The organism is Bradyrhizobium sp., from assembly GCF_022844465.1.
GTDB lineage: Bacteria > Pseudomonadota > Alphaproteobacteria > Rhizobiales > Xanthobacteraceae > Bradyrhizobium.
Genome location: NZ_JALHLP010000019.1, coordinates 1 through 56,688 on the forward strand (window position 1 = coordinate 1; position 56,688 = coordinate 56,688).

51 protein-coding genes, 1 tRNA gene and 2 pseudogenes (1 of these 54 only partly in view) are annotated in these 56,688 nt (G+C 60.8%); 26 read left to right on the forward strand and 28 right to left on the reverse strand.

Annotated elements, in window-relative coordinates; translation table 11 throughout:
* Positions 1–460 precede the first annotated feature (460 nt).
* From Q0D31_RS20775 to Q0D31_RS20790, 4 genes are all read left to right on the forward strand, one after another.
* Complete coding sequence (locus Q0D31_RS20775; RefSeq protein ID WP_291855392.1) at positions 461–1,021, forward strand: TlpA disulfide reductase family protein; 561 nt, start codon at positions 461–463, stop codon at positions 1,019–1,021.
* A 608-nt stretch (positions 1,022–1,629) separates the two neighbouring features.
* The gene (locus Q0D31_RS20780) at positions 1,630–4,134 is read left to right on the forward strand and encodes a DUF4350 domain-containing protein (RefSeq protein ID WP_291855395.1); all 2,505 of its coding nucleotides are present in this window, start codon (positions 1,630–1,632) and stop codon (positions 4,132–4,134) included.
* A complete protein-coding gene (locus tag Q0D31_RS20785; RefSeq protein ID WP_291855398.1) occupies positions 4,115–6,064 on the forward strand; it encodes a hypothetical protein in 1,950 nt (649 codons plus the stop codon). Before Q0D31_RS20780 ends, Q0D31_RS20785 begins: the two co-directional genes overlap by 20 nt.
* Entirely contained in the window at positions 6,013–6,444 is a 432-nt protein-coding gene (locus tag Q0D31_RS20790) for a hypothetical protein (RefSeq protein WP_291855402.1), read from the forward strand. The genes Q0D31_RS20785 and Q0D31_RS20790 overlap by 52 nt, the downstream gene beginning before the upstream one ends.
* 48 nt (positions 6,445–6,492) lie before the next feature.
* Here Q0D31_RS20790 and Q0D31_RS20795 read toward each other — a convergent pair whose 3' ends face one another.
* The 5 genes from Q0D31_RS20795 to Q0D31_RS20815 all read right to left on the reverse strand — a co-directional run bounded on the left by Q0D31_RS20795 (position 6,493) and on the right by Q0D31_RS20815 (position 11,757).
* Positions 6,493–6,912: a phage terminase small subunit P27 family gene (locus Q0D31_RS20795; RefSeq protein ID WP_366518541.1), complete on the reverse strand. Its 420-nt coding sequence runs from the start codon at positions 6,910–6,912 to the stop codon at positions 6,493–6,495.
* Between the two features lie 38 nt (positions 6,913–6,950).
* Complete coding sequence (locus Q0D31_RS20800; RefSeq protein WP_291855408.1) at positions 6,951–8,243, reverse strand: site-specific DNA-methyltransferase; 1,293 nt, start codon at positions 8,241–8,243, stop codon at positions 6,951–6,953.
* Between the two features lie 426 nt (positions 8,244–8,669).
* Positions 8,670–9,590 (reverse strand): helix-turn-helix domain-containing protein, encoded by a 921-nt coding sequence (locus Q0D31_RS20805; RefSeq protein ID WP_291855411.1) that lies wholly within the window; start codon positions 9,588–9,590, stop codon positions 8,670–8,672.
* Between the two features lie 289 nt (positions 9,591–9,879).
* Positions 9,880–10,092: a helix-turn-helix domain-containing protein gene (locus tag Q0D31_RS20810; RefSeq protein WP_291855414.1), complete on the reverse strand. Its 213-nt coding sequence runs from the start codon at positions 10,090–10,092 to the stop codon at positions 9,880–9,882.
* A gap of 93 nt (positions 10,093–10,185) precedes the next feature.
* Positions 10,186–11,757, reverse strand: a complete 1,572-nt coding sequence (locus Q0D31_RS20815; RefSeq protein WP_291855417.1) for a hypothetical protein — start codon at positions 11,755–11,757, stop codon at positions 10,186–10,188.
* A 384-nt stretch (positions 11,758–12,141) separates the two neighbouring features.
* Here Q0D31_RS20815 and Q0D31_RS20820 point away from each other — a divergent pair, with 384 nt between their 5' ends.
* Genes Q0D31_RS20820 through Q0D31_RS20830 form a run of 3 tightly spaced genes read left to right on the forward strand, consistent with a single transcriptional unit; the run spans position 12,142 to position 14,362 of the window.
* Positions 12,142–12,564: a DUF2924 domain-containing protein gene (locus Q0D31_RS20820; protein ID WP_291855420.1), complete on the forward strand. Its 423-nt coding sequence runs from the start codon at positions 12,142–12,144 to the stop codon at positions 12,562–12,564.
* The gene (locus tag Q0D31_RS20825; protein ID WP_291855423.1) at positions 12,561–13,946 is read left to right on the forward strand and encodes a recombinase family protein; all 1,386 of its coding nucleotides are present in this window, start codon (positions 12,561–12,563) and stop codon (positions 13,944–13,946) included. Before Q0D31_RS20820 ends, Q0D31_RS20825 begins: the two co-directional genes overlap by 4 nt.
* Positions 13,943–14,362, forward strand: a complete 420-nt coding sequence (locus tag Q0D31_RS20830; RefSeq protein WP_291855426.1) for a hypothetical protein — start codon at positions 13,943–13,945, stop codon at positions 14,360–14,362. Before Q0D31_RS20825 ends, Q0D31_RS20830 begins: the two co-directional genes overlap by 4 nt.
* Positions 14,363–14,587: 225 nt before the next feature.
* Here Q0D31_RS20830 and Q0D31_RS20835 read toward each other — a convergent pair whose 3' ends face one another.
* The 6 genes from Q0D31_RS20835 to Q0D31_RS20860 form a co-directional block, all read right to left on the reverse strand.
* Positions 14,588–16,027: a DUF2235 domain-containing protein gene (locus tag Q0D31_RS20835; RefSeq protein WP_291855428.1), complete on the reverse strand. Its 1,440-nt coding sequence runs from the start codon at positions 16,025–16,027 to the stop codon at positions 14,588–14,590.
* Positions 16,028–16,172: 145 nt separating this feature from the next.
* Positions 16,173–17,585 (reverse strand): ISNCY family transposase, encoded by a 1,413-nt coding sequence (locus Q0D31_RS20840; protein WP_366518542.1) that lies wholly within the window; start codon positions 17,583–17,585, stop codon positions 16,173–16,175.
* A 122-nt stretch (positions 17,586–17,707) separates the two neighbouring features.
* Complete coding sequence (locus Q0D31_RS20845; protein WP_291855431.1) at positions 17,708–18,853, reverse strand: SAVED domain-containing protein; 1,146 nt, start codon at positions 18,851–18,853, stop codon at positions 17,708–17,710.
* 19 nt (positions 18,854–18,872) lie between these two features.
* Positions 18,873–19,754, reverse strand: coding sequence for an ATP-binding protein (locus Q0D31_RS20850; protein ID WP_291855434.1), 882 nt, complete (start codon positions 19,752–19,754; stop codon positions 18,873–18,875).
* On the reverse strand, positions 19,751–20,251 hold the full coding sequence (locus tag Q0D31_RS20855; protein ID WP_291855436.1) for a hypothetical protein: 501 nt from the start codon (positions 20,249–20,251) through the stop codon (positions 19,751–19,753). Before Q0D31_RS20855 ends, Q0D31_RS20850 begins: the two co-directional genes overlap by 4 nt.
* Positions 20,251–21,327 carry a CBASS oligonucleotide cyclase gene (locus Q0D31_RS20860; protein ID WP_291855438.1) on the reverse strand — a complete coding sequence of 359 codons (1,077 nt, stop codon included), beginning with the start codon at positions 21,325–21,327 and terminating at the stop codon, positions 20,251–20,253. Before Q0D31_RS20860 ends, Q0D31_RS20855 begins: the two co-directional genes overlap by 1 nt.
* 184 nt (positions 21,328–21,511) lie before the next feature.
* Here Q0D31_RS20860 and Q0D31_RS20865 point away from each other — a divergent pair, with 184 nt between their 5' ends.
* Genes Q0D31_RS20865 through Q0D31_RS20875 form a run of 3 tightly spaced genes read left to right on the forward strand, consistent with a single transcriptional unit; the run spans position 21,512 to position 23,761 of the window.
* The gene (locus Q0D31_RS20865) at positions 21,512–21,838 is read left to right on the forward strand and encodes a helix-turn-helix transcriptional regulator (protein WP_291855440.1); all 327 of its coding nucleotides are present in this window, start codon (positions 21,512–21,514) and stop codon (positions 21,836–21,838) included.
* Entirely contained in the window at positions 21,835–22,365 is a 531-nt protein-coding gene (locus Q0D31_RS20870) for an ImmA/IrrE family metallo-endopeptidase (RefSeq protein ID WP_291855442.1), read from the forward strand. Before Q0D31_RS20865 ends, Q0D31_RS20870 begins: the two co-directional genes overlap by 4 nt.
* Positions 22,366–22,381: 16 nt before the next feature.
* Positions 22,382–23,761, forward strand: coding sequence for an exonuclease domain-containing protein (locus Q0D31_RS20875; RefSeq protein ID WP_291855445.1), 1,380 nt, complete (start codon positions 22,382–22,384; stop codon positions 23,759–23,761).
* Between the two features lie 363 nt (positions 23,762–24,124).
* Here the strand turns inward: Q0D31_RS20875 and Q0D31_RS20880 are convergent.
* Positions 24,125–24,214: transfer RNA gene (locus Q0D31_RS20880), tRNA-Ser, on the reverse strand.
* A gap of 197 nt (positions 24,215–24,411) precedes the next feature.
* Here Q0D31_RS20880 and Q0D31_RS20885 point away from each other — a divergent pair.
* Together Q0D31_RS20885 and Q0D31_RS20890 are read left to right on the forward strand one after the other, a co-directional pair.
* Positions 24,412–24,633, forward strand: a pseudogene (locus Q0D31_RS20885) (hypothetical protein); the annotation flags it as partial.
* Between the two features lie 62 nt (positions 24,634–24,695).
* Entirely contained in the window at positions 24,696–25,187 is a 492-nt protein-coding gene (locus Q0D31_RS20890) for a helix-turn-helix domain-containing protein (protein ID WP_291855447.1), read from the forward strand.
* 358 nt (positions 25,188–25,545) lie between these two features.
* On the opposite strand, the gene Q0D31_RS20895 is transcribed toward Q0D31_RS20890, so the two are convergent.
* The 3 genes from Q0D31_RS20895 to Q0D31_RS20905 form a co-directional block, all read right to left on the reverse strand.
* The gene (locus tag Q0D31_RS20895) at positions 25,546–25,908 is read right to left on the reverse strand and encodes an SPW repeat protein (protein ID WP_291855450.1); all 363 of its coding nucleotides are present in this window, start codon (positions 25,906–25,908) and stop codon (positions 25,546–25,548) included.
* 108 nt (positions 25,909–26,016) lie between these two features.
* Positions 26,017–26,502 (reverse strand): Hsp20/alpha crystallin family protein, encoded by a 486-nt coding sequence (locus tag Q0D31_RS20900; protein WP_291855452.1) that lies wholly within the window; start codon positions 26,500–26,502, stop codon positions 26,017–26,019.
* 97 nt (positions 26,503–26,599) lie between these two features.
* Entirely contained in the window at positions 26,600–27,052 is a 453-nt protein-coding gene (locus Q0D31_RS20905; protein WP_291855454.1) for an Hsp20 family protein, read from the reverse strand.
* A gap of 660 nt (positions 27,053–27,712) precedes the next feature.
* On the opposite strand from Q0D31_RS20905, the pseudogene Q0D31_RS20910 reads away from it, so the two are divergent.
* Positions 27,713–28,015: pseudogene (locus Q0D31_RS20910) on the forward strand (hypothetical protein).
* A 112-nt stretch (positions 28,016–28,127) separates the two neighbouring features.
* Here Q0D31_RS20910 and Q0D31_RS20915 read toward each other — a convergent pair.
* From Q0D31_RS20915 to Q0D31_RS20925, 3 genes are all read right to left on the reverse strand, one after another.
* Positions 28,128–29,591 carry a trehalose-6-phosphate synthase gene (locus Q0D31_RS20915; protein ID WP_291855457.1) on the reverse strand — a complete coding sequence of 488 codons (1,464 nt, stop codon included), beginning with the start codon at positions 29,589–29,591 and terminating at the stop codon, positions 28,128–28,130.
* A 196-nt stretch (positions 29,592–29,787) separates the two neighbouring features.
* Positions 29,788–30,612: a trehalose-phosphatase gene (otsB, locus tag Q0D31_RS20920; protein ID WP_291855461.1), complete on the reverse strand. Its 825-nt coding sequence runs from the start codon at positions 30,610–30,612 to the stop codon at positions 29,788–29,790.
* 6 nt (positions 30,613–30,618) lie between these two features.
* The gene (locus Q0D31_RS20925) at positions 30,619–32,121 is read right to left on the reverse strand and encodes an MFS transporter (protein ID WP_291855464.1); all 1,503 of its coding nucleotides are present in this window, start codon (positions 32,119–32,121) and stop codon (positions 30,619–30,621) included.
* Positions 32,122–32,474: 353 nt separating this feature from the next.
* On the opposite strand from Q0D31_RS20925, the gene Q0D31_RS20930 reads away from it, so the two are divergent.
* From Q0D31_RS20930 to Q0D31_RS20945, 4 genes are all read left to right on the forward strand, one after another.
* Positions 32,475–32,960, forward strand: coding sequence for a (2Fe-2S)-binding protein (locus tag Q0D31_RS20930; RefSeq protein ID WP_291855467.1), 486 nt, complete (start codon positions 32,475–32,477; stop codon positions 32,958–32,960).
* An 83-nt stretch (positions 32,961–33,043) separates the two neighbouring features.
* Positions 33,044–35,383 carry a xanthine dehydrogenase family protein molybdopterin-binding subunit gene (locus tag Q0D31_RS20935; RefSeq protein WP_291855470.1) on the forward strand — a complete coding sequence of 780 codons (2,340 nt, stop codon included), beginning with the start codon at positions 33,044–33,046 and terminating at the stop codon, positions 35,381–35,383.
* Positions 35,384–35,468: 85 nt separating this feature from the next.
* Positions 35,469–36,269 (forward strand): xanthine dehydrogenase family protein subunit M, encoded by an 801-nt coding sequence (locus Q0D31_RS20940; RefSeq protein ID WP_291855474.1) that lies wholly within the window; start codon positions 35,469–35,471, stop codon positions 36,267–36,269.
* Positions 36,270–36,553: 284 nt separating this feature from the next.
* A complete protein-coding gene (locus tag Q0D31_RS20945) occupies positions 36,554–37,660 on the forward strand; it encodes a CaiB/BaiF CoA-transferase family protein (RefSeq protein ID WP_291855476.1) in 1,107 nt (368 codons plus the stop codon).
* Between the two features lie 99 nt (positions 37,661–37,759).
* On the opposite strand, the gene hppD is transcribed toward Q0D31_RS20945, so the two are convergent.
* Positions 37,760–38,878, reverse strand: coding sequence for a 4-hydroxyphenylpyruvate dioxygenase (hppD, locus tag Q0D31_RS20950; RefSeq protein ID WP_291855479.1), 1,119 nt, complete (start codon positions 38,876–38,878; stop codon positions 37,760–37,762).
* Positions 38,879–39,001: 123 nt separating this feature from the next.
* On the opposite strand from hppD, the gene Q0D31_RS20955 reads away from it, so the two are divergent.
* Together Q0D31_RS20955 and Q0D31_RS20960 are read left to right on the forward strand one after the other, a co-directional pair.
* The gene (locus Q0D31_RS20955; RefSeq protein ID WP_291855481.1) at positions 39,002–39,466 is read left to right on the forward strand and encodes an Lrp/AsnC family transcriptional regulator; all 465 of its coding nucleotides are present in this window, start codon (positions 39,002–39,004) and stop codon (positions 39,464–39,466) included.
* 149 nt (positions 39,467–39,615) lie between these two features.
* Entirely contained in the window at positions 39,616–39,927 is a 312-nt protein-coding gene (locus Q0D31_RS20960) for a DUF1272 domain-containing protein (protein WP_291855484.1), read from the forward strand.
* Positions 39,928–40,049: 122 nt separating this feature from the next.
* Here the strand turns inward: Q0D31_RS20960 and fahA are convergent, their stop codons facing one another.
* The 5 genes from fahA to Q0D31_RS20985 form a co-directional block, all read right to left on the reverse strand.
* Positions 40,050–41,321, reverse strand: coding sequence for a fumarylacetoacetase (gene fahA / locus Q0D31_RS20965; RefSeq protein ID WP_291855487.1), 1,272 nt, complete (start codon positions 41,319–41,321; stop codon positions 40,050–40,052).
* A gap of 152 nt (positions 41,322–41,473) precedes the next feature.
* Entirely contained in the window at positions 41,474–42,820 is a 1,347-nt protein-coding gene (gene hmgA / locus Q0D31_RS20970; protein ID WP_291855490.1) for a homogentisate 1,2-dioxygenase, read from the reverse strand.
* A 2-nt stretch (positions 42,821–42,822) separates the two neighbouring features.
* The gene (locus tag Q0D31_RS20975) at positions 42,823–43,779 is read right to left on the reverse strand and encodes an MBL fold metallo-hydrolase (RefSeq protein WP_291855493.1); all 957 of its coding nucleotides are present in this window, start codon (positions 43,777–43,779) and stop codon (positions 42,823–42,825) included.
* 33 nt (positions 43,780–43,812) lie between these two features.
* Positions 43,813–44,040, reverse strand: a complete 228-nt coding sequence (locus tag Q0D31_RS20980) for a DUF2783 domain-containing protein (protein ID WP_291855496.1) — start codon at positions 44,038–44,040, stop codon at positions 43,813–43,815.
* Between the two features lie 11 nt (positions 44,041–44,051).
* Positions 44,052–45,671, reverse strand: a complete 1,620-nt coding sequence (locus tag Q0D31_RS20985) for an FAD-dependent oxidoreductase (RefSeq protein WP_291855499.1) — start codon at positions 45,669–45,671, stop codon at positions 44,052–44,054.
* A 111-nt stretch (positions 45,672–45,782) separates the two neighbouring features.
* On the opposite strand from Q0D31_RS20985, the gene Q0D31_RS20990 reads away from it, so the two are divergent.
* Complete coding sequence (locus tag Q0D31_RS20990) at positions 45,783–46,322, forward strand: MarR family transcriptional regulator (protein ID WP_291855502.1); 540 nt, start codon at positions 45,783–45,785, stop codon at positions 46,320–46,322.
* 165 nt (positions 46,323–46,487) lie between these two features.
* Here Q0D31_RS20990 and Q0D31_RS20995 read toward each other — a convergent pair whose 3' ends face one another.
* From Q0D31_RS20995 to Q0D31_RS21005, 3 genes are read right to left on the reverse strand one after another with little or no spacing between them, the layout of a single operon-like run.
* Positions 46,488–46,832, reverse strand: coding sequence for a RidA family protein (locus Q0D31_RS20995; protein ID WP_291855504.1), 345 nt, complete (start codon positions 46,830–46,832; stop codon positions 46,488–46,490).
* 25 nt (positions 46,833–46,857) lie between these two features.
* Positions 46,858–47,745 (reverse strand): NAD(P)-dependent oxidoreductase, encoded by an 888-nt coding sequence (locus Q0D31_RS21000; RefSeq protein ID WP_291855507.1) that lies wholly within the window; start codon positions 47,743–47,745, stop codon positions 46,858–46,860.
* Positions 47,746–47,792: 47 nt separating this feature from the next.
* Complete coding sequence (locus Q0D31_RS21005) at positions 47,793–48,599, reverse strand: N-acyl homoserine lactonase family protein (protein ID WP_291855510.1); 807 nt, start codon at positions 48,597–48,599, stop codon at positions 47,793–47,795.
* A 414-nt stretch (positions 48,600–49,013) separates the two neighbouring features.
* On the opposite strand from Q0D31_RS21005, the gene Q0D31_RS21010 reads away from it, so the two are divergent.
* From Q0D31_RS21010 to Q0D31_RS24025, 6 genes are all read left to right on the forward strand, one after another.
* Complete coding sequence (locus Q0D31_RS21010; protein WP_291855569.1) at positions 49,014–50,516, forward strand: caspase family protein; 1,503 nt, start codon at positions 49,014–49,016, stop codon at positions 50,514–50,516.
* A gap of 148 nt (positions 50,517–50,664) precedes the next feature.
* A complete protein-coding gene (locus tag Q0D31_RS21015; protein ID WP_291855512.1) occupies positions 50,665–51,339 on the forward strand; it encodes an OmpA family protein in 675 nt (224 codons plus the stop codon).
* Positions 51,340–51,485: 146 nt separating this feature from the next.
* The gene (locus Q0D31_RS21020; protein ID WP_291855515.1) at positions 51,486–52,403 is read left to right on the forward strand and encodes an efflux RND transporter periplasmic adaptor subunit; all 918 of its coding nucleotides are present in this window, start codon (positions 51,486–51,488) and stop codon (positions 52,401–52,403) included.
* On the forward strand, positions 52,403–55,564 hold the full coding sequence (locus Q0D31_RS21025) for an efflux RND transporter permease subunit (RefSeq protein ID WP_291855518.1): 3,162 nt from the start codon (positions 52,403–52,405) through the stop codon (positions 55,562–55,564). The genes Q0D31_RS21020 and Q0D31_RS21025 overlap by 1 nt, the downstream gene beginning before the upstream one ends.
* A gap of 35 nt (positions 55,565–55,599) precedes the next feature.
* Positions 55,600–55,938 (forward strand): DUF6883 domain-containing protein, encoded by a 339-nt coding sequence (locus tag Q0D31_RS21030; RefSeq protein ID WP_291855521.1) that lies wholly within the window; start codon positions 55,600–55,602, stop codon positions 55,936–55,938.
* The gene (locus tag Q0D31_RS24025) at positions 55,938–56,174 is read left to right on the forward strand and encodes a DUF4926 domain-containing protein (RefSeq protein WP_366518543.1); all 237 of its coding nucleotides are present in this window, start codon (positions 55,938–55,940) and stop codon (positions 56,172–56,174) included. Before Q0D31_RS21030 ends, Q0D31_RS24025 begins: the two co-directional genes overlap by 1 nt.
* Positions 56,175–56,187: 13 nt before the next feature.
* On the opposite strand, the gene Q0D31_RS21035 is transcribed toward Q0D31_RS24025, so the two are convergent.
* Positions 56,188–56,688, reverse strand: partial view of a Crp/Fnr family transcriptional regulator gene (locus tag Q0D31_RS21035; protein WP_291855524.1) — the 3' portion only. Its footprint extends 174 nt past the window's final position; the window shows 501 of its 675 coding nt (coding positions 175–675); its start codon lies off the right edge, out of view; the stop codon is at positions 56,188–56,190.

The window sequence follows — 56,688 nt, forward strand, 5'->3', positions numbered from 1 at the left end:
CAGATCAGGACATCATCAGGAAGGTGACCGCGGAACACCGCTTACCACCAAGGTCGAGTCCGGTTCGCATCAATGAACGGACATGCGTGGGCAACGTCGGCTAGTCCGAAAAGTGCCAATTGCAAACATACGGCCAGGCTGAAGGCCTCGTCTGCTGACCTTCCGAGAGCAGACATCCTGAGTCTTGGATTCGCAAACTAGATGTTATGGAAGAAATGGGCCAATGGCCGACTAGACTCTTTGTATGCGCCAAATAACCAAGATTGATGTCTCAATCATCCGAACAGCTTTCCGGCCTTTTACCGGAACCGATTGACCTACCGGCGTCCACAGCAGAGAGGGGATCCATGACCGTTTTCGCCACCGGCCCGTCGCAACATCGTTTATACTCGCTTGGAACAAGAAGGGTCGCTCGCCCTGTTGCCTCAAGCAGCTGACCAACCAGCCAACGGAACCCGAGATGTCCACCTGTCACCGCTCGATCGTGTCAAAATCTTACCGGGCTGTGATTATTTCGCTTTTCTTGGTCTTGCAGGTCGCCTCTTCCTCATGCCTTGCACAGGCGCCGCTTCCGCAAGGATTTGAAGCCGTCGGGGAAGGGACGCCGGCTCCAAGGACAAAGTTCTTCGACGAGAATAACCTTCCAATGAGTATCGAAGCTTTCAAAGGCAAGATTGTTGTCTTGAACCTGTGGGCGACTTGGTGCGCTCCATGCATTAAAGAAATGCCTTCCCTAGAACGGCTTGCAGCGCAGATGTCGACGGGCCAGTTTGCGTTCGTCGCCGTCAGCCAAGACAAGGGCGGGATAGCAATTGCCAAGCCATTTTTGGATCGGCTCGGAATTCGCGGACTTGCAATCTATACCGATCCGGTTGGTCGGCTGCCCCGAGAATACGGCGGCCGGGGTATGCCCACGACCTTCATTATCGGAAAAAGCGGCAATCTCATTTCCAGATTGGAAGGGTCCGCAGATTGGGATGCGAAAGAAATAGCATCGTATTTGCAGTCACTAGCCGACTGAGCACCTAGTTGACGACTTTTTCAGCTTGCAAAGAACGTCAAACAGCGTAACAAATGTATACAATCTAAACGGGAGATTCTTATGGCAATTTTACGAACGCTGATGATGGTTCTGGCGATGGTCTCGACCTATTCCCTTGGATCGGCTTCAGCTGATGAGCTTTGCAATAAATCCTCGGCGGCGGTAACGGCCGAAATTGAAGGACTTGGCGCGCCTGATGCAAGGTTTGTTATTGCATCTGTAGAAGCGATCGACTCCGGACTTGTGGAAAGGGTCTCCAAGAGCACCGTGGTTGGCGATCAAGGAAGGCAACAGCTCGCGCAGACAGCGCGGAGCACAGGCTGCTCGACTGGGTGTTCCACGGGGTGCTCTAGTGGATGCTCCAACGGATGCTCCAATGGCTGTTCCGTTGGATGTCGCTGACGGCGCCACCTAGGCGGCCTGATTGGTTTCAGACGGCCCGATCCCAGGATCGGGTCGTTTTGCTGTGGGCCCTAGCCACCTTGGTTCTAGGCGGACTTGCGTTAACGGAGAGAAACACTTTTGCGGCCGTAGCAGCGGGATTTCTCTTACCGCTTCTTCCCGAGCGGGTATCGATCAAAAGACGAATGTTCTTGCTGATTGCATCGGCTTGCGTTTTCTTCTTTGGAACTACAGTTCTCTTAATTGCGATTCCAGTTGCCCTTTACATATCTTCAGTCCGCGGCGCTGCGCCAATAGCGATTCTAGGCTTAGCTTCCGAGAAGCTTTTGATCCATCACTTTCAATCCACTCCCGATGCGGTGGGACAGTCGATCCACCTAGGATCGCTGATCTACCTCACGGCTCCCATTTTATTTGCCGCGATCATCCTGAACCGAGAATTAGGCTGGCGTTCAATCGCTATCCTGCTGAGTTCAGCCGTAGTGGCGGTTCTGGCTTTAGACCTGGCGGGCGCGCGCTGGATCAATTTTAGCATTTTCACCTCACCAACATTTCGAACGCTATTTATGCTTCTTCCATTAAGCGTCGTGGTTCTAACTCTTAGAAATCACTATGCAACAATGCCGACCCATCGCCGCTCGATATGGCTCACGATTGGATTTGCAGTCGGTGCAGGCGGTGCATCCCTGTTGCCTACAACGCCAGTAAGCTCAATCGCGTTCGACGAATCTCATGGGCACTGGGAGACAGTTAAGGGATCCTTCGGTCCGAACGATTTCGGTCGAGGCGCAAACTATACTTACACCGCCCTATACGCCTACGCAGCTAAGCTAGTTGGAAGCGCCTACCCATTCGAGAGCGAAAGCGACAACCTGCCCGGCGCCAACGGAATTTTTGTATTAAAGATGCCTTCTAAGCCATTGTCCGATCATTTCTCCAACCGCTTGGAAGCTTGGGTAAGAAGCGGCGGGCGCCTGCTGGTCGTGGCAGACCATACCGATCTGTATGATAGCAGCCAGAACTTAAACGCGTTCTTGTATCCAAGGTTCGGCATTCGAATCGGAACGAATGCGGTATTTGATGCTCGTGGAATGCCGACAATCCCCACCACCGATAAGACTACCTCGGCAATCGGCTACGTTAACGCGAACGGCCAGCCGTGGGCGTGGCAAACGGGGGCAAGCCTAAACGCACTCCCGATTGCGGCGGTGGAACTCGCCAGTTTCGGCATGTCGTTTTCCGAGCCCGGCGACTATTCCAGGCCAAACCGGTTCGGCCCCTTTCTTCCGCGCACTTCCTTACGATTCGGAACCCACACCTCGGTGATGGGCTTAGGAGTCGGGACAGGGTCCATTTTCGTTGTTCTAGACAGCACCCCTTGGTCGAACTTTTCGATTTTTCTGCGCGACTATAAGGTTCTGTTTAGCTCTATTCTCGACGCGATGACAAAGCCCGCAGCTCTGAAGACTTGGGGTTGGAGCGCTCCGGTTCTAGGAGTGATGTTCATCGCAAGCGCCCTGTTTCGGCATTCGATACTTCTAACCATCAGCGGGATTGCGCTCGGACTATCGATCGGTTGCGCGGCAAGAATCGGTGCGGCCTCATTTGTTCCTCAGATAGATGGTCGCGATTTCCAGTTGCGTGTTGTAACTGGGGCGAGCGCTAAGCTTGAGTTTCTCAAGCAGTTGGTTGCGCCGGGCGAACGGAACTTTGTAAGAATCTTATCTGCGATGGGGAAATATGGTTTGGAGCCGTCCTCCTCGGCGTCCGGATCAGAAGTCCCAATTTTGAATGCCGCCAAGAATTGGCTTCTTATCCAACCGGACCCAGACCAATTGCCCAAAGCCGAAGACGTCCTTTTGCACTTGAGCAGAGGTGCCAACATATCCGTCTTGTTCAGCCCCGAGCAAGCAGGTAACACCGCCGTCCGCGCTTGGCTTACCGAGTTGGGGCTGGTTGCACAACGATCCATTGCATTGTCCCTCGCAGAAGACGCGAGAACAGGCGGCCTTTTGAACCGGAGGGGTCCGGCCTTACTGCGAGACGTGAGAACACTAACATTAGCTAGCCAGACGGCGAAGCTGAAGGATCGCGATGGCGATCAATTGATTCAGTCTTACACCGCCCGTCCCACAACACTACCGCGCACAAGTGGCCTACTGAATATCGGCTTCTCATCTGACCAGTTTTCGGACGACGCTATTGGTGAAATCTGGGAAGGGATCTACCCTTCGGCGATTGGCAAATTGCGGGAACAGCAGTTAGCTGCGGCCTTACTGGGATTCGAAATCCCGCTTCCAATGCCGATCGATCTGAAGCGGCCTCCGCGTGAAGCAGCTGTCGGCGGCCTCGGACAGTATTTACTCTTGGTAGACGGAAAATCGACGCTTGCGGGCATCTTCCGACATACGGACTTGAAACTCACGGAGAACACCGACACAGCCCCGATCGACAACCCGATAAACTATCTGGAGGATTTGCGTGCACGATCAGCATCCTTCATTGCGTCATCATGTCCACACTCAGCCAAGATCACGCAATGTACCAAAAGATTTCTTAGCCCCGACATGTTGGAATGGATGGTGTCATGGGCCTCTTCAGATGATGGCAAACCCATCGCTATAGAGCTTTTGCACGAGAGACGGTTTTCAGGCGTTGGAAGCACCTTGAATGTTATCTTCACCAATTAGGCTGCATCTATTGGCGTCTATCGCCGCGGCGACAGGCGTCGGAAGTATCGCCTTCCCATTGGTAGCGCCTTGGCATCTCATCATCCTATTTGCTGCAGCACTGGCCAATATGTTTACTGCGCGTTCGTTGATTTTGGGTGGGTTCGCTTCGTCAGCCTTTGTCGCAAGTGTTCTGGCCGGATTGTTGCCGTCGCCTCTTGCTGCAGGTGTCCTTGCCGCCACAGCGATCGCTGGGTCGTCACCGATCTTGGGAGTAGCCTTTCTACTGTTCCAAACCTCAATCTTTTCCACTGCGATACAGATTGCAGCACAGCCCCTATACTTGTATGGGATGGAGGCTGCTGCACCCGCTCTTCTGGCCATCCTGATAGTCGGCCTTTGTCGATGGGAAAATTGGGTCCTATCGATCGGAGCCGTTACTGCTACAATCTTATTAACCGCCTTTGCGCGGAGTGCAGCCGCATCGCCTGCACTTCAAATGTCCTGCGCGTCCCTGCCCGCTATTGCATTAGCTGCTGCGATCGCAGTTCGCTCGCGAGAGACCAAGAACCTAACCGTCTCAGCAAGCCTTTCCGCGCTGCTATTGGCCGCATCATGGATTGCAACCCCACCACGCTCAATGAACGAACCTTACCTGCTCCTACCAAAAGCGGGAGCCTCTCCGGAGGGAAAGTACTTCAAGAACTACGAGTATGCGCTAGGCTTTTCAGGCATCTCGTCTAAAGAGGTATCAGACCCTGCTTCAATCCCTAACGATGCGTTTGTAATGATGCCGTGGTTAACTGCATCGTTCGATACTGATGATGACGCAATTCTCATGAAACGAATTGGGGACCTAGCTCGCAATAGGGGCTGGACTGTTATTTTAGCTGCTGAGCACAATGATTTAGGTGGAAGCACGAAGCGCATCGCTGCACTTACAAGACGCACTACGGTGCGAAATGATCTTACCGTTCCACCGGGGAATACTGATGACTCCGGTCCGCTACATGTGCTTGACGTCCGCGCCTGGCCCCATGAAGCGATACTAAATCGAGGCTCAAGCGTCCAGATATCTTCCCTTTGGGATAAGGTTCTTTTGTCGGGAGACGGCTGGTGGGCCGAACGAGACATCGGCGAATGGCTATGGGTTGGTGATTATGTTTGGCAAGAAGGTGACCGCGCCGGACGCTTGGCGCTTTCGCTTGCTTTCGACGACGGCGCATCTCGATGGGTGATAATTGGCGACAATAGCCCACTGATCAACAGTCAGATCTACGCTGACCCACGCCCTATGATCCAGATACTGAGGAATGCAACGTTGTGGCCTGCATTCTTGAGAGATCTAGCGTTACTCGGAATGATCATCATTCTAGTTCTTCGATCGGCCGGTAAAGGAGGGCCACTCCAACAATCTGGTTTGTCACTCGTCACCTTGCTGCTACCTCTCGCTTCCTTCGTATCCGCCGAAACGCAGAAGCCGGCCAAGTGGCGAGATGCCTACATAAGGCAGTCCGGGTTTGATCAACGGAATTTCAATGAGGTGTTCGCTGAATATCCCACGCTATTGGATGGACGCCGAGTAATCCGAGTTGCAGCACCTATTGCCAACTCGATCGAACTGCCTGTCGGCCCCGTGCTTGTCTTTGCAGAAATCGATGGAACTGCTCGCATAGGCAACATAGTCATTAGAGATTGCCGGCGGCTGGGATCACTGCAGTCATCGCAGGGACCTCATCTAATGGACGCACAGGCCTGTCGAGTCGAGGGGGACGCCAGAATTTTGATAGGCACCCAACAGCAGGCCGCAGCAATTGAGTTTAGCAATGGTCCATATCGCGCAACGTTAGTCCTTGATACCGCGTTCCTCGCACAGAATAGTCCTGAGGAGAATGTCAAATGGCTCATCAGAGAGATGAATCCTCAAATGGAGACACCGAGCCAAAAATAATTCGACTTCTGGCCAACGACATTGCTTGGCGTGAGCCATGGCCCTCCGAGAACGAATTCTTCAAGATGCGGCCGGAAGTTGCGGGCTTGGCAGCAGAGGACGATTGTGTCGTCCTGAATCCATATTCGAATCTATCCGCGAACGAGAAGGAGGCGGTTCTGCTAAACGAATCGGCGCGGGTATTTATGCGACGAAGCGGCTTCTGCCCGGTATTCACGCTAACCGCGGAACAAGCATCTTTCTTCGCCAACTACGGTCCGGTTGAAGCAGTAAGAGCTACCGTCGCCGCGCGAATTTTTTCAGGCGATCCAAGCGCCCTCGAAGCAACAGACGAGCAGTTCGCGTTCGTTCAGGAGTTGAGAAAAAGAATGGGGTCATGAGACTCGCTTTAACCGCTATGGGAACCTCTTAATAGAAGCAAGTGCCAGTCAGCCTTCCGGCTCAGCTGCATCAAAGAGCGGAAGCTGATCTTGGGGAGGCGTAGAAATCCTGCTCCGACTAGCTGGGGTAAACCCGAACTCCGATGCGATCCGCATCATGATCTCAGCCTGGCGGTTGGCGATTGCAATATACGGTGACTGCATGGGGAAGCCGGATGGTGATTTCACCATGGTGCCGAACTTTTGGATGGCCTCGGTCGCCTCGGCCCATAGCGCATACGCGCCACAATAGCTGGCAAGAGCAGCACGGTCCAAATTCGTGATCAGATTGAGCTTTGACAACTCTCCGACCAATCGATTCCATTCGCGTTGCGCGCTGGGGCCAAGCTCTGGCGGACAATCAGGCGGGACCGGCTCCGGCCGCGGTTCACTCTTGTTGAGGGCGCGCTTGCCGGGGTTGCCTGTCAAATACTTGATCCTTGTGGGTTTTGGACGCCGGCCGCGCATCACGTTGCCGTCGTTTCGCTGCTGAAAGCCGCCGGCGTCGTGGCGGATGGGCCAATCTGCGCCTGAAGCGCTTCGAACTTCTGGCCATCGCGGAAGCGGTATGCCTGCTCGCCGGTAAAGGCCTGCCACCGACGGATCGCAACATCGACAAAGAGCGGGTCGATTTCGATGCCGTAGCAGACCCTCCCTGTCGACTGCGCGGCAATCAAGGTGGTGCCGCTACCGAGAAACGGTTCGTAAACGGCCTGTCCGGGATCGCTATTGTTAAGCATCGGTCGCCGCATGCACTCGACCGGCTTTTGGGTCGAATGCTTGGTTTCCACGTCCTGGCCACCGGTCGGAATGGTCCAAAGCGTGGTCTGCTTGCGATCGCCAGTCCAGTTGCCTTTCTTGCGAACAGCATACCAGCACGGCTCATGCTGCCAGTGATAGTCACCCTGGCTCATCACCAGGCGCTCCTTGGCCCAGATGATCTGCGCCCGAATCGAAAAGCCGCTCTTGAACAGACTTTCGGCAACGATCGTCGAGCGCAGCGCCCCATGCCACACGTAGGCGATTTGCCCGGGAAACAACGCCCAGGCTGGGCTCCAGTCCGCCTGCTCGTCGTTTTGGATCTTGCCACGCCGCCCTGATTTGCTGACGCCGCGGCGATGCCGCCACTCCGGATCATACTCAACCCCGTAGGGAGGGTCCGTGACCATCAGCTGGGGCGCCGCGCCGGCCAGCAGCATTGCCACGAGACCGGCGTCGGTGCTGTCGCCACAGGCTATCCGATGCGGCCCCAGGCACCAGATATCGCCTGTGCATGCTATTGCCGTCTCCGCAACCGCCGGCACCTCGTCTTCATCCGTCAAACCGGCACCGGCGCCGTTCAAGGCGGTCGCCAGCTCCTTTTCATTGAAGCCGAGCGCCGAAAGGTCTGCCCCCAGCAGCGAAAGCTCCGTCAGTTCGAGCTTGAGCATTTCCATGTCCCAGCCGGCATTCAGCGCAATCCGATTGTCGGCCAGCACCAATTGACGACGTTGTGAGGCAGATAGCCCGGCAAGAACGACGACCGGGACCTCGGCTAAGCCTAACAGCCGGGCCGCCGCGAGCCGACCATGGCCGGCAATCAAATCACCGTCCGCGCCCACCAGGATGGGGTTGGCGAACCCAAATGCGCGAATGCTTCCCGCGATCTCGGCGACCTGAGCCGCGCTGTGTGTCCGCGCATTCCGCGCGAAGGGGATGAGCTTTTCGACCGGCCGATATTCGATCCGCAGGCGCGCCGTGTCTGTTTCAAGTTCGGTCATTTCGATTCCTTCAGCCATCGGCTACCTACCCCCCCCCCCCCCCCCGAATTTCGCGACAATTTTTCAGGGCCGGCCTTACTGTTTTCGTTGGAGTTTTCGGGATCATCTTCGAACGGACCGATACACACGCGATCTCAAAAAAAGTTTTCGGAATTCTGCGTAAAGATGCGCGTCCCTGGCCCACCGGTCCGGTTCGCTAACCCTCCAGAGTTTTGGACCGCCCCCCGTCCCCAGATGCCAGGTAAATAAATGCTCGGTTTTTTGGGATGTTGGCGTGAGCCCCTTTGAATTGACTCGCGAATTCGCAACGAGCGCCGCCGACAAGATCCGAAAATCCGATCTCGCGAGAAAAAAATCCCTGAGTGAGAGAGCCGCCGGTCCTCGTAGCGAAGCATCCCCGACTTTCGGTACCCCCCACCCCATTGTTTAGGCTCCATGTTTAGGCTGGTGTTTAGTTGAGTTTAGGCTCTCAAAACCCGATGACGCTGGCGAACCCTCGCGGTCCGAATTACCCTCGGCGCCAACTTCGCCAGAAGGAACCGCGCTTCCGTTGGCCGCTTGCTTCTCCGCGCCAACTGGAGAACGGCGGTCAAGCTCTCGCAACAAGAAATGGATTCCGCTTCCGGGCTTTCGAAGCTCTGCATCCGTTGTCGCGTTGCTTAACTGGATATCGATGGCGTCAACCAGGCTTCCAAAGACGGCCGGGGCTGCGACGATTTGTTTGGTGAGCAACACATTCCAGCGCCGTTCAGCGGCGTCTCGGGCAGCATCTCGAGAGTTCGCGGTTTTCACGTGAAACCGCTTGTTTGCTGTTAAATACGATTCTTCCCTATTTCTTTCCTTGGAGAGCCCTACAGTGGGAGCTACAGACTCAGCTGTGCAAGATTCTCTAGCTGGTTGCTGCATAGGCAAGGTTTCTTTTGTAGAATTCCTAGGACAGGTTTGGGTGACACCCATGTCACCAGCAACGCGACAGCTACGTCGCTGCGACAGTGACAAATCTGGCGCCCCCGATTTTTTGGCTGGCGAGCGCCGGGCCCTCCATCGCGCCTCCATCGCCTGGAAGCGATTCCAATCAGGTTCGTATTGGTTTCGATGGAAGTTCCCGCCGTGGCGACGTCTGCAAATGTAACCCTTCTTCTCAAGCGCACTGACCGCTCGAATAACTGTGCGTCGGCTAACGCCAATCAGCCGAGCAATGCTTTCAAGGCTGGGATCGCACTGCCCCGTGTCCCGGTTGAAGTGATCGACAATCGCCGCCGCCACGCGCATTTCCGAGGCTGACAAGTCTTCGCACAGACTGATAGCCTTGTGGGCGATGAGAGTATCTAAAGGGGTCGTCCCCATACTGTCTCTCCCTCCGATGAGAGGATGCGTAGCTGGACGAAGACAGCGGCGCTGCGTCAAAGAATGCAAACGGAAGTTTTCATTCGCGTTCTGCATGGGAGACAAAGGTAATCCACAGGTGAATCGGAGCTGTCCAACAAGCGCCATTTCGCCTCCTAGCAGGATCGCGACCTCACGAATCAGTCATCAAGGCGCTGAACCGCAGGCTCGCACGATCATGGTGGAGCGGCCTGGACGATGCTTGTGGCCGCACAGCTTCACTGGATTGTCGGTGGTACAAGAACGCAGATTATGCATTCAAGGCGCCACACGTGTTCAGCTTGATCCAGGCTTTGATGTCGCCACGGCGATACCGGATCGTTCGCCCTACTCGGACAAACGGAGGACCAACCGCCTTCAGTCGCCACGCTTGCAGGGTGCGGACGGAGATTCGAAGCGAGTCCGCAGCCTCGTCCTCAGTCAGGAGCGCGTCCTCGCCTAGATCCTGGGTTCTCGCAATCATTGCTGTTGGCCTCCATGTGGTGCGATGGGGCCGAAGGTGAGCGAGCAAAAATCGAAGTAATAGTCTTCTCAATTAAAATAGTTATTGTGATTTCTATTTCTTGGTGGTGCCTCGGGGACGACCCGCCTTGGCCCAGGCAATCGCGTCGGTTTCCTCAACCGCTTCTTCCCAGGATTTTGTGAAGTGCTTGTCCGTCAGTTCGGGCCACTTGTCTCGAGAATCTTGCCGGTAAGCCGGCTTTGGTTTTGGCTTGACCTCCGGGCTTTCCAACATCAGACCCATCAACCATGCGCGACAAGCTGCACGGGCGTCCCGCAAACTCCCACTACGGGACTTGGCGGACGGATTGCCTTGGTCATGCGACTCGGTCGCGGACATGATCGAGCCGGGCTTCTTCAAGAGAACTGCACGATAGCGAAGGGTGAGCGCGTCGTGTCGATCTTGGCTGTTCGGATTTTCAACCAACAGGTAACCTCTGTCTGCATCGACGTAATAAGCATTATCCGACCAAACACTCGCTAATATTTGCCGGTCATCTTTTGACCGTACGGGATCACCCCGAGCCTCGATCTTAGACGTCGACAGCAGCTTCATCAGGCAACCGAAGCGGCGGCGTGCAACCAATTTCGTCCGTCGAACATTCAGGTCGCCGTCCGAGCGCTCCGCCATAAGGATCCCAATCGGACTCTCTCCAAATTCGAACTCATCTTCGGGATCGAACGTTCCGACTGTCACGCGCCACTCATGCCAACCAATCGGATAATACCATCCCTGCTCGACGAACCGACGCATCGTCTCTTCCGCCGCAATCGCCAATGGCGCCCATCGAAGCAATTCCGGGTCATTCAAGACATAAGTCGACATCACATGGGCCAGCGAGAGGCCGCTCAGCAAATCAGGTGCGTTCGGAGCACAAACCGTTGGGAAGAGGATGAGGTCGCAATTCTCGGCCGCACGACTTGTGCACTTCTTGAAGTATTCGGCGATGATCTCAATGCAGGCACCTTTGTCGAGCAGTTGTGACAACCCCCCGTCTTTATCCGCGAGATAAGGCACGAGATGTCCGCTGGCGATTGCACTGGTCAAAGCAGTCATGGACGCCTCATTGCTCGCTTTGCCCACAATGCGTTCGACCGCTTCATCCAAAGCCCAGCCGGCGAAGGGCCCGTGCAACGGCGGCCGATCCACCAGCTCCTGTCCGGCGGCCGCGCCTTGTGCCTGTTCGCGAATTTCACCCGGGAGAATTCGCACATTGAAGATGCGAATCTTGGTGCCGCGCTCGATCAAGATGGACTGATCGAGCTTCTTGACCGACAGCTGACACCAACCTGGTCCATAGATCGGTGCAGGCGCACTAGTCGCGCTCCCCCGCGAGCCGGCGCTTGTCCATGAACCGCTCAGCATCTTGGTCCGCAGTTCAGACCAGATTTCATTCCAGAGCGTCCGGACGCGGCGCTCTAACGGCGCTCGCTGGGCGAGGATCCCAGCTTGCCTCTGCCGGAGATCTTCGGCTTCGGAGTTGTTAGAACTGATTCCCGAACTAACTACTCGGAACCTCACCGTGGGGAGTGCAGCCAACTGTTTCTTCGCCGCGATCCATTGATCCCAACGTGCTCCGGCGACCTGCTTAACTGCCTCGATCAGTGTCCAACCGTCAGACGACACGACGCACCCCGAGCGAATCATCCGCCAATTCTCTAGGCCGGCCCCATCATTTGCACGGCAAAGGTGGGGTTTTGCACAGAGGCAAGGATCGCGAATCACCGAATATCTACGACTGAGTTCGCGACAGTGCGCGCTCGGCTGGTTGGAATGGACGCGTGATTTTCCATCGGTCTTGCTGTCCGGCATGGACCCAAAAGCGAACGAACGGATCGCAGAAGTTACCGCCATTCTGGCCGACGGGCTCCAGCGTGTCCTAGCCCGACAGTCCAGCGCAAAAGCCCCTGGAAACGGAGAAAGTTCGCTTCACTTATTGCCCAACCAGAGCGGTGATCCGTCACCCTGCTCTGCCGAGGTTTTCCCATGACGGATACAGTTCTTACCCAATTGGCGGCCCTGAAGGACGCGTCTGCGCCGGCTTTAAAGGCCAAATGGCGCGCTTTGTTTGACTCGGAGCCGCCACCCTATAACCGCCGGTTCCTGGAGAGCCGGCTGGCCTACCGCATCCAGGAACTGGCCTATGGCGGCCTTAAAAGGGAAACCATCGAGCGGTTGCGGGCCTTGGGAAAGCAGTACGACGGCAAGCCCGGGACCAAGCCCAAAGACGCCAATCGCCGCCTGCCGATCGCGGGAACCCGGCTGATCCGGGAATGGCAGGGAATCGAACATTGCGTCACGGTACGCGGCGACGATTTCGAGTACTTGGGGCAGCCTTACAAGTCGCTGTCCGCCATCGCCCGCGAGATCACCGGTGTCCGGTGGAATGGCTGGGTGTTCTTCGGATTGAAGAACCTGCGGGGTGCGGCATGACCCGCAAGACGGGATCAAACGGTGCCGGTAGCCGCGGAGGCGCTGCGTCCAGGGCTGGCCAAGCTTTGTCGAACCAGACGGTAACGCGAAAGCTCCGTTGCGCGGTCTATACCCGCAAGTCGACCGAGGAAGGACTGGAGATGGAATTCAACTCCCTCGACGCCCAGCGCGAAGCCTGCGAGGCCTACGTTACCAGTCAACGGGCCGAGGGGTGGCTGCTGGTCTCCGATCGGTATGACGATGGCGGCTTCTCCGGCGGCACGCTGGAGCGGCCCGCGCTTAAGCGGCTGCTTGCGGACATCGAGGCCGGTCGCGTTGATGTCGTGGTCGTCTACAAAATTGACCGCCTGTCACGGTCGCTGATGGACTTTTCCCGCCTCGTCGAGGTCTTCGACCGCCAGAACGTGACCTTTGTCTCAGTCACCCAGTCCTTCAATACCACCACGTCCATGGGGCGGCTGACCCTAAACGTTCTCTTGTCCTTTGCCCAATTCGAACGCGAGGTGATCGGGGAACGCATTCGCGACAAGTTTGCAGCTTCGCGCCGCAAGGGAATGTGGATGGGCGGATGGGCGCCCCTTGGCTATGAGGTCAGGGATCGGAAGCTGATTGTGAACGAAGAGGATGCAAAACTCGTCCGATCGATCTTCCAACGCTTTTTGAAGTCGGGCTCAGCCACGATATTGGCGCGGCAGCTGATCCAGGAGGGCGTACGCAACAAGTACGGCAAGCTGATCGACAAGGGCATCCTCTACAAACTTCTCAACAATCCCGTTTACATCGGCGAAGCCGTCCACAAAGGCGTCTCCTACCCCGGCGAACATACTGCCCTTATCGGTCGCAAGGTCTGGGACAAGGTGCAGGCTCAATTCCAGATCAATCCGCGCAAGCGCTCGGGTGCCGCGCGATCACAGACGCCGTCCCTATTGAAGGGGCTGATCTTTGGCCCCCGTGGCGTTGCTATGTCGCCTTCACACACCCGCAAGAGTGGTCGGCTCTACCGCTATTACGTCAGCCAGACGACCCTGAAGCAGGGAGCGGCGGACTACCCTGTCGGGCGCGTTCCCGCTGCCGAGATCGAGAGGATCGTCATTGATCAGGTCCGCATGCTCCTGCGATCTCCCGAAATCATCGTCCAAACGTGGCGCAGCGCCCGGAAATCGATCAAAGGCCTGACCGAATCCGATGTGAGGACCGCCCTCCTTGAGTTCGATCAGCTATGGAACGAGCTATTTCCGGCGGAACAAGTGCGAATCGTCCATCTCCTTGTCGAGCGGATCGATGTAGGGGTCGAAGGCGTCGATATCCGGCTACGCGTTGAGGGCGTCACTTCCCTTGTAGGCGAACTGGCTAACGCCACGAACCAGCGGGATGCCGCATGATGGTCAAAACCCTCGCGCCCAAACAGCGTACCATCACGGATGGCCGTACCGTCACCGTGCATGTCCCGATCGCCTTCCGCCAGCGCGCCGGCCGTAAGCAAATCGTTGGGCCGCCTGGTTCTGTGCCCTGGACACCAGCTCCGCGCATTGACACCGCCCTGCTCAAGGCCGTCGTTCGTGCTCATCGATGGCGAGAAATGCTGGAGAACGGCGAGTATCCATCCGCAGCGGATTTGGCAAAAGCCGAGAAGGTCAACGATTCCTATTTGAGCCGCGTCCTGCGGATTACCCTGCTTACGCCAGAAATCATCGAAGCAATCGTCACCGGGCAACAGCCGCCCACGCTACAGGTCGATGACCTCATGAAGCCGCTACCCGCTCAGTGGCAGCAGCAGAAATCAATCCTGCTCGGCTGATAACGGCGGTACGGCTACTGCCTGCGCAAGCGCCACCTGCCGACAAACCCTTTCGCTGATCCCCTGTTATGGAATTCTTGCGCCGAGTAACCGGTTAACTTTAGCCAAGGGTTTTGGCAAACCCTCACAGTCGAATGCCAACCTGTCGGCTTGCGGCCAGCCCTCGGCGGTAGACCCAAGTCGCCGCGAGGAAGGTTTGGCGATGCGGTGATCTATCTTGTTCGCCTAAGTTGGCTTTGAAGAATCGGGCATAGCTGCCATCTGCACGTTATCAGTTCGTTCGTCCAGCAGCCCCGCTTTTGGAAGGCGAAGTTCCTGCTCGGCGAAGATTAGGTCCTGGTGCTCAAGAACGTCTCGATTCAAATCGAAAATTCTGTCCGAGTCGTTCGCCTTTCCGTAGAATCGCTTCGCGATCATGCGCAGGCCGTCCCCCCGTTTGACGGTGTACATGATGAATTCCTGCTTCGACAGCATCTCACGATATTTATCGCCAACGCCCAACGTCATGGGGTCAACGGCACCGAGTAATTTGGCAACGTCCTGCAACGTCTTGGGGCGATACTCCTCTTTTTCAGGGAACCTCGCAGGGTTTTCGTGCCAGCGCCGTTGAGCGCTCAAGCTCACTTCATGCAGCTGCGTGGGGCCGGGAAGGCGACTCCGTCCGCGTTTCGACATTTCATTAAAGGCCAATCCGGGGTCGTCAGAATGAAGCAGCTTCTCGCTGAATTTAGGAGCAAGCTCGAATATGCGAGAGTGCTGGCTAGTGTCGAATTTTAGACCTGCCTGCATCGCGCCGATCCAAACCCAGAGAAGCGCCTGGTCAGAGAGGCCTCTCCATTCCGCTCCGCCCCCGACCGAACTGTGCACGCCAGGAAACCATTTTTGCTGATAAGGCGCATGTACATCGGTGGCATCGACGCCAGCCTTCTGGTTCAGCTCTGCGAGATTCTTCCACAGCGTCGGCTCGAAGTCCTCTCGCAACTCGTCAATCGCAACGGCATGACGCGCGCTCTTCACGAATGCAGATAGATCCGTGTCATGAAATTGAAACTTCCTGTTCAATTTATCGGAAAATATGAAACTCTTGGGCACGCCGAGCGCGCCCACAGTATCCCAAACGCCGAGGTAATGAACGCCGATACGTCGTGTCTCATCAAGCGTATAGCCCTCGCAATTGCCTTGCCTCCACGCATGCTCCTGCTCAGAAACAAAGGTGTCAGAACAAAAATCCCGCCGGAAGCACATCATTTGATCGGCGTGTTCCGTGGTGTCTGCCCGTGAGCGGTAAAGCTCAACTGCCTGTCTCGCTTTGGATGCGTGTCTCCTGTCGAGGATTCCAGAATTGCTCAATAATCCGCAGAAGCTTCGGGCGGTGAACGCTCCCCGCGAGAAACCAAAGACAAATATTTCGTCACCCGGCGTGTAGTTGAAGATCAGGTTTTGGTACGCCTCAGAAAGATTCTGAAGCAAGCCCTCACCCAATACGCCGCCTTTCCAATAGTCGACCGTACCTCCGGTACCCACGCCTTCGTCGTAATAGATAACCTGCGCCGCATCCTGAGGCAGAGGCAGCACACTTTGGGCAGTCAAAAGCACGTTAGTCGGATGCGCTGCATCCAACGTGTTCCAAGTGCCGTCAAAGCAAAACACCAACCGCTTTTTCATGAGCGTCATCCTTCCCGAGCATTTTAGGCGATTCGCCACCCGGCAGCCACTTATCAACACATGTACCTTGCGGGTCGTCGGATCCGCCCCGCACGTTTCTGTTGCAACAAAGTAGAGATGTCTCGATTTCTGCAAAGTTGAAATGTCACTCGGCAGCCTCGCTGGGAGCGTGAGCCGGCGCCGCGGAGACCACCATATCGCAGCGGCGCCGGCTCACGCGGGTGGATTTCGACTTCAATTCGGCGGCTCCAGTGATTTGCAGGGCGCGGTTCTTTAGAATGCCCGGCTTCTGGCTCGATCGTCGTGGTCCATCCGGAATTCGATTGAAGCTGGGCTGGCGGTTTTGCTGTTCCTTGATCCAGGCCAGAATCTCGCCCAAGCGCTTGTTCTCGACGATGGCGGCATGGCTGACACGCTGCAGCTTGTCGAAGGCCGAGTAAGGCAGAGTTCGCCCTTTCCAGCGGACTTCCAGCCGCCCATCCGGAAAGTCATAGACGTCAACCATCTTGCCGCGAAGGCGAACCGCCAGGCCTTGGGATTTAAGCGTCAACTTCATCTGGTTGTAGTTCACCACCAACTGATGCGAGACCTTGCGTTGCTCACGCCAGCACAGAATCTGATCAAGATCCTGCCGCGGATCAAGCAAACGGTGCAGATCTTTGTCGCGGGCAGGTGGTTTGGCAAACCGGCCGTTGTAGTGAGCAATGAAGCCCGGAAGGAAGGCGTTTGCCGCCTCAAGCGTGTTGATGCCCGTGAGTCTCAGTTCCTTCACCAGGCGATCCTGCAGCGTATGATGCGCGCGTTCGACCCGTCCCTTCGCCTGGCTGGTATTGGCGCACAGAATCTCGATGTTGAGGTCCGACAACGCCCGTCCAAACTGGGTCATTCCATTGCCGCTGGCCGCGTTCTCGTTCGAAACCCGAAAAATCGAATGCTTGTCGGAGTAGAAGGCGACAGGTTTGCCGTGACTATGAAGATAGGACTTCAGCGCCTCGAAATAGGCAAATGTGCTCTCGGACGGGACAAAACGAAGCTCCATCAGGCGGCTTGTCGCATCGTCGACGAACACCAGCAACGTGCAGGCAGCTGCACGATCCTCGAACCAGCGATGCTCTGAGCCGTCGATCTGGACCAACTCACCGATATGCTCGCGGCGGTGCCGAGGCTGCTGGATGCGTCTGCGTTCAGCGCGGGACATCCAGATCCCCGCCTGTCGCATCCAGCTGCGCAGTGTCTCCCGCGAAACCTTAAGATCATGACGCTCTGCCAGCTTCTCGGCCGCGAATGTCGGTCCAAAGTCTGCATAACGCTCCCGCACTAAAGCAATCGCATGATCGCGAACCACATCCGGCAAGCGGTTGTTCGAAGCACGACCGCGGCGCTGATTGGCGACCGCTGAAGCGCCGCCATCGCGATACCTTCTCAACAGCCGATACGTTTGCCGCAGCGTTATCGCCATCAGCTCGGCGGCGGCCCGAGCTGTTAATTTGCCGCTGTCCAGCCGCGCCAGCAATTCAAGTCGGTTCAGCTCTCGCTTGCTCATCACCACCATGCCCATCGAAACGACAGCCTCCCAACTCCCAAAACGGAACGGAAACTGACATCTCTACTTTGCTCAGTGCTGACATTTTAGCTTTGCTGCTACAGTTTCATTTCGCCAATCGAATATTATGGAATTTCTTAGCATCCAAACGCCCGATTTGCTGAGGCGCCGAGAAGGATGCTTGGTCGATAGCGCGGCAACTCTTTGTGCCGATATTCATAAAGTTGCACCGCAGGATACATCGTCGGATTAATTTGCTGTCCAATTGCAACAGCGAGCGGCGCGGGCCCAGCGTAAAAGAGATGCCAGCGCCGGGCCCGGGGATGGAGACGCATCCCGGCTTCGAAGGCGCGACGCGTTGCGGAGACCGCGCGCGTCATTTGCTCGGGATGCTGCAGCCAGATCGTAGATGGTGATTCGATCCCGATGTTGATACGGCAGGTCAGCGGCGCACCGGCTTCCATGAGTGTTTCGTCGGTAACGGCAGCACTGAAATGAAACGCGAAGGTTACTGCGTCGGCATCGCGGCTGTCGCCATCCAACCCGGTGACGATGGTATCGTCCGGCGGCAGCGTTCGCCGCGGCCACGCCCAAGATTGTTCGTCGCGATGATGCTGGAAGAGGCGAACATGGGGACGGCTGGTGATATGATAGCCGAACGCGAGACAGGCGCTCACGGGCGCGATCGGAAACACCGCGATGCGCTTATCGAACGCATCGTCCCCGGCTAAGAGGATACGGGCCGCCGTCGCGATTTTCTTGTCCGCGTCGGGCCAATCCGAATTCATGGGGACCGAGAGGATCTGTGGCGCGGCTATGGCGAAGTCGGGGGACAGCGCCGCTTCCATCGTTGCCATATCCAAGGGATGATCGCCACGCAGAACAAGCGCGCTCCAGCCGGTGCGAGAACGTCCGCGTTCGGGCAACGACGCCCGCACCCATGCCTCATGGGCCTGTTTGATATCGAGCAATCGCGCGACTGAATGAAAAAACGGCTGGCCGTCGACGCGCCCATGGCAGTTCTGGCAAAGCAGCATGAGATTGTCGTAGGCGTTCTTATCGGCGTCGCTCATCAACGGCGCGACGCGCGGGCCTTGCGCACCCGCCGCCGCGACATGCGCAATCTCGCCGATCACGACGATCGGATCGTAATCGGTAGCTTCGGCGTAGAGCTCGACGCGGCACTCAGGTATCGCGCATCGCCCGGCGGCACGCCCCCATAAGAGTTTGAGCGTGCGATCCGTATACCTTCGCTTGGTCGGCTTGTTTGCTTTCTTTGCCATCCGCGCCGTCCACACCCTGTTAAGAGGCCGCCATCAAGGGCGATGGCTCGATCTCGGCAATGGCGGCTTTGAGGGCGGCGACGCCGAACGGCTGGTTGGCTTTCCAACATCGGCGCAAGGCGAGCCGCGCGATGCGGTCAGTCAGGTCGGAAAAGGTATATTGCGGCTTTTTCACAGTCAGTTTCACAAGCTCCTGGAGCTGCGTCTCCGTCGTGGACGTGCCGTGCAACAGGCGTTGAAAAACCGCAAATCGGGCTGCTTCGTTCGGGCGCTGAAAGTTGAGGCGAAGCGCGGCACGGCGTAGCACGGCGGGATCAAGCACGTCCGGGCGGTTGGTGATCATAATCAGCGCGATCGGCGCCGGGCTGGCGGAAAGCTGGTTGATCTGCTTGATGAGCACGTTGACGCCTGCACGGTCTTCGTGATGGGCCTGCATCTGGCTGCGGCCGGTGGCGAGGTCGTCGGCTTCATCGATGACGAGGATTGCCCGTCCGACCGCGGCAGCGCGGCTCTTGGCTTGGGTGAAAGCATCGGTGACCCGCGACGACAACTCGCCTACATGGCCGCCGCCGCGAATATCCGAAGGCGTTTCGAGGCACACGATGCGCTGATCAATCGCGCGTGCCACCGGCGTCGCGATACAGGAGGCCAGCGCGGTCTTGCCGCAGCCGACATCGCCCGACAGCAGGATCAGCGGTAGGGTTCCTTTGGTGATGTTGAGGATGCCGAGGCCGCCGCTGTGATGCCGCTTACCCCAGTCGTCGAGGCGCTTGCGGTCGAGGATCAGCGCTAACTCGTCGGCCAGCGATTCCTTAATTGCGTCGATGCCAAACAGCGCCTCGAAGTCGTGCTCACCCTCCTTGGTGGGATGAATCGTCTCCAGAAGTCGCAATTCACTCATGGCCAGACGCCGACCTTCCCGCGCACAACGCCGTATCCATCCTTGGAATAGGCGCGGTCGCGCATCGGATCGCCCGCCACGGCTTGTCCGTTCGTTCCCCAGCCACGCTGGGCGGTATAGACCCGCACAGTAGCAGCATGTGGCGCGTTATCGTCGATGGTGACAAACAAACCGGCGCGCGTGCCGGCCGGGAGCGAGAAATAGTCGATGCCGCCGCCCGTGGCGCACTCATGCACGGTGCCATCGCTACGGACCCGGTAATCGAGCGCGATCGTTGCTCGGCCCGAACAATGCAATTGAACCTGAAAATGCTGCGCGCCGCGGTGCTTGAGGATGAAGGTGAGCTCCTCGGCCCAGCTCTGCGCGGTCGCGAGCGTGATCAGCCCGGCGCCCGCCATGGCGTAGAAATCGGCGCCGACCTCTGGCATCACCGCCGCGAGCCGCGCATCGGTGAAGGTGTCGGTCCGGCTGCGGGTGGCTGTCATCACTCCGTTCATTAGAGCGCTCCATGGGCGAGGATGGGATTGCCGAACTGCTCGGCCAGGATCGCGTCGACGGTGCCGTTATTCCCAGCGTTTTCATGCGCTATCAGCCGGGCAAAGGCATCGCGCGCGGTAGCGAACCAAGAAGCAAATTCCTGCAGCTCGATATTGCGCCAGTCCCCGTGGACGACGTTGTTATTGACGTTGACCGGGTCGATCACACGCCATTGCGGATTCCCGGGTGCGTTCTCGCGGAACGCTTCGACCGTGGGATAGTCGCTGAACGATATCTGCGTGCGCTGCGCCGTCACCGACGCTAGAAAGCTGAACCACTGGAACAGTGTCTCGGTGTAGGTGTACTGGACCTTGAAACGGTCATAGGCATAGGCGCAGAGTAACTCGATCAGCATCGTACGGACCTCGTCGATGGTGCCGGACTCGCCGAGGCGGACGCAACGCCACCACTTCAGCAGCCGGATGCACTCGTTAAATTTGACCCGGCCTTCGAGGGCGTCACTGGCGCGGCTGCGGCGGCGAACAAACTCGGTGTGCTTGGCGACCGAGGTCAGGCGGCGCGTGCCGTCCTTCTTCAGGATGATCTGGTGATCTGCGATTGGCGCCACCAGCATCGGCACGAGATCGTAATTGAGCTTGGTCGCGGTGAACTGCAGCTCGACAGAACTCGCGGTGATACGGCGCGGCGTGGTGGGGTAGCTCGCTTCCGCGTAGCCGTCGAAGCGCTGCAGCAATTCAGCGATGCGCTCGCCTTCCGCCGTGGCCGGTTTCACAACGAAGGGCAGATCGACATCCAGCCCCTCGACTTCGAGATCACCGCGCATATGACGGCGCAGGCCGGTGTGCTTGGCGAACGAACCGCTATCGGGAGTTGCCAGAACGGACAAACCGTCAGCGCCGGCTCGGGCGGAAATCACCCGGCGAATGTCGGCAGCCTGCTTCTGGATGGTTTCCCGGGTCCCTTGCTCCGGCTTGATCCAGTCCACGAAAGCAGCAAGCCGGCGATGGGAGCGGCTGTGCTGGGTGACGGGATCGGCCGGCCGGCGCGCCTGGGTGCGCAGATCTTGGACATTCATAGGCCTGCCCTATCGGTTAGGGCACGCGGCCCGAGGGTGATCATCCCGAGTAGACGCTTCCGCCCGGAGAGAGTCTAGGGTATAATTGACAAATGTATCAGTTTTCGAATTATTTGTTTGCTACACAAACACATCGTTGTTTGCCCCATTGACAGATTCAGCCTGATCGATTCTTCTCGTCCCTATGAGCGACATGGACGTCTATAAGCTGCTGGGATCGCGCGCAGCCAAGCGTCGCGACGAGCTGGGGTTGACGCAAGCTGAAGTCGCCCGTCAGATCGGCCTAAGCCGCGCGTCCTTGGCAAATCTGGAAACCGGACGACAAAAAATTCTACTACATCACGTCTACAAGCTCGCCGCGGCGCTCAAGGTCGATTCCGTTCTCGACCTGATACCGAAGACGTTCGCGTTTGAAACTGCACCGGTCAACTTCGTTCGAAGCGATGTGAACGATCGACAGAAGGCGGTGATCGAGGATTTCGTAAGGCGCGCCGGGAAGAGGAAATCATGACCGACAAACCCCGCGCGCGCGCCGAGGCGCGCAAATTGATCCAGGAATTTGGAATCAAGTCACCGCCAGTCCCAGTCGAGCGTATCGCAAGATCTCTGGGGGTGAAGGTCGAATACGCGCCGTTCGACGACGAACTGTCCGGTATGGCGTTCATCAAGAACGGCATACCAATGATCGGCGTAAATTCGTTGCACCATCCCAATAGACAGCGTTTCACGTTGGCCCACGAACTCGCGCATATCCAACTACACCGCCCCGAGCTTGAAACCGCGGTGCACGTCGACAAGGGCTCGCTTCGAGTGGATCAAACGTCTCTCCGTCGAGATCCGGTTTCCGCGACCGGAACCGATTCCGCTGAAGTAGAAGCCAACGCGTTCGCGGCCGAACTTCTCATGCCTGAGGCCTTCCTGTCGACGGCAGTCGGTGACAGGAAGCTCGACCTTGAGGATGTCGATGTCTTAATGCCGCTGGCGAAGAAGTTTCGCGTCAGTCTAATGGCGCTCCAGCATCGACTAAACAACGACTAAGCCGCGCGAGGGTCCGTTGAGTTTCGTTATCTACGATGTAGAAACCACCGGCCTCAACAAGCGATTTGATCAGATTTTGCACTTCGGCGCCGTGCGGACCGACGAAGATCTAGTACCGACAGCGCGGATCGAGTTGCGATCGCGACTGCTGCCTTACGTTGTACCATCACCAAAGGCACTCCTGCTCACTGGTGTCTCCCTCAAGGAGATTACCGAAAATGGGCGACCATCCCATTATGAAATGGTGTGCGAGATTCAAAAAACATTGTTGGGTTGGTCGCCGACAGTCTTTCTTGGCTACAATTCGATCAGATTCGACGAAGAGTTTCTCCGTCAGGCATTCTACCAGTGCCTCCATCCGACATTTCTGACCAACACGAACCGTAACGCTAGGGCGGACGTGTTGAACCTAATGCGCGCGGTCGCCATGTTACGTCCGGGCGTCCTCGTCGTGCCCCTAGATGGCGAAGGAAGGTCGGTCTTCCGGCTTGCCGACTTAGCCGCTGCGAACGGCTTGGCGATCAAACAGGCCCACAATGCGATGCAAGACGTCGAGCTTACCTTGCAACTCTGTCAGCGCGTGCGCGAGGGTGCACCGGACCTTTGGTCGAGCTTCATACGCTTCGCATCGAAGGCGGTCGTCGTGGATTTCATCGCCATGGAACCCGCATTCGGCTACTTCGACAACTTCGGAGGTAAACGGTGCGTCAGACCGCTCACGCGGATCGCGATCAGTCCATCGGACCAAAATCTGCATTACTGCTTGGACCTTACAAAAGATATCGGGGCCCTGCGCGCACTTTCTGATGACGAACTCGCGGAGATCGCTAGAGGATACGACTCACCTATCAGAAAGCTGAAAGTAAACGGTTCACCGTTTCTTTGCCCTCTGTGGGAACTTGACCACGAGCACCTGACCCCTTCGGACGAAGACGAACTCACGCGTCTCGCGCAAAGTATCCAAGCCGATGAGGACTTCATCGCGCGACTGACTACTGCCGCGGTGTCGAGCGAACGGATCTATGGCCCGTCTGAGCATGTCGAACTGCAGATCTACGGGAAGGGCTGGCCTTCGGACGAGGATCTCAAACTCTGCCGGGACTTTCACTCTTCGCCTTGGAAACACAGGCTCGATATTGCGATGCGCCTATCGGACACTCGCCTGCGTCGGCTTGGGCGCCGCCTCGTCTATTTCGAGCGTCCCGACCTGTTGCGTCGTACCGACCGAGACGACTTCGACGCGGAGGTGTCCAGGCGTGTCCGTGGCGGCGAGGGTGACTTTCCTTGGATGACCGTGCCCCGCGCGCTTGCGGAGCTTGAACAGTTAATGGCGGCGGCGCCGGTCGCCCAGCACGAAACCATCCAGGCGTTGCGGGAAGAGCTTCTGACGCGGTAGGCGGTCCCGGCGAACCTTGACGTCTGCGGGTGCCAATTTGCCTGCTTCATTTTGGCCGGACCTATGGGCTTCGCCAATGACGTTACCGAGTCTGCGAGCGTCGCTTAGAAATCAGTAGCTTTCGCTTATCCGAGAGTAGCAGCCGAACCTCTTTTCGCTGAAATTTATAGGCCCTTCGAAACGTTGGGTTTTTGAGAACCGTACCGAATCCGCGGAGTCCAGAGCTTCAGAGATAAATGGGCCTTTCGGAGAATTGAGCGCGCCCTGCCGAGAAGGAGTCCGGAAATCAAATGAGAAATCGCTGCCGCTGTTGGGCTTAATTGCCCACAGGCTCACGCGGAGAGTATGTGGCTTCGGTCAAGGTGGCGGAGAGAGTGGGATTCGAACCCACGGTACGGTTTCCCGCACACACGCTTTCCAAGCGTGCGCCTTAAGCCACTCGGCCATCTCTCCGGAGGCTTTCTCTTGAAGGGGCAGAGCCGATTTTGCAAGGGACCCCGACGGCGGCGGCTGTAATTTACTCGATTAATTGAATTTATTCGACAAGTTCGGCACGATCGGCATCAGGCGGGAGGGCGCCTTGAACCGAAATCCAGCCCATGCCGACGACCATTGGCAACCCCGACGCCAAGCCAAGGATGGAGGACAGCATGACTATCGCGCGGACGCTTCTATTCGCCCTCCTGGCTTCGGCGTTTGCCGGGTCCACCATCTCGCCGGCCATGGCTCAGGTCTGTTCGCGTCAGGGGGTGGATGTCATCTGCGACGACGGCAGGCGCGGCATCTTCGCGGGCGACGCCATCGTCTGGGCCGACGGCTCGCGGTCGAGCCTGGCCTCGCCGCATCCGAGCGTCATCATCGGCAGCAAGTCGTAGGTCGTGAACGGACCCGGCGTGTTCGTCGGCCAGGGCAAGGGCGTGGTGCCATTGGGTACTTGGGGCTGCTCGATCAAAAGCTGAGGAGCAATCTGGAGCCGGGCACTGCTGCTGCGGCACATCGCCATCTCATTGACATTACTCACCTGATCCTGAGCGGATCAAACAAGGAAGCTGCTGAGGTCCGCGAGAGATCCATCCAAGCCGCGCGCCTAGCGGCCGCCCTTGCCTACATCGAGCGGCATTACTTTGAACTTGATCTGATGTCGAGCAGCGTTGCTACGGCGCTTGGCAAATCCATCCGCTATCTTGAACGATTACTGGAGAGTTCGGGTCGGTCTTACAGTGTCCGCGTTATGAAGCTTCGGCTCGCGGCAGCGCATCGACTGCTCAGCGATCCCGCTTCAACAGAGTTGCGCATCGATACCGCGCTGAGCGTGGGATTCTCAGACCTGTCGCATTTCAACAGACGGTTTCGGCAGCGTTTCGGAGAGGCGCCAAGGGCCGCGCGCCAACATGCTCGGCTATCAACATCTCTCCCACCTACTTGAGCCAGGATGCTTGCACACATGATCAATTAGTGCACCGAGTTTGGGCGCAAGATTTCTGCTCCTGGGGTAGTAGGGATAGTACCCCGGATAGATCGGAGCGAAGTCGGCAAGCAAGGGCAAGAACGGTTGCTGTACTGAAATATGGGAATCGCTTTCCCCGACTCGGCCGTTCAGGAGCGTCCCTGGGCATCCTGCGGCAGCTAGTGAAAAGAAGCCAACACTGCACGCAAACTGCCGGCCACGCCCCGGCGCGAGATCAACTCGCGTGCTCACCGCGATCGTCCAACTCACGAACACTGTGCCCACTGCGCGGCATAAGACGAGGGGAGGCCGGGCAGCGGCCTCCCCTCACTGGGCATCAGGCTGTCACGCGGGGATGGCCCTGGTGCAGAAACCAGAGTCGCAAAGCAGCGACGACCACTACAACGATTCCCGCGATGACGTGGAGCGGCGTCACGGTTGCGTTAGACGAGAACTGCACCACCCAGGGCGACACCACGACCCAAACACCAGCCGCGAGAGTTAGCCACTCCGGCCATTCGGCAAACGCCGCCAGCGCTACCAAGGCAAGCGCGGCGATCAGGATGCCGCTCAGCCAGGCATTCCAGTTCATGGGGCTTTCGGCGGAGAACCCAAAAACCCATGGCGACAAGAACAGCCCGAGGCCGATCACAAGGCTTACCAAATCCGCGATCATTTCTTTCTTCCAGACGATGTTCATGGCTGCAACTCCTTATTGCTCCTTTCGTTGAGTGCCTTCGAGGATCACTCTCTTCCAAATTGAACCACTGGCGGGAGCGAGAGCGCGAAGCTCCCGCTCGCCCTGCGGTTACCTGCCGTTGATGGCGATACGTTTCACCTTTTGCTTCTCGGTGGGTAGTTTCGCCAGCGTGACGGTGAGAACCCCGTCCTTGAATGACGCTCCGACCTTTTCCTGATCGACGTCATCGATCGGGATGGAACGCTCGAAGCGTCCGTAGTAGCGCTCGCTGAAGCGGCGCTCCTTGTCCTCGGTCTCGCTCTTCTTCTCGCCGCTAATGGTCAACAGACCGTCCCGCAGTTCGACATTGACGTCCTTTTCCTGGAGACCGGGAAGTTCAGCGATGACCTTGACCTCCTTTTCGGTCTCGTTGACCTCGACACTCGGCCAGCCCATCGCTTGTGAGCTGAGCGGAGCGACATCGAACGAACGGAACGCGTCGAAGAGCCGATTCATCTCGCGGTGAAGCTCGAGGAACGGATTTGCCTCATTGCGGTGCAGTCTCAGGCCACGAGTGCCATCGTTATTCCACGGAATCAGATCGCGTAGTGCCATAGTTGTCCTCCTTTGTTCGACAGATCACTGGACAGAACTCACCCGTGCGGTGGCCATGCCACGCACAGGCAGTTCGACAGCCTTGAACGGAACTCCGTCAGGCCGCCTGCTTCTGCTCGATTTGCTGGTGTTCTTTGCCGGCGATTTCGATCGCGATGCGACGCGGCTTCATCGCCTCCGGCACTTCCCGAACCAGGCTTATCTTCAGCATGCCGTTTTCGAAGGTGGCGTCCTTTACTTGGACATACTCCGCCAAGTTGAAGACGCGGCGGAACGGCCGCACTGAGATTCCCTGATACAGGTACTGGTGATCACCCTTGTTCGCCTTGCGGCCCTCGACCGTGAGAGTCGATTGCTCGGCGGTGATGGTAACCTCCTCCGGGCTGAAGCCGGCCAGCGCCAGTGAAATCTGGTACTGGTCCTCGCCGATGCGAGCGATGTCATACAGCGGATAATTGTCGCTGTCGTTCATCGTCTCGTTGACGAGGTCGAACAGGCGATCGAACCCGACGCTCGAACGCCAGAACGGAGACAGATCGTAGGTCCTCATAACCACATCCTCCTTCTGAGCAACATGGATTAGGAGCAACGCCGGGATGTTTCCGGCGGCCTCGGCCGGACCCTGATGGGCATCCGGCGTCACGCTTGTGACACTCAAAGAACTAGAAGCGTACGGCTTGGTTTCAAGATCGCAGCCGATGCGCGTGTCAAATTTTTCGACACCGAAGCGGCTTTGCGAGCCATCATGCGGAATGCGTGCTGCCTGAACTGGCCGCGCCTAGATCTGTCGAGCCACCGACATTTGCCGCCTTCGAACCCATGGCCGGAAGCCCACGGCCAAGCGCGGGCCGACGTTCGCACTCTTGACCGCGCGCGCTGATTTCCTAAATCCAACGCCGCCAAGGCCATTATAGGATTGGCGCCAGATCCCGCCGGGAGATGGCGGTTAGGCGGTCCACATTGCTTTCGGGAGGATGTGGAGGAAGAACGATGCATGGTCTACTCGCGGCTTTTGTCGCGATCCCGATGCTATTCCGCGCAAGCGAAGCGGCCGGTGCGCAGCGGACAAGACCGAAGCAGCATAGCAGTTCGAACCCTGTCGTTCAGACGGAAGCGCCGCAGCGGACGATCCCGGGCCAAAGCACCAGGTTCCACCGTGCCAGCGATCGAAGGCCGGCATTCCGCGCCGAAGATATTGTTCCGGATTTCGATGTTTGCCGGGGCCATGATCGCTCCGGCGAAGGCCCAGGCGTGTTCGCGTCACGGGGTCGATGTGAGCTGCGATGACGGCAGGCGCGGCATCTTTGCCGGCGACGCCATCGTCTGGACCGACGGCTCGCGATCAAGGCTGGCCTCGCCGCATCCGAGCGTCATCATCGGCAGCAAGTCGTAGGTCGTGAACGGACCCGGCGTGTTCGTCGGCCAGGGCAAGGGCGTGGTGCCATTGGAAAATCCGAGCGCGCCGAACAAGGCGCGCTGCCCGATCCTGGATGGCGTCGCCTATTGCCACTGATCGACGCGAACCTAGAGCCTTTTCCGTTTCGATGGAATCGAAACGGGGCTCTAGATTCTCGATTGACGCGTTTTCTTGACGCGAACCGGTTTCCACTTCGCTGGAAAACGCTTTAATGGTACCGCGCGGCGCCGGTGTTGACCGAGCGCAACGGCGCCAATGCCGGCGACTCGGCGATGACGGCTTCCGCTGGCTCCCGGTCGAGCCGGCTATCCCACAGCGCGTCGGTGAAATCAGCGAACCATTGCTGAACCGTACCGGAGCGCAACTTGTCCATCATCGCTTCCCAGCGCATCCGACGCTCCGTGAGCGGCATCGACAGCGCAACCGCGATGGTGCGGGCCATGCCGTCGATGTCATGCGGGTTGACCAAGAGCGCCGCGTCGAGCTCGTTGGCGGCGCCGGCGAATTTCGACAGCACCAGCACGCCCGGATCGGCCGGGCTTTGCGCGGCGACATATTCCTTGGCGACGAGGTTCATGCCGTCCTGCATCGGCGTCACCACGCCGACCTGCGCGGTGCGATAGAGGCCCGCGAGCACGGCCTGGCCGTAACCCTTGTTGAGATAGCGGATCGGCGTCCAGTCGACCTCGCCATGCCGGCCGTTGACGTCGCTGACGAGCTTGGCCACCTCGCTCTGGAGATTGCCGTAGGCCTCGATGGCGCCGCGCGAAGGGGTCGCGATCTGCAGCAGCGAAGCCGCGCGCGCCAGCGACGGATGCAAGCTCCACATCCGGTCGAACGCCTTGATGCGGTTGACCAGCCCCTTGGAGTAATCCAGACGGTCGACCCCGATCGCGAGCTTCTCGCCGTTCAGGCTTCGGCGCAGCCGCGAGACCTCCGGATGGGTCGAGGCCTTGCTGGCCAGCTGGGCGAACTGCTGCGGGTCGATGCCGATCGGGAACACCGAAAGGCGCGTTCGGCCGTGGTGCGAACGGACGATACCGCCATGCGCCGCGAGCCCGAGATCCGATTGCACGCAAGCCCGGAAGTTCTCGCAATCCTCCTCGGTCTGGAAGCCGATCAGGTCATAGGCCAGCATCGCCTCGATCAGCTCGCGATGGTTCGGCACGCCTGATATCACGGCGCGCGTCGGCCACGGCGTGTGGAGGAAAAAGCCGACCGGCTGCGCAACCCCGAGCGCCCTCAGTTCCGCACCGAGCGCGAGAAAATGGTAATCCTGAATCCAGAACGCCGAATCGGATTTTCGGAATCGCAGCAGCGCCCGCGCCATGAAGGCGTTCACCTCGCGATAGCTGTGGTAGTCCTCCTGCGAGGCGCGAATGAGATCCGGGCGGGAATGCAGCGCCGGCCACAGGGCCGAATTCGCAAATCCCTCGTAATAACCACCGTAATGGGCGGCAGGAAGGTCGAGCATCGCCAGCGCGCCGGCGCCCAGCGCTTCGATTTCAGCAAAGGGTTCCTTCTGGTTCCCGTCGCGCACCCGTCCGCTGGAGCCGACCCAGATCGCGCCCGATTTCTCCACAATCGGGAGCAGCGCCGCGGCCAGGCCGCCTGTCATGGGTTCGCTGGGCTTTCCGCGCGAAACGCGGTTTGAAACGACGACGAGATTCACAGGTCACCTCCTGTTTGTTCGTTCGCGTTAACAGTTATTCACCAATATGGTTCAGTGTCACCCTTTCAACGAATTGAAACCAAATTCGGGCTGGGAAGCGACGGCATGTGATCGGAACTCAAGAAAAGAAAAATAGCCGCGAACCTCGGCAGCACCGGTGAGAATATGTGTCGGAAAACCGCCGACAAGGTTCACATTATGGCGGTGGTGCGTCGGTTTCGTCGTCAAGCAGCCGCGCGAGAAATTCCCGGACGTCGCGAGGCGCATCGAAATGGCCGGCGACGCCCTGCGCGCGACGGCCGACGGAGAATGCCAGACCGTCCAGGTCGGGCATGATCGCAAACACCGTCTCGTCGGTCACATCGTCGCCGATAAAGAATGGGCGGCGACCCCTGAAAGGATCGTGTTCCATCAATTCAAGCACGCCGCTGGCCTTTGTGAAGCCGGAATGCTTGATTTCGCAGACGCATTTTCCGGGCAGCACCTCGATCGGCGCGGTGGGAAGATCCGCCCTGATCTGCGACACCGCCGCATAGATCGCCTCTTCCGCGTCAGGCGCGAGGCGATAATGCAGCGCCAGCGAATAGCCCTTGTCCTCCAGCAATATTCCCGGGCTGATCTTCGCGATCGCAGCCAAACGGCGCTTCAGCTCATCGTCCATCGGCGGCGCGCGAGCGGCCACCAGCTCGTTGCCGGGCGCGATCCGCATTTCAGCGCCGTGGCCGCCGACGGCGGGGAACCAATCGGGCGCGAAAATCAGGTCGATATCGTGCAGCGAGCGGCCGCTGACCAGCGCCAGCGCGCCATTGGTCCTTTCCAGCAGGCGATTCAACGTTGCCGCGAGCCCCGGCGGCAGGAAGACCTCCCGCGGCGTGGCCGCCAGGTCAAGCAGCGTGCCGTCGATGTCGAGCAGGATCGCGGCATGGCTCAGACGCGGCACCTGCGCGCGCGGCGACGGGACAGCCTCGTCGTTATCCGCGATTGCCTTGTTCAATGCCATTTCGGCAAATTCCTGCTTCATCTCATCCTACTCCACAAAAGCGAGCGGCCGTGCGACAGATTCCAGCGGCTTGCGCTCGGCCGCGATGGCATATCGCCACGCGACAAAGGCGGCCCCGATCATCAACGCCGATCCGAACAGATAGCCGGCGAAGACGCTGTTGCGCGAGCCGGTATCGATCAGCGCGCCGAACAGCGCCGGCCCTGCGACGCCGCCAATTCCGGTGCCGATCGCGTAGAACAGCGCAATCGCCAGCGCGCGCACCTCGAGCGGAAACGTCTCGCTGACGGTGAGATAGGCGGCGCTGGCCGCCGGCGAGGCAAAGAAGAAAATGACCATCCAGGCGATGGTCTGGGTTTGCGCGGTGAGCGCCCCGATCGAAAACAGGTAGCCTGAAAGCGCCAGCAGGACGCCCGAGACGCCATAAGTGAAAGTGATCATCGTGCGGCGGCCCAGCGTATCGAACAGCCGCCCGAGCAGCAGCGGGCCCAGAAAGTTTCCGGCCGCAAACGGCAGGATGTACCAGCCGACATTGTTTGCCGGGATGCCGAAGAAGTCGGTCAGCACCAGCGCAAACGTGAAGAAGATGGCGTTGTAGAAGAACGCCTGGGCGCCCATCAGCGCCAATCCTACCATGGAGCGTTTGCGGTAGGTCGTGAGCAGGGTGCGCGCGACCTCGCCAAGCGGCGTATGGCTGCGCATCTTCAGGCGGACCTTGGGCAGCACTTGGTAGGGCTGGGCGTCGGGATGCCCGACCGCCGATTTCTCGATCTCGTCGACGATGGCATGCGCCTGATCGGGGCGGCCATGGATCATCAGCCATCGCGGGCTTTCCGGAATCCACATCCGCATCAGCAAGACGATCAGGCCGAGGCCCGCGCCGCCAAGATAGGCCACCCGCCATCCGAGATCGGGCGCGATGACCTTGGGGTCGAGCAGCACGATGGCCGCGACCGCACCCAGTGCTGCGCCGAGCCAGAAGCTGCCATTGATGACGAGGTCGGTCCATCCGCGGTAGCGCGCCGGGACCAGTTCCTGGATCGTCGAATTGATCGCGGTGTATTCGCCGCCGATGCCTGCGCCGGTCAGGAACCGGAACAGCGCGTAGCTTGCCAGGCTCCACGACAGCGCCGTGGCCGCGGTCGCGGTCAGATAGAGCGCCAGGGTGATGAAGAACAGCTTCTTGCGCCCGATCCGATCCGTCAGCCAGCCAAAGCCGAGCGCGCCGATCACCGCCCCCGCCAGATACGCGCTGTTGGCGATACCGACATCGAGATTGGAAAACTGCAGCGTCGGGCTTTCCTTCAGCGCGCCGGACAACGCCCCCGCGAGGGTGACTTCGAGGCCGTCAAGGATCCAGGTGATCCCAAGCGCGAGCACGACGCGGGTATGGAAGCCACCCCAGCGCAGGCGATCGAGCCGGGCCGGTATCGCGGTCTCTACAACGCGTTCATCACCTCCCGCTATCGAGGCGGCAACGCGGGCGCCCCCGCCCGCTTCTTCAGCTTTCCATGTCGGTTGCACTTCCATCGGATTCGACCACTGAGGACCGAGCCCGTGAGGGCCAACCCAGCGGTCCTCTACCCATGATTTGCGGCTAATATTGTATCCGCGACACGCTCGGAAAACTGCACGATAACGCCTGCGCGAAGCCAGGGTTCCCGCATTGCAGCAGAGGAAGCCGCGAGGTCGGCGTCCGATCGCGAGAGCGCCGCCGTGCCGGCACACCAGGATCAGGAGGGTCGGGCCGACTTCCGCCTCACGATCTTCGACAGCGCGCGGAATGTCATCACAATGACAGCCGCGACCAAAAATCCCAGTTGCAAGTTCCAGCCGCGATGTCTCTAATCAGAGTAATCAAAAAACACGGGGAGGTACCACGCGTGTCTACAGTCAAGCTGACGGTGAACGGAAAATCCGTCTCGGTCGAGGTCGAGGACCGGACCCTCCTGGTCGACCTCCTGCGCAACAATCTCAACTTGACGGGCACCCATGTCGGCTGCGACACCAGCCAGTGCGGCGCCTGCGTCGTCCACATGGACGGCCAGGCCGTGAAAGCCTGCACGGTCATGGCAGGCCAGGCCGCCGGATCGAACGTCACCACCATCGAGGGCATTGCCAGGGGCGACGAGCTGCACCCGATGCAGGCGGCGTTTCGCGACAATCACGGCCTGCAGTGCGGTTATTGCACCCCCGGCATGATCATGTCCGCCATCGACATTGTGAACCGCCACGGTGGCAAGCTCGACGAGGCTACCGTCCGGCAAGAGCTGGAAGGCAACATCTGCCGCTGCACCGGCTACCACAATATCGTCAAGTCGGTGCTCGATGCCGCCGGCCGCATGACGGTGTCGCAGGCGGCCGAATAGCATCGGCGAGCCATCGAATCCGAATCAAGGCCGCGTTTCGACAGAAACCGCGCAAACAATAATTTCGGTTGGGAGGACAGGACATGGGCTTTGAAGGCATTGGCGCAAGTGTCGTGCGCAAGGAAGACCGCCGTTTCATCACCGGCAAGGGACGCTACGTCGACGACATCAAGGTGTTGGGCATGACGCATGCGCATTTCGTCCGCAGCCCTCATGCTCACGCAAAGATAAAGAGCGTCGATACGTCGGCGGCGATGAAGATGCCAGGCGTGGTCGGCGTGCTCACCGGCCGGCAGATCGTCGACGACAAGATCGGCAATTTGATCTGCGGCTGGGCCATCACCTCCAAGGACGGCACCGGCATGAAGATGGGCGCATGGCCGGCGATGGCGCCGGAAACCGTGCGTTTCGTCGGCCAGGCGGTCGCCGTCGTCATCGCCGAGACCAAGAACCAGGCCCGCGACGCAGCCGAAGCCGTGGTCGTCAACTACGAGGAACTGCCGGCCGCCGCCGACATTCGCGCGGCGATCAAGCCGGGCGCGCCGCAACTGCACCCGGAGGCGCCGGGCAACGTGATCTACGACTGGACCATCGGCGAGGAAGCCGCGACCGACGCGGCGTTCAAGTCGGCGGCCAACGTGGTTTCGCTCGACATCACCAATAATCGCCTGGTTCCGAATGCGATGGAGCCGCGGGCGGCGATCGCCGAATACAACGAGCCGGAAGAACACTTCACGCTGCACACGACATCGCAGAATCCGCATGTCGCCCGCCTCGTGCTGTCGGCGTTCTACAATATCGCGCAGGAGCACAAGCTGCGGGTGGTGGCCCCCGACGTCGGCGGCGGGTTCGGCTCCAAGATCTTCATCTATCCTGAGGAGATGGTGGCGCTGTGGGCCTCGAAGAAGGTCGGCCGCCCGGTGAAGTGGACCGGCGACCGCTCCGAAGCCTTCCTGACCGACGCGCACGGCCGCGACCACGTCACCAAGGCGGAGATGGCCTTCGACAAGAACAACAAGATCACCGGGCTGCGGGTCAAGACCTACGCCAATCTCGGCGCCTACATGTCGCTGTTTTCCTCCTCGGTGCCGACCTATCTCTATGCGACGCTGCTGTCGGGCCAGTACAACATCCCCAACATCTTCGCCGAGGTGATCAGCGTCTACACCAACACCGTACCGGTCGACGCCTATCGCGGCGCCGGCCGGCCGGAAGCGAGTTTCGTGGTGGAACGGCTGATGGAGACGGCGGCGCGGCAGTTGAAGGTCGATCCGGCCGAACTGCGCCGCAAGAACTTCATCACCCAGTTTCCGCACCAGACGCCGGTTATCATGGCCTATGACATCGGCGATTTCGGCGCTTCGCTCGACTCCGCGATCAAGGCGATCGACTATGCCGGTTTCGCCGGCCGCAAGGCGAAAGCGAAGTCCGAGGGCAAGCTGCGCGGCATCGGCCTCTCCTGCTATATCGAGGCCTGCGGCATCGCGCCGTCGAAGGCCGTCGGCAGCCTCGGGGCCGGCGTCGGGCTTTGGGAATCCGCCGAAGTGCGCGTCAACCCGGTCGGCACCATCGAAATCCTCACCGGTTCGCACAGCCACGGCCAGGGCCATGAGACGACGTTCTGCCAGCTGGTGGCCCAGCGTCTCGGCGTTCCGATCAGCCAGGTGCAGATCGTCCATGGCGATACCGACAAGGTCCAGTTCGGCATGGGCACTTATGGTTCGCGCTCGGCCGCCGTCGGCCTGACCGCGATCCTGAAGGCGATGGAGAAGGTCGAGGCCAAGGCCAAGAAGATCGCGGCCCACGCGCTCGAAGCCTCCGAGAACGACATCGTGATCGAGAACGGCGAGTTCAAGGTCACCGGCACCGACAAGTCGATCGCGCTGCCGATGGTCGCGCTGGCCGCCTACACCGCCCACAACCTGCCCGACGGGATGGAGCCGGGCCTGAAGGAAGGCGCGTTCTACGACCCGACCAACTTCACCTTCCCGGCCGGCGCCTATATCTGCGAGCTCGAAGTGGATTCCGCCACCGGCAAGATCTCGTTCGTCAACTTCGTCGCGGCGGACGATTTCGGGCGGCTGATCAACCCGATGATCGTCGAGGGGCAGGTCCATGGCGGGCTCGCCCAGGGCATCGGCCAGGCGCTGCTCGAAGGCGCGGTGTACGATCCGTCCGGCCAGCTGCTGACGGCCTCGTTCATGGACTATGCCATGCCGCGCGCCGACGATCTGCCGTCGTTCAAGCTGTCGCACACCACGACGCTGTGCCCGGGCAATCCGCTCGGCGTCAAGGGCTGCGGCGAAGCCGGCGCGATCGGCGCGTCGGCTGCGGTGATCAACGCCATCACCGATGCGATCGGCAACAACAAGCTCGAAATGCCGGCGACGCCCGACCGCGTCTGGCATGCGATCCACGGTTAACTCCTCGGAATTCCGGGTTTGCGCGCAGGCGGCGCACCCCGGAATGACGGAGGGGACAAGAGACAAAATTTCAGGGAGCACGCTTATGTACCAGACCACCTATCATCGGCCCGCGTCAGTCGACGAAGCCGCGGCCATGTTCGCCAAGGGCTCGGAATCGAAATACCTCGCCGGCGGCCACACGCTGATTCCAGTGATGAAGCAGCGGCTGGCCTCGCCGTCCGACGTGGTCGATCTCGGCAGGATCAAGGAACTGGTCGGCATCGAGGCGGCGGCCGACACGCTGACGATCAAGGCGGCGACGACCTATTTCGCCATCGCGCAAAGCGCCGACGTCAAGAAGTCGATTCCCGCGCTTGCCCACCTCGCCTCCGTGATCGGCGATCCCGCGGTGCGCTATCGCGGCACGATCGGCGGGTCGATCGCCAACAACGACCCGGCCGCGGATTTTCCCGCCGCGCTGGTTTCGCTTGGCGCGACGGTGAAGACCAACAAGCGCGCGATATCGGCGGACGACTTCTTCAAGGGACTGTTCACGACCGCCCTCGGCGATGGCGAGATCATCACCGCGGTGTCGTTCCCGGTCCCGGCCAAGGCGGGCTACGCCAAGATGCGCCATCCCGCCTCGCGTTTCGCGCTGACCGGCGTGTTCGTAACCAAAACCAGGTCAGGCGATGTCAGGGTCGCCGCCACCGGCGCGTCGCAAAACGGCGTGATGCGGGTTCCCGCGATCGAGGCCGCCCTCAAGGCAAACTGGTCGGCGTCCGCGATCGACAGCGTCAAGATTTCCACCGACGGCCTGCTCGCCGACATTCATGGCTCGGCGGCCTACCGCGCCAACCTGGTCAAGGTGATGGCGCAGCGCGCGGTGACGGCCACGGGCTGACAGCGCCTCGACAAGTTTCGGTTCAAGCGGCGCGCAGCAATGCGCGCCGCTTTCGCATCCAGGTCCGAATCTCACGCCCGGCTCTCGCAAATGGCTTGCCATGGCCGCGCTTCGGCGGGACACTTTGCCTAAAGCGCGATGAGATTGGGATGAATCGTCATCGCGCTTTAGCTCCTTGTTTGAGCATGATCTTTTCGGAAAACCGCTGCACACTTTTCCGGATCATGCTCTAAAGATGCAATCGAGGCGCTTCTTGTGGCGCCTCCCTTGGGAGAGAAAACAACGTGCTCGACAAACCAGCCGCCCAATCCGCTACCCGCGCCTCCGGCCCGCTGGCCGGTTTCCGCATCGTCGAATTCGCCGGCATCGGCCCGGGCCCGTTCGCCTGCATGATGCTGGCCGACATGGGCGCGGAGGTCGTGACGCTGGATCGGGTCGGCGCCGGCAAGAGCCTGAAATCGGTGGCAGGGCGCGGCCGCAAGGTCGTCGAACTCGACCTTAAGGACAAGGCCGCGGTGACGCAGGTGCTGGACCTGCTCGCCAGCGCCGACGCGCTGATCGAAGGCTTTCGCCCCGGCGTGATGGAGCGGCTGGGACTGGGGCCGGATGTCGTAAGCGCCCGCAACCCCCGTCTCGTGTACGGCCGCATGACCGGCTGGGGCCAGGAAGGCCCGCTGGCGCACGCCGCCGGCCACGACATCAACTACATTTCGGTGACCGGCGCGCTGGCGGCGATCGGCACCAAAGAGAAGCCGGTGCCCCCGCTCAATCTCGTCGGCGATTTCGGCGGCGGCGCGCTCTATCTCGTGGTCGGCGTGCTGGCCGCGCTGCTGGAGGCGTCAAAGTCCGGCAAGGGCCAGGTGGTCGACGCCGCGATGTGCGACGGCGCGGCGTCGCTGATGTCGATGTTCTTCGACATGACCGCGATGGGCCGCTGGGTCGAGGGACGCGAGCAGAATTTCCTTGACGGCGGCGCGCACTTCTACGGCATCTATGAATGTTCCTGCGGCAATTTCATCTCGATCGGCTCGATCGAACCGCAGTTCTACGCCCTGCTGCGCAAACACGCCGATCTCGCCGATGCCGATTTCGATGCCCAGATGGACCGCAAGGCCTGGCCGGCGCTGAGGGACAAGCTTGCGAAGGTGTTCAAGAGCAAGACCCGCGAGCAATGGTGCAAGGTCATGGAAGGCACCGATATCTGCTTTGCGCCGATCCTGACCATGGCGGAAGCGCCGAAGCATCCGCACAACGCCGCGCGCAAGATCTTCGTCGAGCGTCACGGCGTCACCCAGCCCGCCCCCGCCCCGCGATTTTCGCGCACGCCGTCGGCGATCCGGGATGCGCAGGCGGCGGATATCGGGGAACTGACGAAGGCGTGGAAGAGATAGCGGTCATTCCGGGGCGCTCGTGGAACGAGCGAACCCGGAATCTCGAGATTCCGGGCTCGATGCTTCGCATCGCCCCGGAATGACGACGAGAACAACGGCCTACGCCGCATTCCCTACCTTCAGCACGCCCCGGCGGATCTGGTCCTCCTCGATCGATTCGAACAGCGCCTTGAAATTGCCCTCGCCGAAGCCGTCGTCGCCCTTGCGCTGGATGAACTCGAAGAAGATCGGGCCGATCGCGTTGGCCGAGAAAATCTGCAGCAGCACCTTGGTGTGACCGCCGTCGACGACGCCCTCGCCATCGATCAGGATGCCGTCGCGCCGCAGGCGGGCGACGTCCTCGCCATGGCCAGGCAGCCGCGCGTCGATCTTGTCGAAATAGGTATCGGGCGGCGACGGCATGAACGGCAATCCCGCGTCGCGCAGCCGTTCGACGGTCAGGTAGATGTCGCGCGCGCCGCAGGCGATGTGCTGGATGCCCTCGCCGCGATAGCTCGCAAGATACTCCTCGATCTGCCCGGAATCCCCGGCGTCCTCGTTGATCGGAATCCTGATCTTGCCGTCCGGGCTGGTCAGCGCCCGCGAGAACAGCCCGGAAGCGCGGCCTTCGATATCGAAAAAGCGGATCTGGCGGAACTTGAACAGTCTTTCGTAGAAACCGGTCCAGACGTCCATGCGGCCGCGATGGACGTTGTGGGTGAGGTGGTCGATGTAATAGAGCCCCGCACCCGCGGGCCGGGGGTCGCGGACGTCGAGCCATTCGAACTCGGCGTCATAGGCCGAGCCGCTGGCGCCGTAGCGATCAACGAAATAGAGCAGGCTGCCGCCGATACCCTCGATGGCGGGGACATCGAGCGCCTTCTGCGCGGAAGAAACGTCGGCGGCCTTCGCGCCGAGCGACAGCGCCCGCTCATAGGCCCGTCGCGCATCCACCACGCGAAATCCCATTGACGGCGCGCACGGCCCGTGCGCCGCCACGAAGCCGTGGCCATGGGTCCCGGGCGCCTCGTTGACGAGATAGTTGATGTCGCCCTGGCGGTAGACGACAATCTTCTTGGTCCTGTGGCGGGCAACCGGAGCATAGCCCATCAGCCTGAACAGCGCGTGCAACTCTTCGGGGCGTGGGTGCGCGTATTCGACGAATTCGAAACCGTCGGTCCCCATCGGGTTGTCGGCGCTGATGACGGAGGCCGGCCCGTCGTGCGGAAATGGACCCATGGCTGGAGCTCCCGAAATTTGATCGAGGTCAATATCGGTCAAATCAGGCGCAAGGTGCATGCAAACTACCTTCGATACGGCTATAATAACGCACACTTCGTGCATGAAGCTGGTGGTTTGCGCATGACCCAGATAGACGCGTTCGATCTCAAGATGCTCGCCGCGCTGCAGGATGATGGCCGGCTGACCAACCAGCAGCTAGCCGATCTCGTCGGCCTGTCGGCCTCGCAATGCTCGCGGCGGCGGATGCGGCTGGAAGACGAGCAAGTGATCGCGGGCTATCACGCCGACCTCGCCGGCGAGGCGCTCGGCTTCAACCTGATCGCCTTCATCCACATCACGCTCGCCACCCATTCGCCCGACAACGCCCGGAAATTCCGGGCGCTGGTCAGCCGCGTCGACGACATCCAGGAGGCGTATTCGCTGACCGGCGACGCCGACTACGTGTTGAAGGTCGTGCTGCGCGACCTCAAGGACCTCTCCAACCTCGTCAACAATGTCTTGATGCCGCACCAGAGCGTCGCCCATGTGCGCTCATCGATCGTGCTGGACCGGCTGAAGGAGAGCGCAAGGCTGCCGTTGAAGTAACGGCTTTGATGGGGTGTCCGGGCCGCATGGTTCTCCTCACCATGAGGTCTCAGACCTCTCCAAGCATGGCGCAGTTCGAGGGAAATTTGTCATTCGCCTCCCCGATACGATCTGCAATAATCGACGTTGCACCAACCAGCGAGACCACCATGGCGCTGCAACTCCGGCCGAACTGCGAATATTGCGACAAGGACCTGCCGCCGAAAGCGACGGACGCGCAAATCTGTTCCTACGAATGCACGTTCTGCGCGGAATGCGTTGAGAACAAGCTGCACAATGTCTGCCCCAACTGCGGCGGCGGCTTCGCGCCACGGCCGATCCGGCCCGCCACCGAGCACCGGCCCGGTGTCAGTGTCAGCAAGCAGTTGCCCTCGGACAAGCGCGTGCATTTGAGGTACAGCGTCGAGGATATCGCCGCGCATTCGGCGCGGCTGAAGGATATTCCGCCGCAGGAGCGGTGAATTGCCTCCACCGTCATTCCGGGGCGATGCGAAGCATCGAACTGCGGTGCGCAATTGCGCACCTGAGAATCTCGAGATTCCAGATCTGGTGCTTACGCACCATCGCGGAATGACGGACCCAGTCATTCCGCCCCCAGAATCGTCCCCTCGACCTCGCCGAAGCCGACGCGATAGCCGTCGCCCTGGCACCAGCCGCGCATGACCAGCGAATCGCCGTCCTCCAGGAACGATCGTTTCACGCCCGCGGCCAGTTCGACCGGCTCGGTGCCATTCCAGCTGATTTCCAGCAGGCTGCCGCGCTGGTCCTTTTCCGGGCCGGAGATGGTGCCCGACCCCAAGAGGTCGCCGACATTCATGGCGCAGCCGGACGAGGCGTGATGCACGAGCTGCTGCACCGAGGACCAGTACATGTATTTGAAATTTGTGCGGCTGATGTTCGCGGGCGCATTCATCTGCGCCGCGCACAGCCCGACCTCAAGCTGGAGGTCATAGTTGTTCGGTTGCTTCTGCTGCAGATAGGGCAGCGGCTTCGGATCCTGCGCCGGACCATGCAGGCGAAACGGCTGCAGCGCCTCGCGCGTCACCACCCACGGGCTGATGGAGGTTCCGAACGCCTTGGCCTGGAACGGACCGAGCGGCACATATTCCCATTGCTGGATGTCGCGGGCACTCCAGTCGTTGAGGATCACGAAGCCGAAGATCATTGCTTCCGCCTGCGCCTCGGTGAGCATTTCGCCCATCACCGACGGCTGACCCACGACCACGCCCATTTCGAGTTCGAAATCCAGCCGCTGGCACGGCCCGAAGCTCGGCGCGTCGGCCGTGGGCGGCTTCAACTGTCCGCGCGGCCGCCGAATCGGCGTGCCGCTGACCACGACGGTCGATGCGCGGCCGTTGTAGCCGATCGGCATGTGCAGCCAGTTCGGCTGCAGCGCATTGTTCTTGCCGCGAAACATCACCCCGACATTGGTGGCGTGCTCTTTCGACGAATAGAAATCGGTGTAGCCGGCGACGGCGAATGGCAGATGCAGTTTGGCATCCGCCATCGGCACAAGCGTGCGCCGGCGCAGCTCTTTGTTGTCACGCAGCTCGGGATGGTCATTCCGCAGAAGCTCGCTGATCCGCGCGCGCGTGCTCGACCACACCTTCGGCCCCAGCGCCATGAACGGGTTGAGCTGCGGCGCGGCGAACACCGCCGGCTCAACCACGTCGAACCGGCAGTCCTGCGCGAGTTGCCAGAGATCGAGCACGTAGTCGCCGATCGCGACGCCGACCCGGGGAGCAAGGCCGTCCCTGGCGGAAAAGATGCCGTAGGGAAGGTTCTGGATCGGGAAATGCGAATCGGGCGCGACGTCGATGAAGGAGCGGAGTTTGGGGTCGTTGGGATGGGGCAAAGTGATTTTTCCTGTTTATACCATGGCGCACGATATCGGCCGTCATTCCGGGATGGTCCGAAGGACCAGACCTCAGGTGCGCAATTGCGCACCGGGGAATCTCGAGATTCCGGGTTCATCGCTGCGCGATGCCCCGGAATGACAGCGGAGGATTACGGCTTGTTCGGATCGAACCTTTTTTCCAGGCCCTTCCAGCAATCGGCGTAGTCGTCCTGCAGGGTCGCCGAGTTCGCGGCGTGCGCGGTGACGCGCTGCGGAAACCGCGTCTCGAACATGAAGGCCATGGTGCCGGTCAGCTTCACCGGTTTCAACTCGCTATGGCTGGCGTGGTCGAAGGCCTCGCGGTCCGGGCCGTGCGGCAGCATCATGTTGTGCAGGCTGATGCCGCCCGGCACGAAGCCCTGCGGCTTGGCGTCGTAGACGCCATAGATCAACCCCATGAACTCCGACATGATGTTCATGTGATACCAGGGCGGCCGGAAGGTGTTTTCAGCCACCATCCAGCGCTCCGGAAAGATCACGAAGTCGATATTGGCGGTGCCCGCGGTTTCCGAGGGCGAGGTCAGCACCGTGAAGATCGAGGGATCGGGATGGTCGAAGCCGATGGCGCCGACCGGCGAGAAGGCGCGCAGGTCGTATTTGTACGGCGCGTAATTGCCGTGCCAGGCCACCACGTCGATCGGCGAATGCGGCAAGGTCGTCTTGAACAGCGAGCCGCCCCATTTCACATAGAGCTCGGTCGGCGTGTCCTTGTCCTCATAGGCGGCGACCGGCGTGAGGAAGTCGCGCGAATTGGCGAGGCAATTTGCGCCGATCGGTCCGCGTTCCGGCAGCGTGAAGGCGCCGCCGTAGTTTTCGCAGAGATAGCCGCGCGCCGGCCCCGAGGGAATCTCGACCCGGAACTTGACGCCGCGGGGGATCACCACGATCTCGCCGGGCTCGGCGTCGATGCGGCCGAACTCGGTGACGAGGCGCAGGCTGCCCTGCTGCAGCACGAACATCATCTCGCCGTCGGCATTGTAGAAATGCTGGTCGACCATCGATTTGGTGATGAGATAGACGTGCGCCGCCATGCCGCCTTGGGTGTTGGCGTCGCCCGCCGTGGTCATGGTCTGCACCCCCTGCAGGAAGGTCAGGTCCGTCTTCGGGATCGGCGCCGGATCCCATCGCAATTGCTCGATCATGACCTCGTGTTCGTGGCACGGCGCGGTGCGCCACAGGCCGGCATCGACCCTGGCAAAGCGCCCCGAATGCTTCACCGACGGGCGGATGCGATAAAGCCACGACCGCTCATTGCTGCCGCGCGGCGCGGTGAAGGGCGAGCCGGAGAGTTGTTCGGCATAGAGCCCGTAGGCGCAGCGCTGCGGCGAATTGCGCCCCATCGGCAGCGCGCCGGGCAAGGCCTCGGTCTCAAAGCTGTTGCCAAAGCCGGACATGTAACCCGGCGTCAGCTGCGCCGAGCTTCGAACGATCGCATCAGGCGAGGTATTGATATTCATGGTCATCCTCCTCCTTGCAGGGCGGTCCACATTTCCTGGTCGCGCTTGTCGGTCCAGATCACGGGATCATCGATCCCGGACGCCTCGTCGAACGCGCGCGAGACGTTGAACGGCAGGCAGTGTTCGTAGATGGCAAAGCTGGAGAATTTCGGGTCCATCACTTCGCGTGTCGCCGCCATCGATTCCTTGAGGTTGCGGCCCCGGGCGACCGACGTTTCGGCAGCACCATACAACGTGGTGACGAAGTCGCGCGTCATCGCAATGGCGTCGCGCCCGGTCGAAACTCCCTTGAGCGCATCGCCGCGGCCCGGCGCAATCGCCTTCGGGTTGAAAGCGCGTATTTCGTTCAGCGTGGCAGGCCATTCCCGCAAATGCGCGTCGCCGCAATAGCAGGCCGAGTGGTATTCGATCAGGTCGCCGGAGAACATCACTTCGGCATCCGGCACCCACGCCACGATGTCGCCCGAGGTATGCCCCGCCCCTAGCTGCATCAAGCGCACCTCGCGCCTGCCGAGATAGATCGACATCTCGCCCTCGAAGGTCAGCGTCGGCCAGGTCAGGCCGGGAATGCTCTGGGCATCCTGGAACAGGCGCGGGAAGCGGCCGTACTCGGAATCCCAATCCTGCTGGCCACGCTCCTCGATCAGCCGGTGGGTTTCCGCCGACGCCACGATACCCTGCGCCTTGTAGGCCGAGGCGCCGAGCACGCGCACGGCGTGATAGTGCGACAGCACCACGTATTTGATCGGCTTGTCGGTAACGGTGCGGACGCGTTCGATGACCTTGTGGGCCATCGCGGGAGTAGCCTGCGCGTCGAACACCAAGCAGCCGTCGTCACCGACGATGATCGCGGAGTTCGGATCGCCCTCGGCGGTGAACGCATAGAGATCGGTGCCGATTTCGGAGAAGGTGATTTTCTTCTCCGCCATGTCGGTGGTGGACGCAAAACCTTTGGCCATCAATTCGATTCCTGACTTCATTTGAGACGTGGACTACTGCTGTTGCTGCTGTTGCTGCTGGCCGGCGTCGAGCATCCGCCGTTTGGCGAGCGCAATGGCCTCGTTGAGGACGCCGAGATCGCCGATATGGTTGGCGAGGACCAGAACCAGCGCCGCGTCGAGATCGGCGCTTTGTTCGTCGCTCAGCCCGCGATGCGCCTCGACAACAGCGCGAAACGCGTCGTCGGGCCTTGCAAAATTGGATGCGGTCGACAATGCCATGGGCAATACCTCTAGTTCTGGCCTGCCGCGCGCGCCAGCGCGGCGTCGAGCGCCGGCCGGGTCGGATGCCTGAAGCGCGCGGCGACATAGCCGTCGGGCCGCAATAGATACGCTGTACCCGGCTCGGCGTCGTAACGCGACGCGGCGAGGCCTGCAGGATCAGCAAAGCCACCTTCGCCGCCAATGCGGATCGCAGCTACCCCCTCGGGCGCTTTCACGGCCGCGCCATTGCCGAACGCCAGCAGCGTGAACTGCGTCCCGCCCTTGGCGAAGGCGTCGGTCAGGAACATCGGCTCGTCGCTGCTGGCTGCGATCGGCGCATCCGGCATCGAGGCGCCAGGACGCGGCCCGCCACGCCAGCCGTCGCCATCGCCATCGGCAGTCGAAAGCGGCGTGTGATAGATCGACGGCGTCGAGAGCCGGCCGGCATTGACCATGCGCTTGCCGAATTCGGTTTCCCTGGCGAGCGAGAGCGCCGCCTTGCGCAGCCGCGCCTCCTGGTGCGAGTTGGGCGCCATGAAATCCGTCGATCGGGTCGATTCCCGGATGTTCTCATCGGCGGCGGCGCTGCGCTCGATGTGGTAGCTCTCCAGCAGGCTCTCGGGCGATGTCTCGCGCAGCACGCGATCGAGTTTCCAGGCGAGGTTCTCGGCGTCCTCGAGCCCGGAATTGGCGCCGCGGGCGCCGAATGGCGAAACCTGATGGGCGGCATCGCCGGCAAAGATCACGCGGCCATGGATGAAATTGTCCATCCGACAGCACTGGAACTTGTAAAGCGATATCCACTCGAAATCGAACTTGTCGTGCCCGAGCATGCGCGCGATGCGGGGCCGCACATTCTCCGGCAGTTTCTCGACGGCCGGATCAGCGAAACGACTGAGCTGCAGGTCGATCCGCCAGATGTCGTCGGGTTGCTTGTGCAACAGTGCGGAGCGTCCCGGATGAAACGGTGGATCGAACCAGAACCAGCGCTCGGTGGGGAACGCGGCGGTCATCTTGACGTCGGCAATGAGGAACTGGTCCTCGAACGCCTGTCCGGAGAATTCCGCCCCCACCATCTGGCGCAGCGAGGATTTGGCGCCGTCGCAGGCGATGACAAAGCGGGCGCCCAGCCGGTAGGGACCGTCAGGCGTCTGGATCGTGAGCAGCACGTGGTCGTTGCGCGCTTCAAGTCCCGTCACCTTGTTGCGCCAGCGCAGATCGACGGCGGAAAGCTCCTCGACGCGATCGACCAGATAGGCCTCGGCATAGAATTGCTGCAGGTTGATGAAGGCCGGCCGCTTGTGGCCCTCCTCCGGCAGCAGATTGAACTGGTAGAGCTGCTGCTCGCCGTGAAAGACCCTGCCGACGCCCCACACCACGCCCTTGTCGACCATGCGCTGGCCGACGCCGAGCCGGTCCCAGAATTCGAGCGAGCGCTTGGAAAAGCAGATCGCCCGCGAGCCCTCGCCGATCCGGTCGGCGTCGTCGAGCAGCACGACGGATTGGCCGCGCTGCGCCAGGTCGATCGCAAGCGACAGCCCCACGGGGCCGGCGCCAACCACGACGACGGCGTGTTCCGCCGCGCTCATGGCCGTCCGATCCTGGTCGGGATGGCGGCGATAGCCGAACCGGGTTTTGGTTTGCGCCATGCGTGCTGAACCTCGTCGCTGGCCAACGGCGTGCGACCCTGCTATTAGTCGCATCTGCAACTATCTTAAACCTCGCCCCTGCACCGCCGTCAACTCAAATCGAGGCGCGACTTGCCAAGAGTCCTTGCAAACCACGCGGCTGCCGCTCCGCGTCAGGCAAGCAGATCAAGGCGAAGCGCCCGGCTTGATCTTTTTGGGTTTGTCCCGTTTCGTCTCAACCGGCTCGCCGCCGAGGTCAGTTCGGCGCTCTCGATCGAGTATGCCGCCCGCTACGGCCTCGACATTCCGGAATGGCGCGTGCTGGCGACGCTCGGTTTCCGAAACGACGCCTGCAGCGCGCAGTATATCGCCCAATGCACCCGTACCCACAAATCCACCATCAGCCGGGCCGTCACCGCGCTGATGAAGCGACAGATCGTCGAGCGCGTCGAGAACGCGGACGACCGCCGCGAATTCCGACTGCGCCTGACCCGCAAGGGCGCAACGCTCTATGAGGAACTGATCCCGCGCCTCTTACGCAAGGAGCAGGAAATGCTTTCCTGTCTCACCGCGCAGGAGCGGCGGGATCTTGGACGCCTGCTCGGCAAGCTCGAAAATAGCCTCGATCTGGTGCAGACCAGCGCGGAGGCCGACGCGAAGCAAGCCTATTAGTCTCAGCGTCATTCCGGGATGGTGCGCCAGCACCAGACCGCAGATGCGCGATTGCGCATCGGGGAATCTCGAGATTCTACGGTGCGCAATTGCGCACCGTAGTTCGATGCTGCGCATCGCCCCGGAATGACGGCCGTTTTCGCTACGCTCGATCCGTGTCGACGACTACTTCGCCGCCGTCACCACGATCTCGACGATGTGCGGCGGTTCCAGTTCGACGCCGATGCAGGCGCGCATGGGCGGGTTCCTGGCATCGACCCATTCGTCCCAGGCGCGGTTCATCTCGCCCTTTCGCTTCATGTCGGTGATATAGACGATTGCCGACAGGATCCTGCTCTTGTCGGTGCCGCACAGCGCGAGGCTTTCATCGATCCGGGCGAGCGCCTTTGCGCTCTGCTCGTACATCGAGGAAGTGACCGGATCGGGCGCGACCGCCACCGTGAAAACGAGACCGTCGTGAGCGACGGCGCGGCTGCGGGTTGGTGTCAGCCCGGCGAAGCGATGGATCATGGTTGTGGTCTCCGGCTGGATTTTTTCACCCCTGCGCCCGATCGATATGCCGGGCGATGACAGGAAAATATGCATCCCCCGAACCGGCGTCGATCGCTTCCTGCAACACCGTGCCGATCAACTCGGCGCCGCGAATCTTGATGCCGGCGTCGGCCGCCAGTTCCAGCGCGTAGGACAGGTCTTTCAGCGCATACTCGGTCGAGAATGCGCGCTCGGGAAAATTGCCCGGAACGATCGCCTTCATGCCGTGATTGCGCAGCGCAAAGCTGTCGGCCGAGCCCTTTGACAGCGTGTCGAGCAACAGTTTCGGATCGACGCCGTTGCGCCTGGCGACCGCCACCGCCTCGGCGAGCGCATTGACGGTTTCGAACAGCACCATGTTGTTAAGGATCTTGGTCACCTGTCCCGCTCCGACCTCACCACAGCGCGTCACGTCGGTGGCAAAGCAGCGGATCAAGGGCTCGATATCGGCGTATAGCCTGGGCGTCGCGCCAACCATCACGCTGAGGGTGCCGTCCAACGCAGCCTGACGTGTGCGCGCGATCGGGGCATCGGCCCAGGCGGCGCCCTTCGCCTGCATTTGCCGGGCGAAATCGCGGGTCTGGCCGACCGAGGACGTCCCGAGATCGACGACGACCTGGCCGCTCCGGATATGGTCGCGGATGCCATCGCCCTCGAAAACCGCGCCTACATGCCTGGCGCTGGGCAGACACAAAAACAGCAGGTCGCTTTGCCGGACCACGTCAGCGACGGAGCCCGCGACCTCCGCGCCCTCTGTCCGCAACCGCGCCAACGGTTCCGGCGACAGGTCGAATGCGACGACGCGCCGACCACTCTTCTTCACGAGATTGCGGCAGATCGGCTCGCCCATCACGCCAAGGCCAATAAAGCCGATCATTTTGTGCCCGGACATTTTCTTGCTCTTTTAGAAAGCGCCTTCTCGATGTCTCTGTGCGTCGGCTATTTCACGAACGACCGCGAAGGCGGCAAATGCAGCGCGAAAGCATCGACCGTGTCGCTGGCGCGCGGGTAGATTTGGCTCACGATCGGATCGTGGCCGGGGATGAATCGATCGGGATGACCGGCAAGCCGCTCCACGATCTCCCAGCCCTGCGCCATATCGCCAACATTGTAGACGATCGGAAACGGGCTGCGCCGCTGCAGATTGGCGTAATAATGCGCCGCGTCCGACGCCAGCACCACCGGCCCTCGCGCGGTCTCGACCCTGACCACCTGCAGCCCGTCGGAATGGCCGCCGACGCGATGCACCGTCACACCGGGCGCTACTTCGCCGTCGCCGGAATGGAACGTCACGCGCTCACCATAGACGTGTCGAACCATGGTCGTGACATGCTCGACCGAGAACGGATGCCGCAGCATGCCGTTGCACATGCAACGCCCGGTCGCGTAGCTCATCTCGCGATCCTGCAGGTGGAACCGGGCGCCCGGGAAACGATCGAGGTTGCCGGCGTGATCGTAGTGCAGATGGGTGACGATGACGTCCCTGATGCTTTCGGCCGCAACGCCGAAATTCGCCAGCGCGTCGACCGGGTTGAGCGTGAGCTTGCGGGAACGCGCCTTCGCCTCTTCCGCATTGAAGCCGGTATCGACCAGGATGTCGCGGCCGTGGCCGCGGATCAGCCAGACGAAATAATCAAGGTCCTGGGCCGTCGTCTCGTGCGGGTCAGGCACCAGAAAATTCAGGTGCGGGGTGCGCGGCGACATCGTCGCATAGCGCAGGGCATAGATTTCGTAGGCATTTCCCATCGGTGTCACTTTTTTCTTGGGCGTTTGAATTGGCCGATGTCGCCACCAAGCCATTGCCGCCCGCAAAGGTCAAATCCGCAAACCGAATGGCTGCGCCGCACAATATGTGAGCGGCATCACATTGACGTTGGCCATCGTCATGCGGAATGCGAATGAACTGAAAGAATGAAACCCGTGGAAGAGCGAACCAGCGGCCCATCCCATCACGCCCGGCCCGCGCGCCAACCCTACTTCATTCCCGATCATCCCTCGGTTTGTCGCGGTTAATTGTCACAATTAACGCCGACGTCGCAAGCGGTTGACGGGCTACGGCCGCAGTTTGATAATGCGGAATGCGTAGAGTAAGGTCGCCGCGGCGCGAGCTGGCATCGGCGCTGTTTTGGCTGAACTGCCGTGATCTGGACTGCCGTCATTATGAAAATCCGCCTCGCATTGCTACTCATTCTGATTTTGTCGATAGCACCGGTGGCACCTTCGTTCGCCGCCGGCGAGCGCTTTGCGCTCGTGATCGGCAATGCAAAGTATCCGGATGCCGAAGCGCCGCTGAAGGAGCCGATCAACGACGCGCGCGAGGTCGCCGACGAACTCAAGCGCAACGGCTTCAACGTCGACGTCGGCGAGAACCTGACCGGCGAGCAGATGCGCCGCGCCTTTGACCGCCTGTATGGCAAGATCAAGCCGGGATCGGTGGCGCTGATTTTCTTCTCCGGCTTTGGCGTGCAGTCGAGCCGTCAGAGTTACCTGATCCCCGTCGATGCCCAGATCTGGGCCGAGGCGGACGTTCGCCGCGACGGTTTCAGCCTCGAGACGGTGCTGGGCGAGGTCAACAGCCGCGGCGCCGGGGTCAAGATCGCCCTGGTCGACGCATCGAGGCGCAACCCGTTCGAGCGCCGGTTCCGCAGTTTCTCCGCCGGCCTCGCGCCGGTCATCGCGCCGAACGGCACGCTGGTGATGTATTCCGCCGCGCTCTCCTCGGTGATCTCGGACAATGGCAGCGACCGCAGCCTGTTCGTTCGGGAGTTGCTGAAGGAGATCCGCACGCCCGACCTGATGGCGGAAGAGACGCTGAACCGCACCCGCGTCGGCGTTACCCGGGCCTCGCGTGGCGAACAGGTGCCCTGGATTTCATCCTCGCTTGCCGAGGATTTCTCCTTCATTCCCGGCGGCGCCGCAGCGCGACCATCAAGCCCGCCGCCCGTTGCGACAGCGCCCGCGCCGCCACCTCCTCCGGCCAAGCCGGCAGCGACACCGGCGCCCGCGCCGCCGCCTCAGGTCGCCGCCCCTGCGCCGCCGCCCCCGACGCCTCCGGTGGCGCCTCCGAAGCCGGTCGAGGCTGCGATTCCTCCGCCGGCTCCGAAGCCGGTTGAGGTCGCGGTCCCCCCGCCGGCAAAGCCGGCCGAAACCACGGTGGCTGCGCTCGCCGACGATCCAACCATCAAGACCCTGACCGGCAGGCTCAGCGACAATCCGGACGATGCGGCTGCGCTGTACCGCCGTGGACAAGTCTATGCCAGCAAGGGCGCCTATGAACTGGCCATCAAGGACTTCAGCAATTCACTGCGGTTGAATCCAAAGGACGTAGAAGCCTACAACAACCGCTGCTGGGTCCGCACGGTGATCGGCGATCTGCAGGCCGCGCTGAAGGACTGCAACGAGGCGTTGCGGCTGCGCCCGAATTTCGTCGATGCGCTGGACAGCCGCGGTCTGGTCAACCTGAAGAGCGGCCAGACCAAGAATGCCATCGCCGATTTTGACGCCGCCCTCAAGATCAACCCGAGATTGACCTCGTCGCTGTATGGGCGCGGGCTTGCCAAGAAGCGCAACGGCTCGATTTCGGAAGGCGATCTGGACATCAACAACGCCAAGGCGATGGACCCCAATATCGTCAAGGAGTTCGCCGATTACGGGGTACAGTGAATGATTATTTGAGGTGAGGTGGGTCCGTCCTCTGAACTTCAGAGCGGACCGCCAGACTAAGGAAAGCAGCAGGCCGCGGCCGGACCGGCCCGGAATTCTAATTCGGATCGCATTGAATCGTGTGGAAAGCCTACAGGAGGGAATGGTTATGCCGATCAGTTTTGTAACCAAAACCATGGCGGCGATGCTTTCGGTCGCGGTGCTGGCCGCCGCGGGTACGGGGACCGCCCTTGCCCAGGACAAGGGCAAGAACGTCACCGAAGACCAGATTCTCCGCGCGCTGGCGCCGGAAAAGAAGCCGCTGACCCGCGGCCTTTCCGTCGGTCCGCAGCAGACCGTCGATCCGGTCGCCGCCGCGGCCGAGAACAAGTTCGTCCAGAAGATCCGCGGCCGCTCCACCCGGTCGCTGTCGATCAGCGAACGCGAAGAAATCGCCACCCTGGTCAAGGACAAGCCCAAGATCGATCTGGAAATCAACTTCGACTTCAACTCGGCTGACATCAGCGCCAAATCGATGCCGTCGGTTCAGGCGCTCGGCCGCGCACTCACCAACGCCGACCTCAAGGGCTCGACCTTCATCGTCGCCGGCCACACCGACGCGGCGGGTGGGGACGCCTATAACCAGGATTTGTCCGAGCGCCGCGCCGACGCGATCAAGCGCTACCTGGTGGAAAAGCACGGCATCAACGGCGCCGATCTCGTCACGGTGGGATACGGCGAGAGCAAGCTCAAGGACCCGAACCAGCCGCTGGCAGATGCGAATCGCCGCGTTCAGGTCGTGAACATGGAAAACAAGGCCACGGCTTCCAACGCCGCCAAGTAACGGCGTGGCGCCAGCCCAGATTTTCCGGCTACAATGCGTCCCGCAGCATATTTGCGGGACGCAATCGTTTTGGGCCATGTTGCGGGTCCCGCGGCAGGCCGACGTACCAGTTTGTTTTTTGACTTCCAGTCTGGATTGATCCGGCGATGAAATTTTCCGAATACCTCAAGCCGGCATTGGGAACGGCATTCGTCGCCGTTCTGGCTGCCGGCTATTACTGGTACGATCACCGGCCCCGCCCCAAGGAAAAGGATACGGCGGGCCAGGCGCTGGTCATCGTGACCAAATCCGCCAATGCCTGCTTCTCCGACATGGTGCGGGTCACCGGCTTCATCGTGCCCCGCCGCGAGGCGCAGGTTGGCGTCGATCAGGAAGGCTCCAGGGTAACCGACCTGCTCGTCCGCGAAGGCGACATGGTCGCCGACAATCAGGAATTGGCGCGCCTCACCGCCCCGCCCCCGGGGACCCCAGGCGGCCGGACCGGGCCGATATCGCTGCGCGCGCCGGCGGCCGGCCTCATTACCGAAATCAGGACCGCGGTCGGCGCCCAGGCCTCGCCGCAGGCCGGTCCGATGTTTCGGATTTCCGTCAACAATGAAATCGAGCTCGATGCGGAGGTCCCCAGCGCCCACCTGCTCAAGCTCAATCCGGGGGCGACGGTGCGCATCAGCCGAGACGACGCGCCTGACGTCGTCGGCAGGGTCCGGCAGATCTCGCCACAGATCGACCGCGCCACCCAGCTCGGCAAGGTCCGGATCTCGCTCAGCAACAACCCCTCGCTCAAGGTCGGCATGTTCGCCCGCGCCAATATCGACGCCAAGCGCTCGTGCGGCGTCGCCGTCCCTCGTACCGCCATCGACCGGCTGACGGTGCAGGTGGTCAAGGGCAATACGATCGAGACGCGAAGGGTGCGGGTCGGGCTGGCTTCCGACACCTCGACGGAAATTCTTGAAGGCCTCGACGTCGGCGAAACCGTCGTGGCCGATGCTGGCACTTCCTTGCATGATGGCGACCAGGTCAAGACCATGTTCGCCGACGAACTCGAGCGAACGCGGGCACGCTAATGGCTTTGAACATCTCGGCATGGTCGATCCGAAACCCGCTGCCGTCGATCGTCTTTTCCATCATCCTGCTGGTGCTGGGCTGGGTGAGCTTCACCAAGCTCGCCGTGACCCGGCTGCCGAACGCCGACATCCCCGTGATATCGGTGGCCGTCTCGCAGTTCGGCGCGGCTCCCTCGGAACTGGAATCGCAGGTCACCAAGACGATCGAGGACGGCGTGTCCGGCGTCGAGGGCGTGCGGCACATTTCATCATCCATCACCGACGGCTTGTCGGTGACCACGATCCAGTTTGCGCTTGAGACCAATACCGACCGCGCCCTGAACGACATCAAGGATGCCGTCACCCGCGTTCGCGCCAATCTGCCGCAGAACGTCAACGAGCCGCTGATCCAGCGCGTCGACGTGATCGGCCTTCCGATCGTCACCTACGCCGCGATCTCGCCCGGCAAGACCCCGGAGCAGCTTTCCTATTTCGTCGATGACGTGGTCAAGCGCGCGCTGCAGGGCGTTCGCGGCGTCGCCCAGGTCGAGCGTATCGGCGGCGTCGAGCGCGAAATCCTGGTGTCGCTCGATCCGGACCGGCTGCAGGCCTCGGGGCTGACCGCCGTCAATGTCAGCCAGATCCTGCGCGGCACCAATGTCGATCTCGCCGGCGGCCGCGCCGAAATCGGCAAGAACGACCAGGCCATCCGCACGCTTGCCGGCGCCAAGACCCTCAACGAGCTTGCCGGCACCATGATCCCGCTGTTTGGCGGCGGCGAGGTGCGGGTCGACGACCTCGGCACCGTCACCGACACCATCGCCGATCGCCGGACCTTTGCCCGCTTCAACGGCGAACCGGTGGTCGCGCTCGGCATCAAGCGCTCGAAGGGCGCCAGCGACGTGGTGGTGGCCGACGCCGTTCAAAAGCGCATCGATGCGCTGAAAGTCGCCTATCCCGAGGTGGACCTCAAATTGATCGACACCTCGGTCGAGTTCACCAAGGGCAATTATGAGGCGGCGATCTCGACCTTGTTCGAGGGCGCGATCCTCGCCGTCATCATCGTGCTGCTGTTCCTGCGTGACATCCGCGCCACCATCATCGCCGCGATCTCGCTGCCGCTGTCGATCTTCCCGGCGTTCTGGGCGATGGAGATGCTCGGCTTTTCGCTGAACCTGGTCTCCTTCCTCGCCATCACGCTGTCGACCGGTATTCTGGTCGATGACGCCATCGTCGAGATCGAGAACATCGTGCGCCACATGCGCATGGGCAAGTCACCCTACCGCGCCGCGCTGGAAGCCGCCGATGAAATCGGCCTCGCCGTGATCGCGATCTCGCTGACCATCATCGCGATCTTTGCTCCGGCCAGTTTCATGTCCGGGATCGCCGGGCAATTCTTCAAGCAGTTCGGCATCACCGTGTCGGTGCAGGTGTTCTTTTCGCTGCTCGCCGCGCGGTTCGTCACGCCGGTGCTTGCCGCCTACTTCCTGAAGGATCACCCGCACGACGACCCGCCGCCCGGGCTTATCCTCAAGACCTACATCAAGCTGGTGACATGGTCGGTCAAGCACTACTTCATGACCGTATTGATCGGCTTCGGCGTGTTCGCGGCCTCGATCTGGAGCATCACGCTGCTACCGCAGGGTTTCCTGCCGGCGCAGGACACCGCCCGCTCGCTGCTTGCGATGGAGCTGCCGCCCGGGACCCAACTCGCCTACACCGAAAAAGTAACGGAAGAGATTGTTTCCCGCCTCCGAAAACGCCCGGAGGTAAAGAGCATCTTCGTTGACGGCGGCCGGGTTCCGCCGGGAACGCTGGAGGTGCGGCGCGCTGCGCTGATCATCAACTACACGCCGAAAGGCGACCGCAAGATCACACAGCGACAGCTCGAACTCGAGATCGGCCAGGAACTCGAAAACGTTCCCGATATCCGCTTCTGGTTCCTCGACGAGAACGGCCTGCGCGCCATTTCGCTGGTGGTGACCGGCGTCGACAGCAACATCGTCAACAACGTCGCCAGCGAGTTGGCGACGCAGATGAAGCGGATTCCGATCATCGCCAACGTGATCTCGGAAACCGCGCTGGACCGGCCCGAGCTTCGGATCCGGCCGCGGGCGGAACTGGCGGCGCGGCTCGGCGTCTCCACCGAAAGCCTGTCGCAGACGGTCCGCGTCGCGACCATCGGCGACGTCGGCCCGGCGCTCGCCAAGTTCGATGCCGGCGACCGCCAGGTGCCGATCCGCGTCCAGCTCGAGGACAGCGCCCGCAGCGACCTGTCGATGCTGCAGCAACTGCGCGTGCCGCTCGGTCAGCGCGGCGAGCGCGGCGGCGTGCCGCTGTCGGTCGTCGCCGACATCCAGCTCGATCAGGGCCCAACCAGCATCAACCGCTACGATCGCGAGCGGCAGGCGACCGTCGCCGCCGACCTCGTCGGCACCGCTGCGCTCGGCGACGCCACCCGGATGATCTACGAGCTTCCGGTCATGAAGAGCCTGCCCAAGGGCGTCAAGGTCAGTCCGTCGGGTGACGCCGAAAGCCTCGCCGAATTGTCGGAAGGCTTCGCCACCGCCATTACCGCCGGGTTGATGATGGTCTATGCGGTTCTGGTGCTGCTGTTCGGCACCTTCCTGCAACCGATCACCATCCTGTTTTCGCTGCCGCTCTCGATCGGCGGCGCGATCGCCGCCTTGCTGCTGACCGGCAAGCAGCTCACCACGCCGGTCTGGATCGGCATCCTGATGCTGATGGGCATCGTCACCAAGAACGCCATCATGCTGGTCGAATTCGCGGTCGAGGCGATCCGCGAGGGAAAGAAACGCGAAGATGCCATCATCGACGCCGGAATGAAGCGTGCGCGGCCGATCGTGATGACCACGATCGCGATGGCCGCGGGCATGATTCCCTCCGCGCTGGCCTTCGGCGCCGGCGGCGAATTCCGCTCGCCGATGGCGCTCGCGGTGATCGGCGGCCTGATTTTCTCCACCATCCTGTCGCTGGTGTTCGTGCCGGCGATGTTCATGGTGATGGACGATCTCGGCGCGCTGTGCTGGCGCTTCGGCCAGAAGCTGCTGGTCTCCCATGGCGAGCCCGAGGAAGCGGATCACGAACCGGATCACCATCGCGAGCCGCCCACCAAGGGCCCGCCATCCCTACCGCCGGCGATGTCGCCTGCGGCGAAGTGAAGGGGCCGGATTAATCGGGAAACTGGACAACGGTGATGGCGACCCGGCTGCCCGACTTCGGCGACGCAACCCTCGATATTCGCAAGATCGAAGATTATTGTCTTAACCCGTTGCACCCGCGCGGACGTCACAAGGCCCGGGTATTCCGTGAGGCCCTTGGGCTCGATCGCGGCGATGCGTCCTGGCTACGGGACGCTCTGCTGGAAGCCGCACGCACCGGCGAGGCTCACAGGATTGCGCTCGACGCTTGGGGCGCTCGTTGGCGCCTGGATGCCACGATCAGGCGACATGGAAGGAAAGTTGTGGTAAGAACCATCTGGATCGTTCGAGCCGGTGAGAACCAGCCCATGTTCGTTACATGTTGGGTGCGATGATGACTTCCACGGATGCTGTTGGGAAGGCAGGGCCCTCCTTGCTCGACGTGGTCGCCCTGCTATCGGATCTTCCGGCGCAACACCTTGCCCGCGGGCAAGTTGGAACCGTCGTTGAATTGCTGGACGACAGCACTTCGCTCGTGGAATTCAGTGACGAGCGCGGTCAAGCCTATGCTGTCGTGCCATGCCCTCGCGCCGAACTTCTCACGCTACACTACGTTCCGGAATCAGCCTGATCGCGCCAACCGATTAGTCGTTCCGCGCCACCGCCGTCAGCTTGGTCATGTTCTGCAGCATGATGCGGCCGCGCTGCAGGTCGAGGATCCCGTCCTTGCGCCACAGCTGCAGTTGACGGTTGACGCTTTCGCGGGCGGCGCCGACGAAGACGCCGAGCTGCTCCTGCGAGATGTGCACTTCCGAGCCGAAATCGTCCGACAGCGCGCAGAGCCGACGGGCGAGACGAACCGGCAATGGCTGCAGCACCGATTCCTCCATCCGCTCGCTCTGCCAGCGGATGCGCTGGCACAGCAGCATGATGATCTTGATCGCGACCTTCGGCTCGCGCTCGAGGAAGGCCAGAAAATCCTCCCGCCGCAGCACGAACAGTTCCGACGGCTCGCCGGCGGTGGCGTCCGCGGTGCGGGTCTGGCCGTCCAGGACAGCAACCTCGCCGAACAGATCGCCCGGACCCATGAAGTTCAGCGTCAGGCGGCTGCCGTCGGAGGCGCCGGTTTCGATCCGGATCTGGCC

What these genes read in the sequence shown, in the direction of transcription:
- hppD (WP_291855479.1), bottom strand. Translation starts at nt 38,878, where the DNA reads ATGGGTCCATTTCCGCACGACGGGCCGGCCTCCGTCATCAGCGCCGAC.
- Q0D31_RS21010 (WP_291855569.1), top strand. Translation starts at nt 49,014, where the DNA reads ATGAAAATCCGCCTCGCATTGCTACTCATTCTGATTTTGTCGATAGCA.
- Q0D31_RS20860 (WP_291855438.1), bottom strand. Translation starts at nt 21,327, where the DNA reads ATGAATGTCCAAGATCTGCGCACCCAGGCGCGCCGGCCGGCCGATCCC.
- Q0D31_RS20935 (WP_291855470.1), top strand. Translation starts at nt 33,044, where the DNA reads ATGGGCTTTGAAGGCATTGGCGCAAGTGTCGTGCGCAAGGAAGACCGC.
- Q0D31_RS20840 (WP_366518542.1), bottom strand. Translation starts at nt 17,585, where the DNA reads ATGGGCATGGTGGTGATGAGCAAGCGAGAGCTGAACCGACTTGAATTG.
- Q0D31_RS21005 (WP_291855510.1), bottom strand. Translation starts at nt 48,599, where the DNA reads ATGGGAAATGCCTACGAAATCTATGCCCTGCGCTATGCGACGATGTCG.
- Q0D31_RS20900 (WP_291855452.1), bottom strand. Translation starts at nt 26,502, where the DNA reads ATGGCACTACGCGATCTGATTCCGTGGAATAACGATGGCACTCGTGGC.
- otsB (WP_291855461.1), bottom strand. Translation starts at nt 30,612, where the DNA reads ATGAAGCAGGAATTTGCCGAAATGGCATTGAACAAGGCAATCGCGGAT.
- hmgA (WP_291855490.1), bottom strand. Translation starts at nt 42,820, where the DNA reads ATGAATATCAATACCTCGCCTGATGCGATCGTTCGAAGCTCGGCGCAG.
- Q0D31_RS21025 (WP_291855518.1), top strand. Translation starts at nt 52,403, where the DNA reads ATGGCTTTGAACATCTCGGCATGGTCGATCCGAAACCCGCTGCCGTCG.
- Q0D31_RS20790 (WP_291855402.1), top strand. Translation starts at nt 6,013, where the DNA reads ATGGCTCATCAGAGAGATGAATCCTCAAATGGAGACACCGAGCCAAAA.
- Q0D31_RS20780 (WP_291855395.1), top strand. Translation starts at nt 1,630, where the DNA reads ATGTTCTTGCTGATTGCATCGGCTTGCGTTTTCTTCTTTGGAACTACA.
- Q0D31_RS20850 (WP_291855434.1), bottom strand. Translation starts at nt 19,754, where the DNA reads ATGAGTGAATTGCGACTTCTGGAGACGATTCATCCCACCAAGGAGGGT.
- Q0D31_RS20985 (WP_291855499.1), bottom strand. Translation starts at nt 45,671, where the DNA reads ATGGCGCAAACCAAAACCCGGTTCGGCTATCGCCGCCATCCCGACCAG.
- Q0D31_RS20810 (WP_291855414.1), bottom strand. Translation starts at nt 10,092, where the DNA reads ATGATTGCGAGAACCCAGGATCTAGGCGAGGACGCGCTCCTGACTGAG.
- Q0D31_RS20955 (WP_291855481.1), top strand. Translation starts at nt 39,002, where the DNA reads ATGACCCAGATAGACGCGTTCGATCTCAAGATGCTCGCCGCGCTGCAG.
- Q0D31_RS20975 (WP_291855493.1), bottom strand. Translation starts at nt 43,779, where the DNA reads ATGGCCAAAGGTTTTGCGTCCACCACCGACATGGCGGAGAAGAAAATC.
- Q0D31_RS21015 (WP_291855512.1), top strand. Translation starts at nt 50,665, where the DNA reads ATGCCGATCAGTTTTGTAACCAAAACCATGGCGGCGATGCTTTCGGTC.
- Q0D31_RS20925 (WP_291855464.1), bottom strand. Translation starts at nt 32,121, where the DNA reads ATGGAAGTGCAACCGACATGGAAAGCTGAAGAAGCGGGCGGGGGCGCC.
- Q0D31_RS20895 (WP_291855450.1), bottom strand. Translation starts at nt 25,908, where the DNA reads ATGAACATCGTCTGGAAGAAAGAAATGATCGCGGATTTGGTAAGCCTT.
- Q0D31_RS24025 (WP_366518543.1), top strand. Translation starts at nt 55,938, where the DNA reads ATGACTTCCACGGATGCTGTTGGGAAGGCAGGGCCCTCCTTGCTCGAC.
- Q0D31_RS20960 (WP_291855484.1), top strand. Translation starts at nt 39,616, where the DNA reads ATGGCGCTGCAACTCCGGCCGAACTGCGAATATTGCGACAAGGACCTG.
- Q0D31_RS20835 (WP_291855428.1), bottom strand. Translation starts at nt 16,027, where the DNA reads ATGAAAAAGCGGTTGGTGTTTTGCTTTGACGGCACTTGGAACACGTTG.
- Q0D31_RS20870 (WP_291855442.1), top strand. Translation starts at nt 21,835, where the DNA reads ATGACCGACAAACCCCGCGCGCGCGCCGAGGCGCGCAAATTGATCCAG.
- Q0D31_RS20865 (WP_291855440.1), top strand. Translation starts at nt 21,512, where the DNA reads ATGAGCGACATGGACGTCTATAAGCTGCTGGGATCGCGCGCAGCCAAG.
- Q0D31_RS20905 (WP_291855454.1), bottom strand. Translation starts at nt 27,052, where the DNA reads ATGAGGACCTACGATCTGTCTCCGTTCTGGCGTTCGAGCGTCGGGTTC.
- Q0D31_RS20825 (WP_291855423.1), top strand. Translation starts at nt 12,561, where the DNA reads ATGACCCGCAAGACGGGATCAAACGGTGCCGGTAGCCGCGGAGGCGCT.
- Q0D31_RS20980 (WP_291855496.1), bottom strand. Translation starts at nt 44,040, where the DNA reads ATGGCATTGTCGACCGCATCCAATTTTGCAAGGCCCGACGACGCGTTT.
- Q0D31_RS20785 (WP_291855398.1), top strand. Translation starts at nt 4,115, where the DNA reads ATGTTATCTTCACCAATTAGGCTGCATCTATTGGCGTCTATCGCCGCG.
- Q0D31_RS21030 (WP_291855521.1), top strand. Translation starts at nt 55,600, where the DNA reads ATGGCGACCCGGCTGCCCGACTTCGGCGACGCAACCCTCGATATTCGC.
- Q0D31_RS20855 (WP_291855436.1), bottom strand. Translation starts at nt 20,251, where the DNA reads ATGAACGGAGTGATGACAGCCACCCGCAGCCGGACCGACACCTTCACC.
- Q0D31_RS21020 (WP_291855515.1), top strand. Translation starts at nt 51,486, where the DNA reads ATGAAATTTTCCGAATACCTCAAGCCGGCATTGGGAACGGCATTCGTC.
- Q0D31_RS20940 (WP_291855474.1), top strand. Translation starts at nt 35,469, where the DNA reads ATGTACCAGACCACCTATCATCGGCCCGCGTCAGTCGACGAAGCCGCG.
- Q0D31_RS20845 (WP_291855431.1), bottom strand. Translation starts at nt 18,853, where the DNA reads ATGGCAAAGAAAGCAAACAAGCCGACCAAGCGAAGGTATACGGATCGC.
- Q0D31_RS21000 (WP_291855507.1), bottom strand. Translation starts at nt 47,745, where the DNA reads ATGTCCGGGCACAAAATGATCGGCTTTATTGGCCTTGGCGTGATGGGC.
- Q0D31_RS20830 (WP_291855426.1), top strand. Translation starts at nt 13,943, where the DNA reads ATGATGGTCAAAACCCTCGCGCCCAAACAGCGTACCATCACGGATGGC.
- Q0D31_RS20800 (WP_291855408.1), bottom strand. Translation starts at nt 8,243, where the DNA reads ATGACCGAACTTGAAACAGACACGGCGCGCCTGCGGATCGAATATCGG.
- Q0D31_RS20775 (WP_291855392.1), top strand. Translation starts at nt 461, where the DNA reads ATGTCCACCTGTCACCGCTCGATCGTGTCAAAATCTTACCGGGCTGTG.
- Q0D31_RS20995 (WP_291855504.1), bottom strand. Translation starts at nt 46,832, where the DNA reads ATGATCCATCGCTTCGCCGGGCTGACACCAACCCGCAGCCGCGCCGTC.
- Q0D31_RS20805 (WP_291855411.1), bottom strand. Translation starts at nt 9,590, where the DNA reads ATGGGGACGACCCCTTTAGATACTCTCATCGCCCACAAGGCTATCAGT.